The following is a 57044-nucleotide window of genomic DNA, read 5'->3' on the forward strand; positions in this document are numbered from 1 at the left end:
ACCGGCGCCGACGACGCGGGCGGCCTGCTCGCGCTGGCCGTGCTGGCGCTCGTGGCCGGCGCCGCGGCCGTCACGGGCCGCCGGGTCGCGGCACGACGCGCGCCGGTGCCCGCGCGCGTGACCCCCCGCCGGTAGGGCCCGGCCCCGTCAGCCCTCCGCGGCCAGCGGCAGCCGGCGCACGCACGCGAACCGGCGCGCCGACCCGTCCACCGGGTCGGTGAACGCCACCTCCGCCGCGAGCAGCTGGAGCGGCCGGGAGAAGTCGTCGACCGGCACGTCCAGCACCTCGGGGTACAGCGGGTCGCCGACGATCGGGATGCCGAGCCCCAGCAGGTGCACCCGGAGCTGGTGCGTCCGGCCGGTGCGCGGCGTCAGCCGGTAGACGCCCCGCCCGTCCACCTCGGACTCGAGCTCGACCAGGGTCTCGGCGTTCGGCGGCGCGCCGGGCACCACCTCCGCCTGCCACCGGCCGCGCTCCTTGCGCAGGTGGTCGCGCACCACGACGGGCAGCGCGAGGTCCGGCCGCAGCGGCGCCAGGGCGCGGTAGGTCTTGGCGACGGCGCGGTGCTCGAACAGCGTCTGGTAGGCGCCGCGCCACCGCCGCTCGGTGCTGAGCAGCAGCAGGCCGGACGTCACGCGGTCCAGCCGGTGCAGCGGCGACAGCTCCGGCAGGCCGAGCTCCTCGCGCAGCCGCACCACCACGCTCTCGCGCACGTGCCGGCCCCGGGGGATCGAGGACAGGAACGGGGGCTTGTCGACCACCACCAGGCGCTCGTCCCGGTGCACGACGTGGACGGCGCCCGGAACCGGCGGCTCGTCCCGCAGCTCCCGGTGGAACCACACGAACCGGTGCGGCGCGTACGGGTCGTCCGAGCGCACGGGCCGGCCGTCCTCGCCGACGAACGCCCCCGAGGCCAGCATCCCGGGCACGTCGACGTGCTCGGGCAGGCGGTCGCGCAGCCAGGCGCCCATCGTCGGCCACGGGTCCACCCGGTCGCGCGCGCGGTCCGGGGTGCGGACCCACGCCGCCCCCAGGCCGTGGCGCGGGGGCAGGGGCGAGCGGGGCGGCACCCGGTGATGGTACGAGGCCGCCCGCCGCGCCGGACGCTCAGAACTCCTGGAGCTCCAGCAGGTTGTCCGTCCACGCGCCGTCCGCCCACGTCCGCAGGTGCGCGGCCCCGAAGGCCGGGTGCACCGTCGTGACGCGCACCGAGGACGGGCCCTGCCCGACGTAGGCGTGGCCGCCCTCGGTGTCGATCCACTTCACCACGGCGGCGCGGGGGCTCACGCCGTGGTCGTTGTCCTCCAGGCTGGTCCACTGCACATCGGTGATGTGCTCGTGGTCCCGGACCCCGTCGGACAGGCGGATGTGGGTGATGCGGATGCTCATGGCGCGTTCTCCTCGACCACCGGCTGGGGCGCGACGCTGCGCCCTGGCCCAGCGTCCCGCCGCCCGCACGGCACCCGGAAGGGACTTCAGTCCGTGGCCGGGCGCGCGGGCGGTGCCGGCGGCAGCGGGTACCGGCGGCGCAGCACGCGGCGCTGGACGTACGTCCACGCGACCGTCACGAGCAGGTACAGGCCGGCCGCGAGCGGCACCACGCACGCGACCACGGCCGTCGTCAGCGGGAGCATCCCGAGAAGCCGCTGCGCGCCGGGTCCGGCGAGCGGTCCCGCGGGCGTGCCCGCCCCGGTCTCGGGTGCCGGCGGCGCCAGCGGCCCCCCGGGTCGCGCCGCCCGCCGGCTGAGCTCACCCACCGCCGCGACGGCCGCGACGACGGCGCCGAGGACGAGCAGGGTCGCCGCCGACGCGCCACCACCGCCCAGGACGCCCACGAGGCTCGACCCGAGCGGCACGCCGGCCAGCGTCTCGCCCAGCAGGGCGTTCGGGTGCCCGGCGAGCCGCGGGTGGACGAACACCGCGTAGATCACGCCGACCACCGGCGCCTGGAGGAGCACCGGCAGGCACCCGGCGAACGGCGTCGTGCCCTCGTCGGCGTAGAGCTGCAGCGTCGCGGCCTGGAGCTTCTCGGGCTGGTGGCGGTGCCGCCGCCGGAGCTCCGCGAGCCGGGGCGCGAGACGGGCCCGGGTCAGCTCCGCGCGCGCCTGCGAGACGCCGACGGGGACGAGCGCGGCGCGCACGAGCAGGGTCACGAGCACGACGGCGGCGGCCGCGGCACCGCTGCCGGCGAGGGGTTCGAGCAGGTGGGTCAGGCCCATGAGGGCGCGGTAGGCCGCGTCGAGCACGGCGGCGACGGGGGGCAGGGAGAGCAGGTCCATGGTGGGTCCTCGGTCGTGACGGGCGGGTACGCGTCCGCCGACCGACCCGTGCGCGCGGGCGACCGGTCACCGCGCGCTGCGCGGTGTCGGGTGGAGAGGGCCTCGGGACGGGTGGGTCAGCCGAGGAGCAGGCCGGGTGCCCGGGGACGGGGCCGCCCCGGGGCGTCGGGGTCGCTCTGCGCCGTGGAGGGCCCGGCGTCGGCCGTCGCGCGGACGTGCCCGGCGGGGACCGCGGCGACGTCGAGCACCAGGCCGCGCAGCCCGCGGGCCAGCAGCGCCGTCGCGACCGCGACCGCGAGGGTGGTGGCACCGGCGAGCACCAACGTGCTCGTCAGCGTGCCCGCCCCGAGGAGGAGCGCCAGCGACACCACGGCGTCGCGCAGCAGCTCGACGACGGGCAGGGCGTCTCCCACCGGGGTTCCTCTCGTCCGGAGGTGCTGGTGCGGCCAGGGTAGTACCGGTCGCCCGAAGCACATGCGACCTCATCGCCTACGGCGCCTACCAGCGTCACCGCTCCGCACATCCGGAGGTCTGGGGGACGAGGACCACCGTCGTGCCCGACGCCATCCGCGCCTACATGACCACACGCAGCCACTGGCTCCCCTGCACCGACGCCCACGGGGTGGTCTGGCTGGGCTGACACGCAAGAACCCCCGGCCGGGGCCGGGGGTCCGCGAGGTGCAAGACCCCGTGGGTGGCCACGAAGGTCACATAGGGCCTTGCGTCCGTCATCGTACACACGCGTGCCCGGGGTCCGTCACGGGGGACCCCGGGCACGCGCCGCGCCGCGTCCGGCGCGGGTCGGTGACCGCCGGGCCTCAGCGCGGCTCGCGCAGCGGGGCGGGCGGCAGCGGCTCGCGGGCGCCGCCCGGCGTGTCCTGGTACCAGTACGCCGTCGTGCAGACGTCGTCCGCCCGCTCGAACAGGCGTCCGCCGCGGTCGCCGATCTGCTGGAGCGTGACGCGCAGCCCGGTGGCGAACCGGATCGGGTCGGGCAGGTGCCAGCGGTACATGCCGTGGCTCGGCGGCATCGTCGTGTCGTACGGCGAGTGCGCGGTGCCGTCCTCGACGATCCGCTGGTGGTAGCCGAGGTACGCCGAGCTGAACGTCTGCGCGCGGGGCACGGGGACCGCGCCGAGGTGGTCCTGGAACGCCCACGCGCCGCCGACGTAGTCCTCGACGCCGGTGCCGCAGATGGTCGGCAGGTCGGTGTCGTCGTCGACGAAGAACTTCATCTCGCCCTCGCCCCACCAGAACCGCTCGAGGGCGGTGACGCCGATGTAGGTGCCGACGTACGCCCCGCGGCCGGTCACCCCGTCGAGCACGACGTGGTCGGTGCCGCGCGGCGCGGCGGGGTCGGAGCGCCGCCAGGCGGCGTGCAGGTAGCCGACGTCGTCGCCCAGGTCGTCGTCCAGCGAGTACGAGATCTCGTAGAACACGTACGGGATGTCCCCGGCGTGCTGGTTGACGAGCTCGATGCGCGCCCGCCGCCGGAACGGCATCGGCAGGTAGCAGTTGAACCCGCCGTTCGGTGCGACGACCACGGCCTCGGACGTCATGACGGACGCCGTGGCGAACCCGCTGCAGAAGAAGTCCCCGAACGGCACCTCGACGGCCGGCTCCTCCGCGTCGTCCCACGTCATGCGGAGCACGAGGTCCCGCAGCACGTACGGCCCCGCCTCGGTGTCGCGTGGCAGCGTGAACCACAGGTGCCGGATGACGCCGGGCCCCTCGATGTCCGCGATGGTCAGCGCCTCGCCGGCCGGCACCGGCACGCACGGCCGGCCCTTGCGACCCGGCCCGAGCGCGGAGGCGGCCGAGCCGCCGGCGCCCGGGGCACCGGTGGGGTTCTCGGCGCTCAGCGACCGGGTCCGGGTCCCGTCGAGGACGGCGTAGGCGGGCGTGGCGAGGGGCACGGCGGAGCTCCTGGGGGTCGGGGACGGGACGGGCGCGGTCACTTCACGGCCCCGGCGGTGACGCCGCGGGTGAGGGTCCGCTGGAACAGGACGAAGAAGACGAGCGTCGGCAGCAGCGACAGCAGGGACGCCGCGGCGAGCTGGGTGACGTCGAGGGTGTTCTGGCCCTTGAGGGCCGCCAGCGCGATCGGGATGGTCTGCGCCTTCGGCGTGATGAGCATGATCATCGGGATGAAGAACTCGTTCCACGTCCAGACGAAGAAGAACACCAGCAGCACCGACATGGTCGGGCGCATGATCGGCGTGACGATGCGGGTCAGCAGCACCCAGCGGTTGGCGCCGTCGACGCGGGCGGCCTCGAGCATCTCGTGCGGGAACGTCCCGAGCACCGAGCTCAGCAGGTAGGTGCCGAAGGCGGCCTGCAGCACCACGAAGATGATGACGACCGACCAGACCGAGTTCTGCAGCCCGACCGCCTGCGCGCCGGAGAAGAGCGGGTAGATCAGGGCCTCCTGCGGCAGGATCGTCGCGAGCAGCAGCACGAACACCACCCACGTGCGGCCGCGCACCCGCCCGATGCCGAGGGCGTACGCGCTGAGCATGGCGAGGACGACCCCGCCGACCGCGACGACGCCCGCGATGAGCACGGAGTTCGCGAGCAGCTGCGGGTAGTCGACGCTCGACAGGTAGCGCTCGAACGCCGACAGGGTCCACTCCTGCGGCAGCGCGAGCGGGCCGCGGCGCGAGTAGTCCGCGCCGGTCTTGAACGCGTTCGTGACCAGCAGGTAGAACGGCAGCAGCATCCCCACGCCGACGACCACGGCGAGCAGCAGCACCAGCCAGCGCTGCCCGAGCAGGGCGACGGACAGGCGGCGGTCGCGGGACCGGCGGCGGCGCCCGTCCCGGCGCCGGGCGGGGTCGGGCCGGCGCACCGGGGCGGCGGCGGTGGTCGTCGTCATCGGTCGGCCTCCACGGATCGCGCCTGCCAGAAGATGAGGCCCCCGGCGACGAGGCCGATCACCACGGCGAGCACCGTGGCGGACGCGGCGCCATAGCCGACGCGGGACAGCTCGAAGAAGTTCCGGTAGGAGAAGAACGACGGCACGTAGGTCGAGCTCTCCGGACCGCCCCTGGTGAGGATGAGCACGGGGGCGAACAGCTTCATCGCGCCGATCGTGGCGGTGAGCACCACCACGTAGATGTCGGTGCGGATGTGCGGCACGGTGATCGCGCGGAACCGGCGCCACCAGCCGGCGCCGTCGAGCTCCGCCGCCTCGTACAGCTCCGGATCGACCCGCTGGAGCGCCGACATGAGCACCACGACCGGGTAGCCGATCTGCAGCCAGACCAGCATGAGCATGATCGACCAGAGCGCGATGCCGGGGTCGCCGAGCCAGTCGGGGAGCGTCGTGACGCCGAGCGAGCGCAGCACCGAGTTGAGGGCGCCGTCGCGGGTCTCGAGGATCCAGCTCCAGAGCACGCCTGCCACGGCGATGGGCAGGATCTGCGGCAGGTAGTACGCCGCCCGCAGCACCGACGCCGCCCGGGCCCCGAAGCTGCGCCCGATGTGGTCGAACAGCAGCGCCGCGAGCACGAGGCCGATCACGGTGGGCACCACGGCGACAGCGCCGATGAGGTAGAGCGTGTTGCCGAACGAGCGCCAGAACACGTCGTCCTGCATGAGCTCGCGGTAGTTCTCGAACCCGACCCAGGTGCGCGGGGCGGCGCCGCCCTTCCAGCTGAAGAGGCTGTACCAGACGTTCACGGCGAACGGGACGAGGACGACCAGGCCGAACCCGACGCCCATCGGCAGCAGGTAGGCCCAGTAGCTGACGGGTCGCCGCGGCCGGTGGACCGGTGCGGGGCGGGGCCGCGCGCGCGGCGGGGTGGTGGCTGTCATGCGTGTCTCCCGGAGTGGGGGCCCGGGCCGGCGTCGTGCCGGCCCGGGCCGTGCGCGTGGCGCGGGCGGGTCAGGAGTCCTTGCCGGAGTCGTAGAAGTCCTGGAGCCCGGCCAGGAAGCCCGCGGCGTCCGTCGACCCGTTCGTCATGCCCTGCAGCCCGCTCATCTGGAAGTCGAGCAGGCCGGGCACCGGGTAGTCCGGGTAGAACGACAGGGCGTCGGCGGCCTTGATGGCGTCGAACTGCTCGTTCATGTCCCGCATGCGCGGGTCCTCGATCGCGGCGGTGTCACCGGCGACGGGGATGCCGCCCTGCGCGGCGATCTCGTTCTGCACCTCGGGGGACAGGGTCGTGGCGATCCAGTCGTACGCGAGGTCCTTGTGCTGGGAGCTCGCCGGGACGCCCCACAGGTGGCCGGACGCGCCGGCGTTGAGCGCCGCCCCCGGGAACGTGAACGTGCCCCACTCGAAGTCGGCCTCCTCGGCGACCCGGGAGAACGACCAGGTGCCGTTGGCCATGAAGGGGAACTCCCCGGCGATGAACGCCCGCTCCATCTCGTCGGCCTTGATCCCGGCGAGCTGCGTGCCGAGGTAGCCCTTCTCGATCCACTCCTGGAGCCGCTCGGTGCCGGACGCGAACGCCCCGGACGTCACGTCGGGCTCGCCCTGCAGGAAGATGAAGTCGTCGATCTCCTGCCGGTCGGCGTCGCCCGAGACGAGCTGCCACCAGGTCTGGAGCACGGCGTGCTCGCCGGCGTTGCTGGAGACGGGCGTGACGCCGTCCGCGAGGAACGCGTCGAACATGTCCTCGAGCTCGGCCATCGTCTGCGGCGGGGCGTCGAAGCCGTGCTCCGCCAGCAGGTCCGCGTTGTAGTAGAAGGTGAAGAACGACGCGATGTTCGGGACGCCGTACCAGTCGCCGGAGCCGGCGTGGCCGTTCTCGTCGTACTTCGCGAGCGCCGCGACCGAGCCCGTGATGGTGTCGTCCCAGCCGTTCTCCTCGACCACGTCGGTGAGCGGGTCGAGCAGGCCCTGCGCGGCGAGCTGGCCGCCGTCGGCGTTGCCGGTGTTGAACTGCATCACGTCGGGCACGTCGTCCCCGGTGAGCAGGATCTTCGCGTTGGAGCGGATGGAGTCGAAGCTCGTGGACGCGAGCTCGACGTCGACGTCGGGGTGCGCCTCCTGGAACATCTCGAGCGCGAGCTGCCACCCCTTGTACTGCGCGGTGGACGTCGTCTCGTACTGCAGGATCGTGAAGGTCGAGTCGTCGCCGCCCGATCCCCCGCCGCAGGCGGCGAGCGCGCCACCTGCCAGGACCGCCACGGCCGCGCCGGCCACCCGGAGCCTCGTTCGTGTCACAGCTTCCTCCCACGTCGTCGCTGACTGTGTGCCGTGCCACCGCCCGCCGTGACCCGGGTTGCAGCGGTGGTAACGCTACCTCGCGACCTGCGGGGCGTCTAGCAGGAACGTCGCCCGCGGCACGTTGCGGTTTGGTAACGTGACCTCCGACCAGCGAGGGAGCAGCGGTGACGACGATCAAGGACGTGGCGCGCCTGGCCGGCGTGAGCCCCATGACGGCCTCGCGCGTCGTGAACGGCACCGGCAACGTCGGCGCCGACGCCGCGGCCCGCGTCCAGCAGGCCGTCGCCGCCCTGGGCTACACCCGCAACCACGCCGCCTCCACCCTCCGGCGCCGCGGCGGCCCCACGTGGACCGTCGGGCTGGTCATCGAGAACGTCGCCAACCCGTTCCAGGCCCAGCTCCACCGCGAGATCGAGGACGCCGTGCGGGAGCGCGGGTCGCTGGTGCTCGCCGCCAGCACCGACGAGGACCCCCAGCGGATGGCGGACCTGGTGCAGGAGCTCCGGTCCCGGCAGGTCGACGGCCTGGTGGTCGCCCCGCCGCCCGGCGACCAGTCGTACCTCGCCGTCGCGCGCCGCCAGGGCATCCCCGTCGTGCTGGTCGACCGGCCCGCGGACGGCATCGCCGCGCCCGCCGTGCTGTCCGACGGCCGCGGCGGCACGCACCAGGCCGTGTCCCACCTCGTCGCCCACGGCCACCGGCGCATCGCGTACGTCACCGACCTGCGCTCCGCCACCATGCGCGAGCGGCACGCCGGGTTCCTCGACGGGCTGCGGGAGCACGGGATCCCCGCCGACCCGGCCCTCGTGCGCACCGACGTCGAGACCCCCGAGGCCGCGTCCGCCACGGTGCTGGAGCTGCTCGCCCTGCCCGACCCCCCGACCGCGGTGGTCACGGGCCGCGACGGCACCACGATCGGCGCCGTCCGCGCCCTGCACCGCGCCGGCGTCCAGCACCGCGTCGCCCTGGTCGGGTTCGACGACGTCGAGCTCGCCGACCTCGTCGAGCCGGGGCTGACCGTGGTCGCGCAGGACCCGGTGGCCGTCGGCCGCAGCGCCGCGCGGCTGCTGCTGGACCAGCTCGCCCGGCCGGACGCCGTGCTCGAGGGCGTGCGGCTGCGCACGACGCTGATCCCCCGGGGCTCCGGGGAGATCCCCGCGCCCTGACGCGCGCCGGCACGGAGGTCCTCCGCCGCGGCGCCCCCGGACGGTCCGCCGTTCACCCGCCCGCCCGGAGCCGCCACCCGGACGCGGGTGCCCGCCACCCGGGTGCAGCAGGACCGAGGTCCCGATCCGGTCGCCGACCAGGCCGAACCCGTCAGCAGGCCCCGGCGGCGGTCGATGCACCAGGCATCCCGCTCGCAGAGGAGAAGGTCATGCGCGTGTTCCGTCGTCAGGCCGCCGCCGACGGCGTCGCCCCCCTCGTCGCCCGCATCGGGGCCCAGGCGGTGCTCGACGCGCTGCCGGCCCCGCTGATCGTCGCGGACGACAGCGGCACCATCGTCCAGCGCAACCGCGCCGGCGACGTGCTCGCGCAGCGGATCGTCGCCCAGCACGGGAAGCACGTCATGGAGGCGCTGCGCGTCCGGCTCGCCGAGACCATCCGGGACTGCCGGCAGTTCCCCGTCACCACCATCACCTCGGTGCCGGTCGGGTCGGGGTCGGTGGAGCTCCGCGTCGTCCTCGACCGGCTGCCGGAGGGCTTCGTCGGCGTGTGGGACGACGTCACCGACCAGCACGTGCAGCGGCGCACCACCGTGGAGGTCGCCGACGAGCTCACCGGGTCGGCGTCGACGCTCACCGCGCTCGCCCAGCGGCTGGCCGACGACGCCGACGGGGTGTCCGGCCGTGCCGCGTCGGTGGCCGCCGCGTCCGAGCAGATGTCGGCCAGCATCCACGAGATCGCGTCGGGCTCCACGGCCGCGTCCGCCGGGACGGCCCGGGCGGTCGAGTCGGCGTCCACCGCGAGCGACCGCCTGGCGGCGCTCACCGAGGTCGTCGAGCGCATCGGCACCGTCAGCCGCCTCATCATGTCCATCGCCGAGCAGACGCACCTGCTGGCGCTCAACGCGACCATCGAGGCGGCCCGGGCCGGCGAGTCGGGCCGGGGCTTCGCGGTGGTGGCCGGCGAGGTGAAGTCGCTCGCCGACCGCACGCACGAGGCGACCGACGAGATCACGGGCATGGTCGACGCCATCACCGAGACCACCGCGCACGCCACCCAGGCCATCGGCGAGATCGTCACGCAGATCGAGGACGTCCGGGAGCGGCAGGCCGGCATCGCGGCCGCCGTGCAGGAGCAGTCGGCGGTCGCCGACGGCATGAGCCGGGACGTCGGCAGCGTCGCGGAGGCCGCCGCGGCCACGGCGCGCGCGGTCGACGGGCTGCGGTCCTCGGCGGACTTCGTCTCCGGGCGGGCGACGCGGCTCGAGGAGCTGTTCCAGGCCTGAGCGCGCGCGCCGGGCACGACCGGCGCGCCGCCTAGGCTCGCGGCAGGTGCCGGCACGCGCCCGGTGGAGGAGAGGGGGCCCGCGGTGGTGAGGATGAGCGACGTCGCGCGCCGCGCCGGGGTCTCGGTCAAGACGGTCTCGAACGTCGTCAACGACTTCCCCTACGTGCGGGAGACCACCCGGCGCCGTGTCGAGGAGGCCATCGCCGAGCTGGGCTACGAGGTGAACGAGACCGCCCGCAGCCTGCGCAAGGGGCGCACGGGGCTCATCGCGCTGGCGGTGCCGGAGCTCTCGCAGCCGTACTTCGCCCAGCTCGCGGACGACATCCTGGCGGCGGCCCGCGCGTGCGGGCTGCACGTGCTCATCGACCCGACCGGGTTCTCCCGCGAGGCCGAGCTCGCCGCGCTCGACAACCCCCGCCGGCACGTCGTCGACGGCCTGCTGTTCAGCCCCGTGGCGCTCGACCCCGCGGACACCGGGCTGGTGGAGGTCGACTACCCCCTGGTGCTGCTCGGCGAGCAGCTGTTCTCCCCCGCGGTGGACCACGTGACGATGCGCAACCGGGAGGGCGCGCGCGCCGCCACCGAGCTGCTGCTGCGCCACGGCCGCCGCCGGATCGCCGTGCTCGGCGCCCCGCACGAGGGCGCGCGCGGCACGTCGACGCTCCGGTACGAGGGGTACGTGGAGGCGTTGCGGGAGGCGGGCATCGAGGTCGACCCGCGCCTCGTGGCGTGGACGGACGACGGCTGGCACCGGCCGAACGGGGCCGTGGCGATCTCCGGGGTGCTGGGCACCGGCGTGCGGCCCGACGGCGTCGTGGCGTTCAACGACGCGCTGGCCATCGGCGCCATGCACGAGCTCCAGGTCCGCGGTCTCCGGGTCCCGGACGACGTCGCTGTCGTCGGGTTCGACGACACCGAGGACGCGGGCTACACGACGCCGTCGCTGACCTCCGTGGACGGCGGCCGGTCCGAGATCGCCCGCGTCGCCGTGACGCTGCTCGCGCAGCGGATCGCCGGGCGGGGGCCGGCGGATCCGGTGCTGCACCACGCCGACCTGCGCGTCGTGGAGCGCGACAGCACGCCGCGGGGCTGAGGAACCCGCACCCTTGACGGCGCGCCGGGGGCCGCGCCAAGATCCCGACAACGTTCTACATCGTCGTGGGACGTCGTCCGCTTCCTGCTTTACATCGGTGTAAGGCGCGTGAGGTTACATCGATGTAATCGCGGCGGACCAGGGGTGCGACCCGTTCGCGGGCCGCGCGTGGACCGAGAAGAGGAAATCAATGGTGATGACTCGACACGGACGGGCACCGGCGTCACGCTGGCTCGCCCTCGCGACCGCCGCGGCGGCCGTGGGAGCGGGGCTCGTCGCAGCACCGGCGGCCACCGCCGCGGACGCCGGACCGGCGCCCGACCCGTGGGTCTCGTTCGCCGACGGGTACTACCAGTTCACGGTGCCGCAGGCCACGGCCAAGAGCATCGCGGGCAGCACGCTCACCGGCTTGGAGCTGCAGGGCAACATCGGCCCGTCGGGGACGTGGTCGAACCTGGCCCTCGACGGCAGCGGCAGCAACTACGCCGCCCGGCTCGGGCCGCTGTCCCCCGGCCTGTACTACTACCAGTACACCGCCACGATGCCGGACCGCTCGAAGGTCTCCTTCAAGGAGCCCACCAGCCCGGTCGCCGTCACGTCGGAGCCGACGTGGAACACGCTGTTCGTGCCCGGCGACTCCGTCGCGTGGATGGCGGACGTCCAGGCCGGCGGCGGCAGCCTCGAGACGATGACGTACCCGAGCGCCGTCACCGGGCAGGACCGCTCCGCGTTGGTGTGGACGCCGCCCGGCTACGACGAGGACCGCGCGGAGCCGTACCCCGTGATGTACCTGCTGGCGGACGACGGGCAGAGCGCCGCCGAGTGGTCCGAGCTCGGTCGCGCGGGCCAGGTGCTCGACAACCTCGCCGCGGCGGGCGAGCTCGAGCCGATGGTCGTCGTCATGGGCGACGTCGACGTCGCCGACCCGCACGCCGAGCTGGTCGACAACCTCGCCGTCGCGGCCCGCGCGGACTACCACGTCGCGCAGGACGGGAGCGGGCAGGCCGTCGCCGGCATCGGCGAGGGCGCCGCGACGGCGCTCGGCACGCTCGTGTCCGACCCCGGCGCGTTCGAGGCGGTCGGGTCGTTCTCCGGCCACTTCGACGGGTCGATCAACCAGCCGACCGCGGCGGCCGTCAACGCCGGGACGGACCTGCTGCGGGTGTACGTGGGCAACGTCCTCGACCCCGCCTACAACCCGACCTACCAGCTCCTGCAGAAGCTGCGGGCCGCGGGTGTCGACCACGAGTTCGACGGCGTGAACCCCGAGTCCGGGGCCACCTGGGACTCGTGGCGCGAGGACCTGCGGGACTTCGCGTCCCGGGCGTTCCGCGGGTCGGACGGCGCCGCGACGCCGGGCCACCGCACCCTCGACGCCCCGTACACGGCGCCGGCCGCCGGGTCGATCACGACCCCGCACGTCGACGCCGACGGCATCGTCACGTTCGAGACGGGCACCCAGTGGGCGACCGCCAAGGACGTCACCGTGTGGGCCAACTGGGCGCCGAACGGCGCGTGGTTCCGGGTGCCGATGACGAAGGTCGGCGACCGGTGGCGCCTGTCGGCCGGGCCGCTCGACGGGTACTACTACTACCGCTACGTCGTCGACGGGGTCGACCAGAAGGACCCGGCCGACACCACGACGCCGCTCACCGGCGTGAGCCCGCTGTTCGTGCCGGGCGAGACGGACCAGATGCTCGCCGACGTGCCCGAGGGCGAGGGCGGCACCATCTCGACGCTCAGCTACCAGAGCTCCGTGGCGAACGAGGAGCGCAAGGCGCTCGTCTGGACGCCGCCGGGCTACGACGCCACGCGGGACGAGCCCTACCCGGTGCTCTACCTCAACCACGGCTCGGGCCAGAGCTACGGCGACTGGGTGGAGACCGGCCGCGCCAAGCAGATCCTCGACAACCACTACCGCAACGGTGACATCGTCCCGATGGTCGTGGTGATGGGGAACGGCAACGTCTCCGACTTCCAGGCGGAGCTGTTCGACAACCTCATGCCCGCCGCGCGGGACGCGTACCGGATCTCGAGCGACCCGTCGCAGCAGGCGATCGCCGGCCTGTCCATGGGCGCGATGAACACCCTGAACACCTGGCTGACCCGGCCGGGCGAGTTCGCGTACGTCGGGGCGTTCTCCGGGTTCCTGTTCAGCTACCCCACCACGGACGCCGCGGCCATCAACGCCGGGACGAAGCTGGCACGCATCTACACCGGTGACGTCAGCGACTTCACCTACAGCTTCACGATGAGCCTGGTGGACACGCTGGAGCAGCGGGGCATCGAGCACGAGTTCGCCGGCGTCACGGTCGGGCCCCACGGGTTCGACACCTGGGCGCAGAACCTCGTGGACTTCCTGCCGCGGATCTTCAAGCCGGACACGGCCCAGGGCATCCCGGTGGAGGCCACGGTGCCGCAGCCGGAGAACGGCGTGCTCGCGCTGTCGGTGGCGGACTACGGCCGGGCCGTGACGCTCTCCAAGGCCCAGAACCTCGGCGACCGGCTCCGCTCCACGGGCGCCCTGCCGCAGGTGACGGTGTCCGACTCCCGCTCCAACGCCCAGGCCGGTGCCTCCGGCTGGGCCGTCACCGGGCAGGCGTACACCTTCACGTCGGGGTCCGTCTCCGTCGGCGCCGACCACCTCGGGTGGTCGCCGCGGCTGTCGACCGCCCGGGCGGGCCTGCAGGCCGGCGCGGCGGTCGCCACGTCGATGGGCTCGGGACCGGGCCTGGACACCCCCGCGACGCTCGCCTCGGCGACGGCGCAGGGCCGGTTCGGGTCGGCCGACGTCGACGCGGGGCTCGTGCTCGAGCTCCCCGTCGACACCACCCCGGGCACGTACGCCGGGACCCTGACCCTCTCGCTGTTCCCGGTGGACTGACACCGGGGACCTGACCCGCGGGGGTGGCCGGCCGGACCCGTTGCCCGGCCGGCCACCCCCGCCGACGAGGACCCATGCGCTTCTCCCCGCTCCGCACGACCACCCGCGCGGCCCTCGTGCTGCTGCCCGCCGCCGCCGTGGCCCTGGGCGCGCCCGCGGCCGCCGCGGCACCCCGCGCCACCGACGACGACGCTCCCGCCGGGACCGTGACGTGGGCGCTGGCGCCCGCCGACGCGGACGGTGCCGACGGCCGCATCTCCCTGCGCCACGACCTCGACCCCGGCTCCGCCGCCGACGACCACGTGCTGCTCAGCAACTTCAGCGCCGAGCCCACGACGTTCGTGCTGTACGCGGGCGACGGCGTGGTGGGGGACGGCGGCGCGTTCGACATCGCCACCGGCGAGCCCGAGGACGGCGGCTCGTGGGTCGCGCTCGGCCCCGTCGGCGAGGCCCGGGCCGACCCCGACGGGCGGCTCGCCCTGGAGCTGCCGCCCGAGTCCAGCGTCGTCGTCCCGGTGCACGTCGCGGTGCCGGACGACGCCACCCCGGGCGACCACCCCGCCGGCGTGGTCGCGGAGCTCGCCCCGGACGGCGACGCGGTGGAGGTCGCCTCCCGCGTCGGCGTCCGCCTGCATCTGCGCGTCACCGGCGACGTCGCCGCCGACCTCGCCGTGCGGGACGTGCGGGCGACGTGGGTGCCGTCCTGGAACCCGCTCGCCCGCGGGCACGTCCACGTCACCTACGCGGTCGGGAACGCCGGCAACGTCCGCCTCGGCGCGACGTCGACCGCCACCGCCACCGGGCTGCTCGGGCTGGGCACCGCCTCGCGCGAGACCGCGCAGCGCGAGCTCCTGCCGGGGGACTCCGCGCGGGTCGAGGTCGACCTGCCCGCGTGGCCGACCCTGCGCACCGGCGTCGAGGTGTCCGCACTGCCGGGCGCGGTGGGCGAGGACTCGCTCGACGCGCCGCTGCGCGAGGCCGTCGCGACCGCCACCGCGTGGACGGTGCCGTGGTCGCAGCTCGCGCTCCTGCTGCTGCTCGTCGGCGTGCCGGTGGCGCTCCGTCGCGTGCGGCGCCGCTCCGCCGCGCGGGTCCAGGCGCGCATCGACGCGGCGGTCGCCCGCGCCCGGGCCGAGGCCGTGACCGAGCCCGTGACCGATCCCGCCCCCGCCCCTGTTCCCGCACCCGAGCCCGGTCCCGCCCCCGAGCCCGGTCCGAAGCCGTCGAGAGTGCAGTAGGTGCGGGGTTCGCGGCCCGGAAACCCGCACCTGCTGCACTCTCGACGGCGACCGAGCAGGATCGGGCGGGCTCGGGCGGGCGTCAGGCGCGGCGGCGCGCGACCAGGGCCCGGGCGACCTCGCGGGCGAGCGCGGTCCCGTGGCCCGGGTCCCGCAGGCGCATCGCGAGGTCGCCCGAGACGACCAGCAGCAGCTCCTCGGCGAGCGCCGCGGCGTCCGGGCCGACGACCGGCTCCGCGAGCGCGGTGAGCCGGGACCGCAGCGTCTCGGTGTCCGTGCGCACCGCGGCGGCGACCTCGGCCGACTCGTCGGCGTGCTCCGCGGCCGCCCCGAGGAACGCGCACCACCGCGCGCCGCGCGGGCCGGAGCGGAACGCGTCGAGGGCGTCGAACACCGCGAGCAGCCGGCCCTCGTCGTCGGGCTGCCGCTCGACGCACGCGTCCCACGTCGCGACCCAGTCGCGGTGCCGGCGGTCGAGCGCGGCGGCCACCAGCGCCTCCTTGGTGGGGTAGCCGCGATACAGCGTCGCGGCCGACGCCCCGGCGCGGGCGAGGACGGCGTCGACGGGCGTGGCGGCGATGCCGCGGGAGAAGAACAGCTCCTCCGCCGCGTCGAGCAGCCGGGCTTCGGTGGTGGCGCGCACCGCCCCAGCCTATGCTCAAGAAGTGAAACGTACGTTTTCGTTTCGGCCTCCGCCGCTTCCGCCCCTCGCCCGCCGGGCCGCGCTGCTCGCCGCCGGCACCGGGCTGATCGCCGCGACCTACGGCCTGACCCGGCTCGCCTACGGGCTCGTGCTGCCCGACGTCCAGGCGGAGCTGACGCTGGACGACGCCGCCGCCGGCCGGGCCGCGCTCGGTGCGTCGCTCGCGTACTGCCTCGCCGCCGTGACCGGGTTCGTGGCGGCCGGCTCCCACCGGCAGGCGCTCGTCGCGGCGGCGGCGATGACCGCCGGCGCGGGGGCCGCGGGGATGGCGCTGGCGCCCACGGCCGGGTGGTTCGCGGCGGCGGCGGTGCTCAGCTCGGCCGGCGCGGGGTTCGCCTCCCCCGCGCTGGTGCAGGTCGTGGCGGGCCACGTCCCCCCGGCCGCCGCCGACCGCGCGCAGGCCGTCGTCAACGCCGGCACCGGGCCGGGGCTGGTGGCAGCGGGCGTGCTCGCGCTGGTCGTGCTGCCGGACTGGCGGCTGGCGTGGGGCGTGGTCGCCGTCGTGACGGCCGCCGCCGGGGCGCTCGTGCTCGCGCTCGACCGCGGGGACGAGCGCTCCGACCGCGCGCCCCGGGACGGCCCCGGGCGCGCCGAGGGCGCCGAGGGCGCCGCCCGTGCGACGTCGGGCGACGAAGCGGCGAGCGCCCACGCCCGCCCGGCAGGCGGCACCGCCCCGGCGAGGCGCCTCGTCTCCGCCCTGCCGCCCGCCGCCTGGTTCGCCGCCCACCGCCGCCTGCTCGTCGCCGCCCTGCTGCTCGGGGCCGGCTCGGCCGCGGTCTGGACGTACGGCCGGTCCCTGCTGGTCGAGGCCGGCGCGGGACCCACCGCCTCGGTCGCGGCGTGGATCGCCGTCGGGGCGGGCGGCGCGGCGGTCATCGGGACCGCCCGCCCGCTCACGGCCGCCGGACCGCGCACCGCGTGGGGGGTGACGGTGCTCGCGGTCGCCGCCGCCACGGCCGCGTTCGCCCTCGTGCCGGGCGCCACCGGCCCGGCCCTCGCCGCCGCCGCGGTCTTCGGCTGGGGCTACACCGCCGCGACGGGCGCCCTCATCGCGTGGACCGTCCGGCTCGACCCCGGCCGGGCACCCTCCGGGACGTCGATGCTGTTCGTCGTGCTGGTGCTCGGCCAGGGCGCGGGCTCGGCGGCCGCCGGTGCGCTCGTCGGCGGGTGGGGCCTGCGGCCGACGTTCCTCGCGGCCGCCGTCGTCGTCGCCGGGGCCGCCCTCGTCACCCGGCGGGCGGGAGACGAGGGCGCGGCGGCGGGCCGTTCCGCGCAAGGCGTCAGGCGTCGAGCACGAGCTCCGCGAGCGGGCCGTCCGGCAGCACCAGCTCGCAGAACGTGACCCGCCCGTCGGCGGTGAACACCTCCACCACGCTGCCGTCCACCACCACGCGCAGCGCGACCGGGCCGTCGCCGGGCACCGGTGCCACCGCCGGCGCGGTGAAGTGCGGGTCGAGCTCCGCGGCTGGCGCCGGGCGCGTCAGGACGAGCCCCTCGGCGTCGAGCGCCAGCGTCAGGACCGCGGCCCCGGTCTCGTCCCGCACCGCCACGCGCCCGCCCCGCGGCAGCACCACCTCCACGACCGCCGGCCCCTCCAGCGGGACGGCGCTCGGCGCGGGACCGACGGCGTGCAGCGGTGCGTCGGCGGGCAGCACCGGCCGCTGGACCAGCACCGCCTCGCCGTCCACCCGCACCAGGGCGAGCTCCCGCGCCAGCGACATCGAGGAGCGCCACGGCGCCGTCGGCACCTCCCGGGCGTACTGCCACGACGACGCCCACCCGATCGTCAGCGCCCGGCCGTCCGGCGCGTCGCTCCACGCCACCGCGGCGTAGTAGTCGTGGCCGTGGTCGAGCCAGCGCGGCTCACCGTCCCGCAGCGGCGCCGGGGTGAACGTCGTGCCGTCGAAGTCGCCCACCAGGTACTGCATGCCGGAGCCCCCGGTGGCGCCGCCCGGGTTGAGCGACAGCAGCAGCACCCACGCCCGCTCGCTGGGGGCGCCACCCTCGACCGGGACCTGGAGCAGCGCCGGGCACTCCCAGACGCCGCCGACCGCGCCGACCGGGCCGACGTGCGAGGCGAGCGCCCAGTCGCGCAGGTCCGGCGAGGTGTAGAGCGCGACGCGCTGCCGGTCGGCCTCCACGACGGCCATGACCCAGCTGTCGCCGTACCGCAGCACGTAGGGGTCGCGGAACTCGGCCGACCCGATGTCGAGCACCGGGTTGCCCTCGAACCGGGTGAACGTCCGGCCGCCGTCCCCCGACCACGCCAGCGCCTGCGACTGGTTGCCCGGCCGGGCCGCGGTCCACACGGCGACCAGCGCGCCCGCGCCGAAGCCCGCCGTGCCCCCGTGGTCGACCACCGCGGAGCCGGAGAACACCATCTCGCCGTCCTGCGCCGGGATCGCGGTGCCGTGCTCGGTCCAGTGCACGAGGTCCGCCGACGTGGCGTGGCCCCAGGAGATGTCGCCCCAGGTCGTCCCGTGCGGGTTGGTCTGGAAGAACAGGTGGTAGACGCCGTCGGCGTGCACCAGGCCGTTCGGGTCGTTCAGCCAGCGGTCGGCGGTCGTGAAGTGCCAGGCGGGCCGCAGGTGCGGCGTCGGTGCCGGCTGCGGTTCGGCGTCCGTGACGGCCGTGTCGCCGGCGGCGGGGAGCATCGTCATGTCAGCCCTTCACCCCGGAGGACGCGATGGACCCGATGAACGCCTTCTGGAACGCCAGGAACAGCGCCAGGACGGGCAGCGTGATCATCGAGGCGTAGGCCATGATCTGCCCCCACGACACGTTGAGCTGGAAGAAGTACTGGATGCCGATCATCACGGGACGCAGCTCCTCGGACTGCACGACCATCAGGGGCCACAGGTAGGAGTTCCAGGCGGGCAGGAACGTCAGGATCGCGACGGTCGCGACCGCCGGGCCGGACAGCGGCATCACCACGCGGCGGTAGATGCGGAACCACCCGGCGCCGTCCATCCGCGCGGCCTCGTCGAGCTCCGTCGGGATGGACGTGAAGTACTGGTAGAAGAGGTAGATCGAGAACGCGTTGGCCAGGAACGGGATCACCTGCACCTGGTACGTGTCGAGCCAGCCCTGCGTCAGCTCCAGGTGGAAGCCCTCCAGGCGCAGGCTCGGGAGCTTGTTCACCCACCACACGAGCGGCAGGGCCAGCGTCTCGAACGGCACGATGAGCGTCGCGATGATCGCGGTGAGCACGAGCTGCTTGCCGCGCCACCGCAGCCGGGCGAGCCCGAAGGCCGCGAGCGAGTTGATGACGAGCCCGAGCGCCACGGTCACCGCGGAGATGCCGATGGAGTTGAGCAGCAGGCGGGCGAACGGCACCCGGTCGAACACCGCCGTGTAGTTGTCCAGCGAGATGTCCCCGACCGGCAGGAACGCCCGCCAGGACCCGAGGTCCGCGAAGATCTGCAGGTCGGGCTTCAGCGAGGACACGAACAGGAACAGCAGCGGCCCGACGAACACCAGGCCGAGCAGCACCCGCCCGGTCTGCGTGAGCCAGGCGGCGCGGCGGCGGCCCGCCCGCCGGCCGGAGCGGGCGCGCGGCTCCGGGGCGGGCTGCGCGGCGGGCGCCAGGTCCCCGGCGGCGGGGCCGGGCACCGGCGAGGCGGCGTGCGGGGGCGTGACGGTGGCCATGTCAGTCCTTGTCCCGGGTGAGGAAGCGCTGGACGCCCGACACGACGAGCACCAGCACGAAGAAGACGAGGGAGATCGCCGAGGCGTAGCCCGTGGCGAGCTGCTGGTAGCCGGTGCGCACGGCCATGTAGACGACGGTCGTCGTGGAGTCCAGCGGCCCGCCCTGCGTCATGACGTTGATCTGCGTGAACAGGCTCAGCGCGGCGATCGTGATGGTGATGAGGATGAACGTCCGGGTCGCCGCGAGGCACGGCCACGTGATGTACCGGAACCGCTTCCAGCCGGTGGCGCCGTCCAGGTCACCGGCCTCGTAGAGCTCGCCCGGGATCGTCTGCAGGCCGGACAGCCAGATGATCATGTGGAAGCCGACGGCCTGCCAGATGGACATGAGGATGATCGCCGGCAGCGCGGTGCGGGTGTCGTTGAGCCAGTCGACCGGCTGGTACGACGGGTGGACCACCGCGATCATCGCGTTGAGCAGCCCGTCCTTCTGGTAGAGGAACCGCCACAGCAGCGACACCACGACCATCGAGGTCACGACCGGCACGAAGTACAGCGTCCGGAAGATGTTCGTGCCGCGGACCTTCGCGTTGACCAGCAACGCGAGCACCAGCGCGAGGCCGGCCTGCACCGGCACCACCACGGCGGCGAACACCACGGTGTTGCGCAGCGACGCCCAGAACACCGGGTCGCCCCACAGCGTCGCGAAGTTGTGCAGCCCGACGAACGAGGCCGGCCGCGGGGAGATCAGCCGGGCGTTGGTGAACGCGAGGACGAACGCGAGCACCACGGGCACGACGAGGAACACCACCAGCAGGGTGGCGGCGGGCGCCACCATCCAGGCGGCGGTGCGTGCCTCGTGCCCGCGGCCGGTGCGCACGCCGCCGCCGCGGGTGGGTCGGCGCACGGCGGACCGCGGTCGCGGGCGCGCGGCTCCGGTGGCGAGGGCCATGGCGGGACCTTTCGGGGTGGGGGCGCGACGGCGCGGAGGCCGGGCGCGGGGGTCGGGGTGCCGTCCGCGGGGAGCGGCGGTGCGGGACGACGGGGTGCGGCCGGCGCCCGGGCGGACCGGGACGACGGGGGTGCCGGGCGCCGGACGCCGGCCGCGGGGCGTCAGAAGGCGTAGTCGCCGTTCTGCGCGATGTCGTTGTCGATGTCGGAGACGGCCTTGTCGAGGATCGTCGCCGGGTCGCCGCCGGACAGGATGTCCTGCGTCGCCTTCTGGAACACCGACGTGATGTACGGGTAGGCGGGCGTCACCGGGCGCACCACCGCGTAGTCCTGCGAGAACGTCCGGAACACCTCCTTGGCGCCGCCGGCGGCGTAGTCCGTCATCGCCGCGGCCGCCTCGTCGGTGGCGGGGATGGTGCCCGTCGCCTCCGCGAGCGCCTGCACGTACTCGGCCTGGTGGCTGAACTCGAGGTAGGCGCGCGCGCCGTCGACGTCCTCGCACTGCGCGCTCATCGCCCACTGCCAGGAGCCGCCGCCGATGGCGGGGCCCTCGCCGAGGTCGACCGGCGGGATGACCACGGCGTCGTCGCCGAACGCGTCGGTGACCGTGTCGTACGCCCACGAGCCGCTGTAGAGGATCGCGGACTTCCCGTTGACGAAGTCGGCCGTGGCGTCCTCGCCGGAGCGCGCGGCGATGTGGCCGTCCGCGACGAGGCCCTGCATCCAGCCCGCCCAGTCGAGCGCGGCGTCGCCGTTCAGCACGCCGTCGGCCGTCGTGTAGCCGTCCCGGTCGACCAGGTCGCCGCCGGCGGACTGCAGGAACGGCGAGTAGGCGTAGGTGATCCACTCGCCGGTGCCGCCGGTGCCGAGGTCCAGGGGGTAGTCGTACTGCCCCGTCGCCTGGAGGTCGTCGAGCACGGTCTCCAGCTCGTCGCGGGTCCACGGGTCGTCGGTGGTGGGCACGCGGGCGCCGACCGCCTCGAGCGCCGAGGCGCGCGTGAAGAACGCCAGCGCGACGTCGTAGTGGCCGAACGCGTACACGTCCCCGTCCACCTCGCCGATCGTGCTCGGCAGCTGGCCGTCGAACTCGTCGTCGGGCAGACCGAGCGGCTGGATGTAGCCGGCCCACGCCCAGTTCGGGACGTTGGGGGCGTCGATGTCGAGCACGCACGGCAGCTTGCGGGCGGACGCGGCGGCCACGACGGCGTCGTTGTAGGACGCCTGCGGGAACGCCTCGAGCTCCACGCGGTAGTCGGACTGGCTCGCGTTGAAGTCGTCGACGATCTGCTGGTTCGCGGCGAGCTCGGCGTCGTTGCCGCCGTTGTGGGTCCACAGGGCGATCGTGGTGGGGCCGTCGCCGCTGCTGCCGGACGACCCGGAGGAGCAGGCGGTCAGGGCGACGAGGGAGCAGGCGGCTACGCTGGCGGCTGCGAGGCGCCGGACGGTGTGACGAGACACGGAATGGTCCTCCGGATCACTGGATGGTCGTTCATCTGGTGTGCCGCGACGCGCTGCAACGCGTCGCTGGGGCGCCGCCCCGGGGTCATTCCCGGGGCGGCGTTCCGACGGAGGCCCGGTGCACGACCGGACCCCGGAGCCGGACCGTGCGCACCTCGGGCTCGTGGCCCTCGTCGCGCGCGGAGATCTGCTGGTACAGCTGCTGCGCCGCCCACGCGCCCATCTCCCGGTGCGGGAGGGCGACGGACGTCAGCGGCGGGTCGATCGCCTCGGTGAGGATCCGCATGTCGTCGAACCCGACGACCGAGACGTCCACGCCGACGCGCAGCCCGAGGGCGTGCGCCGCGAGGTAGGCGCCCATCGCCATGCGGTCGTTGAAGCAGAACAGGCCGGTGGGGCGGTCGGGTCCGGTCAGCAGGGCGGTCGCGGTGCGCCGCGCGGCGTCCGTGGTCGGCTCGCTGGGGACGACGACCACGTCCTGCGCGGGGCGCCCGGCCTCGGCGCACGCGGCGCGGAAGCCCGCGGGGCGTCCGTGCGAGGCCGGGATGTCGTCGGCGTCGTTGATCATGGCCAGCCGGCGGTGACCGGCGTCGAGCAGCACCGCGGCGGCGTCCCGGCCGCCGGCGACCTCGTCGGGCGTGACCCACGAGTGCGTGCTCCCGGCGGCCTCGGCGTTGAGCACCACGACCGGCACGTCCGCGAGGCCCTGCGGCACCTGGACCACCCGGTGGTACATCGCGGCGTACAGCACGCCGTCGACCTCCCGGTCCAGCAGCTCGCGGACCTCGCGGGCCTCCAGCTCGGCGTCGTACTCGGTGTTCGTCACGAGCAGCACGCCGTCGTGCGCGCGGATGACCTCCTGCGCCCCGGCGATGAGCTCCCCGGCGTACGGCGTGGTCGCGATCTCGTCGCCGACGAAGCCCACGGAGTCGGACCGGCGGGTGCGCAGCGTGCGCGCGACGGCGTTCGCGGAGTACCCGAGCTCCTCGGCGGCGCGGCGCACGCGCTCCTGCGTGCCGGCCGACGTGCGGGTGCCGGGGGTGCGGTTGAGCACGTGCGAGACCGTCGTCGCGGACACCCCGGCGCGGGCGGCGACGTCCCGGATGCTCACGCGTGCTGCCACGGGCCGCTCACCGCCACTTCGTCGTGTCCGTGGCTGCCAAACCGTTTTGTCAGCCGAGTGCCAAAACGATGAACCACCGGACGGGTCCGTGTCAACCCACCGCCGCGCACACGACGTGCGGCTGCGGCGGACACCGCCGGGGCGGCGCCGGGGGCGAGGTCAGCGCAGCGGGCGTCCGTACTGGTCACGACCTCCGGAGGCCAGCAGGACGATCCCGTCGACGACGGCCCACAGCCACACGGCCGGGGCGATGACGAACCCGATGAGCACCACCATGAGCAGCCCGCCGAGGAAGAAGCCCAGCAGCTGCAGCAGGCCGATCGCCGTCTGCCCCGCGTAGAGCCGCCCGACGCCGCACACGCCGACCAGCGGCAGCAGGAGCTGGAGCAGGCCCGCGGTGGAGCGGCTCTTGTCCGACCAGGGCAGCCCGGTCGCGGGGTCCACCCCGTACGGCGCGGTCGGGCTCGCGTACAGCGGCGCCACGGGCGGCGGGTACGCGGCGGCGTACGGCTGCACGGCGCCCGGGTACGGCTGCTGCGCGGCGTACGGGTCCTGCGCGGCGTATGGGTCCTGCCCCGGGTACGGGTCCTGCCCCGGGTACGGCTGCTGCGCGGCGTACGGGTCCTGCGCGGCGTACGGGTCCTGCCCCGGGTACGGGTCCTGCCCCGGGTACGGCTGCTGCGCGGCGTACGGCTCGGACCCCGGGTACGGCGGCGGGTCCTGCGGCGTCGGGTACGGGTCGCCGACGGGCTGCGCGCCCTCGGCCGGCTGCGGGGGCTGCTGCTCGTCCGTCATGCGCCGGACACTAGCGCGGCGGGCGCCGCCCGCGGACGGCATTCCCGGGCCGTCGTGGGCGCCGGCGGTCAGAACGCGTAGCGGCTCACCGCGTCCGGGTGGATCACCAGGCGGACCTGCTCCTCGGCGAGCAGCCCCTCGAGCTCCCGCGCGCGCACCGGGTCGTCCAGGTCCCAGTACCGGGCCGCGAGCCGGGCCGCCAGGTCGTGGCCACCGTCGTGCTCGACCGTCACGGGCCCCGACACCGCCACCCAGTGCTCCCGCTCACCCACCGGCGCGGCGACGACGATCGACGCCCGCGGGTCCTCGCGCAGGCGGCGGACCTTCAGCGTACCGGGGCCGGTGAACAGCTGCACCGTGCCGTCGTCCGCGAGCTCGAACCACACCGGTCGCGGCTGCGGCGGCGTGGGCCCGGCGGCGACGGTGAGGAACCCGTGCAGCGGGCGCTGCAGCAGGGCGCGGTCCTCGGCGGTGAACGCGGCGGCCATGGTCGTCCTCCCGGTGGCGTAGCGGATCCTCCTCGCGCAACCCCGGGCGGCGCGCACGGATTCCTCGCCGGCGGCTGTCGATCCGGGGCCTTCCCGTTCGACCTGGGAGGTGAGAGGGTCCGCGGGAGGCGGGCCACCGACACCGAGGGAGACGACGATGGCCAAGTACATGCTGATCATGCGGGGCACCGACGAGGGCGTCGCGGCCTTCCGGGAGCTGGACTTCCGGGAGGTCATCGCCGCGATGGGCCGGTACAACGAGTCGATGATGCAGGCCGGGGTGCTCGTCGGCGGCGAGGGGCTGAGCGACGCCACCGAGGGCGCCGTCGTGGACTTCACCGCCGAGACCCCGGTCGTCACCGACGGCCCCTACGGCGAGACGAAGGAGCTGTTCAACGGCTTCTGGATCCTCGACGTGCCCACCCTCGACGACGCCGTCGAGTGGGCCAAGCGCGCCCCGCTGCACGGCGCGGGCAACAAGATCGAGGTCCGCCGCGTCACCGGCCCCGAGGACTTCCCGCAGGACGACGAGTGGATCCAGAAGGAGGCCGTGTGGCGGGAGCAGCTCGGGACGAACTGAGCGCCGCCGACGCCGGGCGGCGCGCCGTCGAGGCGGTCTGGCGGATCGAGTCCGCGCGGATCGTCGGCGCGCTCGCCCGGTACACCGGCGACTTCCCGCTGGCCGAGGACGTGGCGTCCGAGGCGCTGGCCGAGGCCCTCGTCGCGTGGCCGCGCGACGGCGTCCCGCGCGACCCCGTCGCGTGGCTGCTGCACGTCGGCCGGCTGCGGGCGGTCGACGCGTTCCGGCGCCGGTCCGCCCGGGACACCCGGTACGCCGCCCTGGGACGCGGGCTGCCCGAGGGCGGCGCGCACGCGGGTGCCCCGCCCGCCCTCCCGGACGACCCCGACGTGCTGTGGGACCCCGACCGGATCGACGACGACCGGCTCGCGCTGCTGTTCGTGGCCTGCCACCCCGTGCTGCCGCGCGAGGCCCGGCTGGCGCTCACGCTGCGGGTGGTCGGCGGGCTCACCAGCGAGCAGGTCGCCGCGGCGCTGCTCGTCCCCGTGCCGACCGTCCAGGCCCGGATCACCCGCGCCAAGAAGTCGCTCGCCGCCGCCGGCGTGCGGTTCGAGGTCCCGCCCGCGGCCGAGCGCGCCGAGCGCCTCGGGTCGGTGCTGAACGTCGTGTACGTGCTGTTCACCGAGGGCTCGTCGGCGTCCACCGGCGACTCCTGGATCCGGCTCGACCTCGCGCACGAGGCGGTCCGGCTCGCGCGGGTGCTCGCGCGGCTGGTCCCGGACGAGCCCGAGGCCCAGGGCCTCCTCGCGCTGCTCGAGCTCACCGCCGCCCGGTTCCCCGCGCGCACCGGCCCCGACGGCGAGCCCGTGCTGCTCGCCGACCAGGACCGCCGCCGGTGGGACCGGTCCGCGATCCGCCGCGGCCGCGCCGCCCTGGCCCGCGCGCACGCCGCCGGCCGCGGGCTCGGGCCGTACGGCCTCCAGGCCGCCATCGCCGAGCAGCACGACCTCGCCCCCTCCGTGCCCGCCACCGACTGGGCGCGCGTCGTCGAGCTGTACGGGGCGCTCGCGCAGGTCGCCCCGTCCCCCGTCGTCGAGCTCAACCGCGCCGTCGCGGTCTCCCAGGCGTCCGGCCCGGCGGCCGCGCTGCCCCTGGTCGACGCCCTCGCCGACGCCGGCGCCCTGCGCGGGACGTACCTGGTGCCGAGCGTCCGCGGCGAGCTGCTCGCCCGCCTCGGCCGGACCGACGAGGCCCGGGCGGAGCTCCTGCGCGCGGCCGCGTTGTGCGGCAACGCCCGCGAGCGGTCGGTCCTGGAACGCAAGGCGGCAACCCTGTAACCGCCCCCACCCAGGTACCGCCCCCCACTCAGGCACCGCCCCCCACCCAGGTTCCCGTCGGAGGCTCCGAGGGGAATCGGTCGAGAGCACGCGGGTTCGGAGGTCTCCGGGGGCACCTCCGATCCCGCGCGGACCTCTCCGAGCACGCTGGGAGGCTCCGACGGGAGCGGGGCGGGGGCGCGGGGTGGGGGTGCCGGGCGGGTCCGGGGGTGGGGGCGCCGTGGTCAGCCTGCGAGGCCGCGCGCGACGATGCTCCGGCCCGCGGCGAGGACCGCCTCGCGCGCGGGGCGCGGGGTCACGCCGAGGACCTCGCGGGTCTTGGCGGTCGACACCCGCTTCACGTAGCCGAGGTCCGCCGCCACGGGCTTGAGCTCGTCCCGGAACAGCGCCGTCGCCCGCACGACGAGGTCCGGGACCCGCCGGGTCGGCACCCTCGACGCCCGCTCGCCGAGCTCGTTCCGGAGCAGCGCGCCGATCTCCGTCATCGCGATCGCCGGCTCGCCGGTGCCGACCAGGAACCGCTCGCCGGCGGCACCGGTCGCCGTCATCGCGGCGACGTGCGCCGCCGCCACGTCCCGCACGTCGACGACCGGGACGAACATGTTCGGGTACCCGCGCATCCGGCCGGCCAGGCTGCTCAGCACGATGTGGTTCGCCCCGGAGACCTGGTCGCCCATCACCGGGCCCATGACCGCCACCGGGAGGACGGTCGTCAGCTCCGGCGCCCCGCCGGTGGTCGCGACGAAGTCCCAGGCCGCCCTCTCCGCGAGGATCTTGCTGCGCCCGTACGCGTCGACGCCCGGCCCGTGCAGCGGCGACCAGTCCTCCTCGGTGAACACGCGGTCGACCGGCCCGTGGCCGAAGCCGACCGCGTGGAAGGCCGAGGTCAGGACCACGCGGCGGACCCCCGCGTCGCGGGCGGCGCGCAGCACCCGCAGGGCCCCGTCGCGGGCGGGCGCGATGACCTCGTCCTCGTCCGCGACCCTGCCGGTCCGTACGGGCGAGGCGAGGTGGACGACATGCTCGACGCCCGCGACCGCGGCCGCCCAGCCGGCGTCCCGCAGGAGGTCCGCCTCGACGAACGTCAGCGCGTCGTCGCGGACCGCGCCGGCGTCGCGGAGCACCGCGCGGACGGCGGCCTCCGTGCGCAGCGAGCGGAGGGTGGCGCGCACCGTGTTCCCCTGCTCCAGCAGCTGGACGATCACGTGCCCGGCGATGAACCCGGACCCGCCGGTGACGAGGACGTGTGACATGGGAACCCTCCCGATCGCGTGACGAAGCGGCCTCGACGATCGTCGGCGGCGCGCCCGCACCGCCCCAGACCCCTGGCGACACTGGTACCGGGAGGGCACACCCTGCGCCCGGCGCGCGTCGCTACCGTCGGAACGTGACCGACGAGCCGAACGCCCTGGGCGAGTACCTGCGTGCCCGGCGCGAGCTCGTCACCCCGGAGCAGGTCGGGATCCCCGTGCTCGGTGTGAGGCGGGTACCGGGGCTGCGCCGCGAGGAGGTCGCGATGCTCGCCGGGATCAGCGCGGAGTACTACCTGCGGCTCGAGCAGGGCCGCGACCGCCGTCCCTCCGCCCAGGTCCTGTCCGCGATCGCCCGCGTCCTGCAGCTCGAGGACGACACCTACCTGCTCGGCCTCGCCGCGGACCGCCCACGTCGGGAGCGCGCACGCCCCCGCCGCGAGGTCCTCCCGGCCAGCACCGCCCGCCTCGTGGCACAGCTGCCCGTCGCCGCGTTCGCGGAGGGGCGCCACCTCGACGTCCTCGCCGCCAACCCGCTCGCCGCCGCGATCTCCCCGCGGCTCGTGCCGGGCGGGAACCGGCTCCGCGACCTGTTCCTCGACCCGGCCGAGCAGGCGCTGTTCGAGGACTGGGAGCGCGCCGCCGCCGCGCTGCTGGCCGGCTTCCGCAAGACCGTCGGGCGACGCACCGACGACCCGCGCGTCGTCGAGCTCGTGGGCGAGCTGTCGCTGGCCAGCCCCGAGTTCCGGCGGCTGTGGGCGCGTCACGACATCGCCGAGCGTGCCGGCGCCGCCGTCGTGCTCCACCACCCGGTGGTCGGCGACCTCCGGCTGGATCGCGAGAAGCTCGCCGTCGCCGGGACCGACGGCATCATGCTCGTCGTCTACCACGCGGCGCCCGGCACCGAGACCGCCGAGCGCCTGGCCCTGCTGGGCTCGCTCGCGGTGCCGGCCGCGGGGGACCGGCGGGCGTCCGAGGCGGGAAGCGGGACCTGACGGGCGGAGCGGGTGCCCCGGGCGCACGAGGCGCACCGTGCGCGCCAGGGGCGGAGGTCACCCGCCGCGGCGGGGCGGCGCTCCTACAGTCCGGCGCATGACGGTGCGAGTCTCCGCGGCGACGCTCAACAGCTCCGACACCGGCCGGACGGCTGCCTTCTGGGCGGCGGTGCTCGAGGGCGAGGTGGCCGACGGCGGGAACGGCTTCGTCCACGTCCGCAGCGCGACGCTGCTCCTCATCGTCCAGCCGGCGCCCGGGCGGCCCGCGCACGTGGAGACCGACGTGCACCTGGACCTGCGCGCCGACGACCCGGCGTCGACCGTGGCGCGGGCCCTGGCGTCCGGCGGGTCGCTCGTCGCGCGACGATCGGACTCCCACGGCCGCTGGACCGTCCTGCGCGACCCGGACGGTCGCGAGTTCTGCGTCGCCTGACCAGGCGTCGGCGACACCGGACGCGCTCTGCCCGGCTCGGGCAGCCGCACGCACGCCCACAGCCCGGCGCGCGTCCTCCACGCGCACGTCCCCCGCCGCAGCCGCCCCTTCGGAGGCTCCGACGGAGCTCGGTGCAAGGCACGCGGGCTCGGAGGCCTCCACGCACACCTCCGATCACGCGCGGACACCTCCGAGCACGTTCGGAGGCTCCGACGGAGCTTGGTGGGAGGGACGCGGGCTCGGAGGTCTCCGCGGACACCTCCGATGACGCGTGGGCGCCTCCGATGACGCGCGGGCACCTCCGAGCGCCCGTGGGAGGCTCCGACGGGGGTGAGGGCGGGAAGCGCCCGGGTAGCGGCGGGGCCGGGCGGCTGACGCTCCGGGCGGCGGTGGCGGTGGCGTTTGGGCTAGGCGCCCTCGGAGCGGCCCTCGCGCCAGTAGCCCATGAACGCCACAGCCTTGCGGTCGACGCCGCAGCCGCCGACGAGGTGCCGGCGCAGCGTCTTGATCGCCCCGGCCTCGCCGGCGAGCCAGGCGTAGAGCGCGGCGGACTGCCGCAGGGGCTCGCCGGTGGTGTGGTCGACGGGGACCTCCCAGAGGATGCCGCCGTCGATGTCGACGTCTTCCAGGTCGAGGCCGTCGGGGACGGGGGCCTCGTGGGGCATGAGGCGGGTGCAGGCGGCCTGGACGGCGGGGACGAGCAGGGAGCCGTACGGGGCGCCGTCGCGCGGGAGCCAGCGGACGGTGACCCCGGCGGGGGCGTCGAGGGGCAGCTCGTCGCCGGTGACGGGGACCTCGAGCAGGGCCTCGCCGCGGGCGTCGCGGGGCAGGCGCTCGAGGATGCCGGCGATGGCGGGGACCGCGGTCTCGTCGCCGGCGATGAGCAGGCGGTCGGCGTGGGCGGGCGGGACGAAGTCGACGCCGCCGGACGGCCCGGGGTGCGCGCGGTTGGGGCCGAGCACGACGAGGGAGCTGCCGACGCCGGCGGACGCGGCCCAGCGGGAGGCGGGTCCGGCGTCGCCGTGCAGGACGACGTCGACGTCGAGCTCACGGGCGTCCTGCCGGACGGCGCGGGCGGTGTAGGTGCGGATGGGGTGGCGGAGCTCCTCGGGGAGGTCGCGCCACTGCAGGTACCAGGACTCGCCCTGCGGGACGGTGTCGTAGCCGCACGGCAGCGGGAGCAGCAGCTTGATGCGCTGGTCGTAGCCGTTGTCGGCGAACTGGTCGAGGTCGTCGCCGGTGAACGTGAAGCGGCGGAACGACGGGCTGAGGTCCACGACGCGTGCGACCCGCACGTCGAAGAACCGGAACGGCGTGGTGACGGCCGGCGCGGTGGTCGTGGTCATGGCGCCACCGTAACCCGAAGGCAAGCCTTACCTCACCCCCTGTGTGACACATCCCACTGGGTGGACCGCCGTCATGCCGCGGACGTCCCGAACGCGAGACCCAGCAGGTAGGTCGCGGCGGCGGCGCCGAAGCCGATCGCCAGCTGGCGCAGCGCGCGCTTGGTCGGCGAGGACCCGGACAGCACGCCGACCGTCGCCCCCGTGCCGAGCAGCGCCAGGCCGACCAGCCCGCTCGCGAGGGCGACCGCCGGCCAGCCCTCCATGCCGAGCAGGTACGGCACGACGGGGACCAGGGCACCGGTGGCGAAGAAGCAGAAGCTCGCCCCGGCGGCGCCGACCGCGGAGCCGACGGTCTCGTGCTCGTCGACGACCTCGGCGGGCGCGTCGGGCGCGTCGGGCGCGGCACCCGCCGTGCCCGCCGAGGTCGCGGCACCCGCGTCGGCCGCCCCCTCGCCGCCCGCACCCGCCCCGGCGTCCGCGGCCTCGTCGACCGCCCCCTCACCGGGCGTGAGCGCGGACGCGGGCGCGGCGCCCTCCAGCACGGCGAGCCCGGCCAGGACGGTGCCGGCGCGCTCCCGGGCGGCGTCGGGCGTCATCCCGCGCGCCCGGTAGACGAGCGCCAGCTCGTTGGCGTCGAGGTCCAGGTGCGGCAGCGCCTCGCGGGCCTTCCGGCTCGGCCGCGACGCCTCGAGCAGCTCGCGCTGCGAGCGCACGGAGACGTACTCCCCGGCCCCCATGGACAGCGCCCCGGCGAGCAGGCCGGCGAGGCCCGTGAGGAGCACGGTGGACGTGGCGACGCCGCTCGCGCCGATGCCGAGCACGAGCGCGAGGTTGCTCACCAGGCCGTCGTTCGCGCCGAACACCGCGGCGCGGAACGTGCCCGAGATGCGGTTGCGGCCGCGCATCGCGAGGCTGCGGACGACCTCCTCGTGGATGCGCTCGTCGGCGGCCATCGTCGGGGTCGCGTCGGCGTCGTCCGCGTACGCGGAGCGGGACTCGGCGCGCTGCGCGAGCGCGAGCACGAACACGCCCCCGAACCGCCGGGCCAGCCAGCCGAGCACGCGCGAGCGGTAGTCGCCGCGCAGCGGGCGGCCCACCTGGTCGCCGAGCAGGTCGAGCCAGTGCTGCTCGTGCCGCTTCTCGGCGTCCGCGAGCGCCAGCAGGATCGCCCGCTCCTCACCCGTGCGGCGCGACGCGAGGTCGCGGTACGCGGCGGCCTCGGCCCGCTCGTCCGCGAGGTAGCGGCGCCACCGGCGCACCTGCCGGCGGGTCGGGGTGGGCGCGGGCGCTGCGGGGTGGCCCCCGGAGGGGCTGTGGGTCGGTGGCACGGTCCACCATCGTGGGGCCTGCCGACGCCCACGTCACGCGTTCCGGGCCGATTCGGGAGGCCGAATCGACGGGTCCGCCGGCCCCCTGAGCAGGGCGCCGGACGTCCCCGACCGGCGGTCCGGCGACCCGGGGTGCCGCCCCCCCGCCCGGCGCGCGCCCGGTCAGTCCTCCCAGGGCGGCGTCTCGTCGAGCTTCCGGTAGTACTTCGCTAGGTGGCTCTTCACGCGGTCGACGTCCTTCGCCGGCAGGTCCACGCCGCCGCGCGAGCCCTGCAGGACGGCCGCGGCGGCGAACACGCCCCGCGGCACCGCCACCAGCCGGTCGTCGACGACGTCGGCGATCAGCAGCTTGTACGCCGTGACGTTCTCCTTCGCGTCGGCGTCGCACCAGACGTGCGCGTCGCGGTACCTCTCGTTCGGCCCGTCCTCGGCACCCGCCCAGGCGCGGACGCGCTTCTCGGCGGCGGCGCCGTCCCACGCGCGGTCGCGGTCGGCGAGCGGCAGGTCCTGGAACGCGGTGACAGCCATGGTGCTCCTCTCGAACCGTGGGGTTGGTCAACCGGCCGGTTGGGCACGGCCGGACGCGCTCACGACGCGGTCACGACGACGGCGCGGCCTCGCGCAGCTTCTCCAGCAGCGGCCCGGCGGCCTCGTCGAGGAACCGCTGCTGCGCGGCGTCGCCCACCTGCACGAGCGCGATGTCGGTGAACCCCGCCTCCCAGTAGGCGCTCACGCCCTCGACGATCGCGTCGAGGTCCGGGCCGCAGGGGATCGTCTCCGCGACGTCGTCCGGGCGGACGTACTGGCTGGCCGCGTCGAACGCCTCCGTGGTCGGCAGGTCGGCGTTGACGTGCCAGCCCCCGGCGAACCACCGGAACTGCTCGTGCGCGCGCCGCTTCGCGGTCTCCACGTCAGGGTCCCAGGAGATCGGGATCTGCCCGATCTTGCGGGACGGGGCGGGCGGCTCCGCGCCGACCTCGGCCGCCGCCTGCGCGCGGGCGTCGTCCCAGCCCTGCAGCAGGTCGGCCTCCGGCTCGGTGGTGATGAGGTGGTCGGCCAGCGGGGCGAACCGGGAGATCGACTGCGCGCCCGACACGGCCACGCCGATCTCGACCGGCTGGTCCGGCAGGTCCCACAGCCGGGCGGAGTCCACGCGGAAGTGCACGCCGTCGAACGTCAGCCGGTCGCCGTCCAGCAGCGCGCGGATGATCTCGACGGCCTCCTCCAGCATGTCGTGCCGCTCGCCGACCGCCGGCCAGCGCTCGCCCACGACGTGCTCGTTGAGGTTCTCCCCCGCGCCGAGCCCCAGCGTGAAGCGCCCGTCCGACAGCACGCCGACGGTCGCGGCCTTCTGCGCGACGATCGCCGGGTGGTACCGCACGGTGGGGCAGGTCACGTACGTCATCAGCCCGACCCGGGACGTGGCCTGCGCGACCGCGCCCAGCAGCGTCCAGGCGTACGGCGCGTGCCCCTGCTCGTCGAGCCACGGGAACGCGTGGTCGCTGGAGACGAGGAAGTCGAACCCGAGCCGCTCCGCGTCGACGCCGTAGCCGACGAGCTGCTTCGGGCCGGACTGCTCGGTCATGAGGGTGTACCCGAATCGCGTCATGCTCCGAGCCTCACACCGGGAGGACGACCCGGCATCCGGGGGCGGGGCGGCGGGCGGGACGGCGGGCGGCGCGACCGGCGTCCGGTCCGCGCCCGCCCGCCCGGCCCCGACAGCCCCGCCCGCTCAGCCCCGCCCGAGCACCCCGGCCGCTCAGCCCTCCGCGAGCGCCGCGCGCAGCCCGTCCACGAGCGGCGTCGTCGGCCGCCCGATGAGCCGCGACAGGTCGTCCGTGCCCCCGGCGAGCAGCCCGTCGCGGGTGTTCTCGTCCAGCGCGACCACGAACCCCGCGGTGCCCTCGTCGAGCCCGGCGGCCAGCAGGTCCGCCCGGCGCTGCTCGGACGTCACCGCGCGGAACACGACGGGGCGGCCCAGCACCTCGGACGCCGCGGCGGCGAGCTCGTCGAACGACCACGCGACGTCGCCGGCCAGCTCGTACACCGCGTCGTCGTGGCCCTCGGTCCGCAGCACGACGGCGGCCGCGGCCGCGAAGTCGTCGCGGAGGGCGCTGGCGACCCGGCCGTCGCCGACGGCGGCGACGATCTCCCCGGACTCGCGGGCCTGCTGGACGTCGCCGAGGTAGTTCTCCGTGTACCAGCCGTTGCGCAGCAGCGTGAAGGTCAGGCCGGACGCCCGGATGATCTCCTCCGTGGCCTTGTGCTCCGGCGCGAGCACGAGCGGCGTCGCGTCCGCGTGCGGGGCCGACGTGTAGACCAGCCGGCGCGCGCCCGCCGCCACCGCCGCCTCGACGACCGCGCGGTGCTGCGGGACCCGGCGGCCGACCTCGCTGCCGGACACGAGCAGCACGACGTCGGCGCCGTCCAGCGCGGCGGCCAGCGTCGTCGGGTCCTCGTAGTCCACGGCCGCCACGCGCACGCCGCGCTCGGCGAGGTCCGCCAGCCGCTCGGTGCGGCGTCCGGTGGCGACGACCTGCTCGGCGGGCACGCCGTCCGCGAGCAGGTGCTCGACGACGAGGCGGCCCAGGTGGCCGGTGGCACCGGTGACGACGATCGACATGGGGGTTTCCCTTCCGTAGCGCGCCGGGTGACGGCGCCACCGGGCCCGCGCCCGGCACCCGCCCCAACCAGCGGCGCCGCGCGAACCTTCCGGATCGCGGGTACCCACTTCTGCGTAAGGTACTGGCATGACGGTGAGCATCGAGGCCAGCCCGCTGCAGTCGTCCGCACCCGGTGCGGCACCGAGGTCGAGCGCGCTGCAGGAGCTGCTGACGGACGGCGTGCTGCCCGCGGCGTGCCCCAGCCGGATCGTCCTGGACCACGTGACGAGCAAGTGGGGCGTGCTGGTGCTGGTCGCGCTGTCGGAGGGCACCCGGCGCTGGGGCGAGCTGCGGCGGGTGGTCGAGGGCATCAGCGAGAAGATGCTCGCCTCCACGCTGCGGACCCTGGAGGCCGACGGGCTGGTGCTGCGCGAGGCCACGCCGTCGATCCCGCCGCGGGTCGACTACTCGCTGACGCCGCTCGGCCGGGAGCTCGCCACGCACCTGCTGCCCCTGGTGTCCTGGGTCGCGGCGCACGCGGAGGCCATCGTGCGCCGCGACTGACGCGCGTCGGCCGCGGCGCGGGCCGGGCGGTGGACCGCCGTCGTGCGCACCCGCCCAGGGGACGCACAGGCCCGGCGCCTACGATGACCCCTCCGCCAGACCCCGATCGAAGGACGAGCTCGTGCGCCGAACGGCCGCCTCCCTCCTCGCCGTCTCGCTGCTGCTGCTCGCCGGCTGCGGCAGCGACGGCGCGGACGACTCCGCCTCCCCCTCCACGTCCGCCTCCGCGTCGCCCGACGCCGCCGCCACGGCCAGCGCCGAGGACGTCGCCGCCCTCGAGGCCGTCACGCTGACCGGCGAGCCCGGCGAGGAGCCCACGTTCGACTTCGAGCAGCCGTTCTCGGTGTCCGCCGCCGTCGCGCGCGTCGTGACGCCCGGCACCGGCGAGACCGTCGAGGAGGGCCAGCTGATCGGCGTCAACATCGCGGCGGTCAGCGGCGAGGACGGCAGCAGCCAGGGCGGCACCTACGGCAGCACCCCGCAGTCGTACGTCGCGGACGACGCGAACCTCCCGCCCGCCCTGCTCGAGCAGGTGCTCGGCCAGAAGGTCGGCGCGCGCCTGCTGTTCGCGAACCCCAGCACCTCCGGCACGCTGCTGCTCGCGGTCGAGCTGATGAGCACGCAGTCCGTGCCGACGCGCGCCGAGGGCACCGCCGTCACGCCGCTGCCGGAGGGCCTGCCGACGGTGACGCTCGCCGACGACGGCCAGCCCTCCATCGAGCCGGTCGACGGCGACGCCCCGACCGAGCTCGTCGCGCAGCCGCTCATCGAGGGCTCCGGCCCCGCGGTCGAGGCGGGGCAGACGCTCACCGTGCAGTACAGCGGCTGGCTCTGGGACGGCACGCCGTTCGACTCCTCCTGGGAGCGCGGCGCGTCCTCCACGTTCGCCCTGACCGGCGTCATCGAGGGCTGGCAGCAGGGCCTCGCCGGTCAGCCCGTCGGCAGCCAGGTGCTGCTGGTCGTCCCGCCGGACCTCGGCTACGGCGACCAGGAGAAGGACGGCATCCCGGCCGGGTCCACGCTGGTCTTCGTCGTGGACATCCTCGCCGCCTCCTGACGGCACGCAGCGCAGCACAGGGACCTCGGTCGCACCAGCGGCCGAGGTCCCTGTCGTCGTGGCACCCGACGTGGCTACTGTGGCGTCCTGCGGCCCTGCACACCCGGGAGACCAGCGATGGAGACGGCGACGACGCCGTCGGTCCGCAACGTGGCGCTCGTCGGCCACGGCGGTTCCGGCAAGACGACACTGGCTGAGGCCCTGCTGCTGCGGTCCGGGGCTGTCCCCCGGGCCGGCAGGGTGGAGGACGGCTCGACGGTCTGCGACCACGAGCCCGAGGAGGTCGCGCGCGGCTCGTCCGTGAGCCTGGGCGTCGCCGACCTCGACTGGACGTGCAGCCAGGGCTGCCCCCACCGCATCACCCTGCTGGACACACCCGGGTCGCCGGACTTCGCCGGCGCGGTGGACGCGGCGCTGGCCGTCGCCGACCTCGCGGTGGTGGTGGTCAGCGCGGTCGACGGGGTGCAGTCCGGGACCGAGGCGGTCTGGCGGCGGTGCGACGAGGCGGGGATCCCCCGCCTCGTCGTCGTTTCGCAGGAGGACCGGGCGCGCGCGGACTTCCACCGGGTGCTCGACCAGGTGCGCGACCTCGCGGCCCGCACCGGCCGGGACCCGTCGGGCGTCGTGCCCCTGGAGCTGCCGCTCGGCGAGGAGCGGGCGCTGCACGGCGTCGCGGACGTGCTGTCCGACCGCGGGCTGGACTACGGCACCGACGGCCGCCACCACGACTGCGACCTGCCCGCCGACGTGGCGGACGAGGAGCACCGGCTGCACGGCGAGGTCACCGAGGAGATCGTCGCCCACGACGACGAGCAGCTCGAGCGCTACCTGTCCGGGGAGGAGCCCGGCGCCGCGGACCTCGAGCGCACGCTGGCGCGCGAGGTCGTGACGGGCGGGGCCGTGCCCGTGCTCGTCGCCTCCGCCGCCACCGGGGTGGGGATCGACCGGCTCGCGGACCTCGTGTGCGAGATCGGGCCGTCGCCCGCGGACAGGCCCGCGCGGCTCGTGGTCGGGAGCGGCTCGGAGGGCGGGGGCGGTGCCGTCACGGAGCTCCCCGCCGACCCGGACGGCGAGACCGTGCTGCACGTCTTCCGGACGGTCGCCGACCCGTTCGTCGGGCAGGTGTCCGTGTTCAAGGTGCTGTCCGGCACCGTCCGCTCCGGGGACCGGCTGGTCGCCGCGGGCACGGGCGCGGAGGAGCGGCTGCACGGGCTGTTCCGGCTGCGCGGCCGCGACCACCTCCCCGTCGACGCGCTGCCCGCCGGGTCCGTCGGCGCGGTCGCCAAGCTCGCCGGCGCGCCGGCCGGCACGCTGCTCGCGTCGCGGGCCCAGCCCGTGCGGCCGGTCACGCTGCCGCCGCGGGAGCCCGTGCTAGCCGTCGCGCTCGCACCGGTCAGCCAGGCCGACGACGACAAGCTGTCGGCCGCGCTGACACGCCTCGCGGCGGAGGACCCCACGCTGCGGGTCGACCGCACCCCCCACCAGACGGTGCTCCGGGGGCTCGGGGACGCGCACCTCGCGGTCGCCGTCGACCGGCTCGCCCGGGTGTTCGGCGTCCACGTCACCACCGAGCCCGTGCGCATCGCGTACCGGGAGACGCTCGCCGGCCCGGCCGAGGCCGAGGGGCGGCTGAAGAAGCAGTCCGGCGGCCACGGGCAGTTCGCCGTGGTGCAGCTGCGGCTCACCCCGCGGGCACCCGGCACCGGGTTCGCGTTCGTCGACTCCGTGGTGGGTGGCGCGGTGCCCCGGGCGTACCTGCCGGCCGTCGAGCGCGGGGCCGCGGAGGCGCTCGCCGCGGGCGGGCCGCTGGGCCACCCCGTCGTCGACGTGCAGGTGGAGGTCCACGACGGCAAGGCGCACGCCGTCGACTCCTCCGACATGGCGTTCCGCACGGCCGCCGCCGCGGGGGTGCGCGCCGCCCTCGCGTCCGCCGGCACCGTCCTGCTGGAACCGACCCTGCACGTCACCGTCGTCGTCCCGTCCGCCGCGCAGGGGGACGTGCTCGGCGACCTGTCGGGCCGCCGCGGGCGCATCACCGCCACCGGCACCACCGACGACGGGCGCGTGCGGATCGAGGCCGTCGTCCCCGAGGCCGAGGTCGTCCGCTACGCGCTCGACCTGCGGTCGCTCACCGGCGGGCACGGGGAGCTGGTGCTCGCGCCCGGGGAGTACGAGGTCAGGCCGGGGCACCTCGCGCCGGCCTGACGACGGCGGGGGCCGGCCGACGCGGTCTGCACCGGCGGGTGGCTAGCGCCCGGCGGCCAGCGCCTCGGGCGCGGCCTCCGGGACCGGCGTGCCCGTGCCGAGCCGCGCCTCGTACATCCCGATCTTCATCTCGATGATCGCCAGGTGCTCGGCGGCCGCGGCGAGCTCCGCCCGCACGGCGTCCCGGTGCGCGACCAGCAGCGCCAGCCGCTCCGGCTCCGTGCCGTCCCCGCGGCGGACCAGCGCCACGTACTCGCGGAGCTCCCGGATCGGCATGCCGGTCGCCCGCAGCCGCGTCAGCAGGTGCAGCCAGCCGAGGTCGCGCTCGGTGTAGCGCCGGTGACCCGAGGCGTCGCGCTCCACGGCGTCCAGCAGCAGGCCGTCACGCTCGTAGTAGCGCAGCGTGTGGGCGGACAGGCCGGTCGCCGCGGACGCCTCGGCGATGGTGAACGTGCGGGTCTCGTCGGTCACGCACACCAGCATGCGCCGGTGGTCAAGCGGCGGCCCGGGGTCGGCGGCCGGCACGCCTAGGCTCGGGGGCGTCCACCCGCCCGCCCGAAGGAGCACCGTGCGTCGACCCACCCGCTGGGAGCAGATCGGCCAGCAGAACCCCGACCGGTCCGCCTGGTACGTCGAGCGGTTCCGCCGCATGGCCGCCGACGGCGCCGACCTGGCGGGCGAGGCGCGGACGGTCGACGCGATGGTGCCCCGCGGCGCCCGCGTGCTCGACGCGGGCTGCGGCCCCGGCCGCGTGGGCGGCGAGCTCGTGCGGCGGGGGCACACCGTCGTCGGCGTCGACGTCGACCCGGTGCTCGTCGAGGCCGCCCGCGCCGACCACCCCGGCGGCACCTGGCTGGTCGGCGACCTCGCGGAGCTCGACCTGCCCGCCGCCGGCATCGACGAGCCGTTCGACGTGGCCGTGATGGCGGGCAACGTGCTGACCTTCGTCGCCGAGGGCACGGAGGCCGAGGTGCTGCGCCGCATCCGCGCGCACCTCGCACCCGGTGGCCGGCTCGTCGTCGGGTTCGGCGCCGGGCGGGGCTACCCGTTCGAGGCGCTCGACGCCGACGCCGCCGCCGCGGGCCTGCGCGTCGACCACCGGTTCGCGACGTGGGACCTGCGGCCGTTCACCCCGGAGTCCGACTTCCTGGTCGCCGTCCTCACCTGACCACCCTCGCTCCCTCCCGTCCCCACCCCACCTCCCGTCCCCTCCTCACCACACGACCGTTCGGATCCGAACGAACGGACACGCCGGGCGTGCCGGTGCGATCGGATCCGTCCTGCCCCCTGAAGGGGCGTGCGTGGACGCGTAGGCGGCGGGCGCGGGTGGTCCGGGGGCGGCGGGCGCGGGTGGTCCGGGGGCGGGTGGCGTGCCAGGCTCGACGTCATGGCCCGGTACTTCGACGTCCACCCGCACGACCCGCAGGCCCGCTCGATCGGCCAGCTCGTCGCCCTGCTCCGCGACGACGCGCTCATCGCCTACCCGACGGACTCCGGCTACGCGCTCGGCTGCCGCATGGAGAGCCACACGGGTGCCGACCGCATCCGCGCGATCCGGCACCTCGACGACCGGCACCACTTCACGCTCATGTGCCTGGACTTCGCGCAGCTCGGGCAGCTCGTCCGCCTGGACAACGCGCCGTTCCGCGCGATCAAGGCCGCCACGCCCGGGCCGTACACGTTCATCCTCCCGGCCACGAAGGAGGTGCCGCGCCGGCTCGCCCACCCGAAGAAGCGGACCGTCGGCGTGCGCATCCCCGACAGCCGCGTGGTGCAGGCGCTGCTGCGCGAGCTCGGTGAGCCGCTGCTGTCCTCGACGCTGATCCTGCCCGGGGACACCGAGCCGCAGACCGACGGGTGGACCGTCAAGGAGGAGCTCGACCACGTCGTCGACGCCGTCGTGGACGCCGGCGAGTGCGGCACCGAGCCGACCACCGTCGTCGACTGGTCCGAGGGCTACCCGGAGGTCGTCCGCGCCGGCGCCGGCGACCCCACCCGCTTCGCCTGACCCCCGCCGCACCGCCCCCCGGCCCCCCACCTTCCCGCGAGTTCGGCACTCCGAGGCGAGTTCGGCAGCTCCAGGTGCCGAACTCGCACGCGAACTGCCGACCTCGGCCGAGGGGTCGGCGGGCGGAGGGGTGGGCGGCAGGCGGGCCGCGGTGGGGCGGAGGATGGGGGCGTGGAGATCGACGACCGGACCCCGGACGACCCCGGCTACCCGGCCGCCGCCGCGTCGGCCGCACTCGACCTCGCCGGGCTGGACGGCGCCGTCGTCGAGTGCCGCGCGTGCCCGCGGCTCGTGGCGTGGCGGGAGCACGTCGCGGACGTGAAGCGGGCGGCGTTCCGCGACCAGGAGTACTGGGCCCGCCCGGCCCCGGGGTTCGGGGACCCGGACGCGCAGGTGCTGGTCGTCGGCCTGGCGCCCGCCGCGCACGGCGCGAACCGCACCGGCCGGATGTTCACCGGCGACCGGTCGGGCGACTTCCTGTTCGCCGCGATGCACCGCGTCGGCATGGCCTCGCAGCCCACGTCGGTGCACCGCGGGAACGGGCTCACGCTGACCGGCGTGCGGATCACCGCGCCGGTGCACTGCGCGCCGCCGGACAACAAGCCGCTGCCCGAGGAGCGCCACCGCTGCGGACCGTGGCTGGCCCGGGAGCTCGAGCTCGTCCGCCCGCGGGTCGCGGTGGTGCTCGGGGGGTTCGGCTGGGACGCCCTGCTGCGCACCCTCGACGAGCAGGGCTGGGCCGTCCCGCGCCCGCGGCCCCGGTTCGCCCACGGCGCCGAGCACGTCGTCGAGCACCCGCGCGGCGACAGCCTGACCCTGCTGGGCTGCTTCCACGTCAGCCAGCAGAACACCTTCACGGGCCGCCTGACGCCGGACATGCTCGACGCCGTCCTCCGCCGCGCCCGCGCCCTGACACCCCCCTGACGCCCCACCCGCCGAGTTCGGCACGTCCGTGGCGAGGTCGGCAGCTCGGACTGCCGACCTCACCTGGGACTGCCGAGCTCGCGGCGGAGGGTGGGTGCGCGGTCAGCTCAGGGGGCGGCCGCCCGTGACGCCGATGCGGTCGCCCGTGATGTAGCTGGACTCCTGGCTCGCGAAGAACACGTACGCCGGGGCGAGCTCCGCGGGCTGCCCGGCGCGGCCGAGCGGGGTGTCGCCGCCGAACTGCTCGACCTTCTCGGCGGGCATCGTCGCGGGGATCAGCGGCGTCCAGATCGGCCCGGGCGCGACGGCGTTGACCCGGATGCCCTGCTCGGCGACCTGCTGGGCGAGGGCCTTGGTGAAGTTGAGGATCGCGGCCTTCGTCGCGGCGTAGTCGATCAGCTCGGGGCTCGGCTGGAACGCCTGGACCGACGTCGTGTTGATGATGCTGGCGCCCTCGCCCAGGTGGGCCAGCGCGGCCTTCGTGATCCAGAACATCGCGTAGAGGTTCGTCGTGAACGTCCTGTCGAGCTGCTCGGTCGTCAGGTCCAGCAGGCCGCCGCCCTGGGCCATCTGGTACGCCGCGTTGTTGACGAGCACGTCGAGCCCGCCGAGCTCCTGCACCGCCCGCTCCACGAGCGCGCCGCAGAACGCCTCGTCGCGGATGTCGCCCGGGCACGTCACGGCCCGCCGACCCGCGGCCTCGACCAGGCGGACGGTCTCCTGGGCGTCGTCCTCCTCCTCCGGCAGGTACGAGATCGCCACGTCGGCGCCCTCGCGCGCGAACGCGAGCGCGACCGCCCGGCCGATGCCGGAGTCGCCGCCGGTGATGAGCGCGCGCCTGCCCTCGAGGCGTCCGGAGCCGACGTAGGTGTCCTCGCCGTGGTCGGGCTGCTGCCGCATGTCGTCCGTCAGGCCGGGGTGCGCGATCTGCTGCGCGGGCTGCTCCGGCGCGGGGTGCTGGGTGCTCGGGTCCTGGGGTGTCGTCTGGTCGCTCATGCTCATCCATCGTCCGGGTCCTGGCGGGAAGCGCCACCCGGGCACGGACCCCGCGGGCGCCCGAGTTGCCGCCCCGGTCCGGGTCACCCCACAGTGGCCCCCGGCCGGCACGCGCGCCACCAGCACGTCCACCCCGCGCGCACACCGGCCGCACGGGGTCCGCCCACGCAGGATCTAGGGTGGCGGACCGTGGCCGACAGGAGGAACGTGACCGACGACGAGCAGTACGTCGAGATCTGGGGCGACCGCGTGTCGCTGCGGGACCTGGTCGTGGCGCTCGCGGTGTGCGCCGCGGCGACCGTCCTGGCCGTCGTCGCCGGGCGGGCGCTCGGGTCCTCGGAGTTCTTCTGGGGCCTGGGCGGGGCCGTCGTCGGGTTCGGCGTCGCCGTGCTGCTGGTGCGGCCGAAGCGCGACGTGCAGATCGTCGCCGACGACGCGGACGCGCACCGCGCGGCCCCCGCCGCGCCCGGCGCCCCCGCCGGCCCGGCCGCCTGAGCCGCCGACCGTGGACCTCGCCCTCCTGCTGCCGATGGCCGGCGCCGCGCTGGCCGCCGTGCTGCTGTACACGCTGATCGGCTTCATCCCCGGGACCGACGAGACGTCGGTGCTGCTGCCCGTGACGCTCGCGCTGGTGCTGGCCGGCACCGACCCGCAGGTCGTGCTCGCGTTCTTCATCGCGGCGGTCGTGACGCTGAACCTCACCAACTCGATCCCGACGGCGCTGGTCGGGCTGCCCGGCGGGGTGCTGTCCGCGCCGATGATCGACCACGCCCTGACGCTGAAGCGGGAGGGCCGGGCCGCGGAGACGATCCGCAAGATGGCGGCCGGCTCCGTGGTCGGGACGCTCGTCGCGGTGCCGCTCGCGCTGCTGATCGCCGGTGCCATCACCCCGTGGGCCGAGCAGCTGCGCGAGTACGGCTCCCTGCTGTTCGTCGGCGGTGCGGTCGTGCTGGCCCTGCTCGGCCGCAACCGGGTGCTGTCGCTGCTCGCGATCATCCCGCTGGGCCTGCTGTTCCAGGGGGTGCAGGCGCTGTACCGGCAGACCGGCGTCCTGCCCGAGGACGGCACGATCACGGTCTCGTTCTTCCTGTCGATCACCGCCGGACCGCTGCTGCTGAGCCTGGCCACGCTGCTCAACCCGACGCTGCGGGAGGCGCTGCCCCGCGGCCCGCGCACGCCGGTGCGGATCACCCGGGGCGAGCTCCGGGGCGCACCGCTCAGCCCCCGGCGCCTGCTGACCCGCGCCGAGCTCGGCGCGAGCGCGACGGTGTCCGCCGCGTCGACGCCGCTGTTCTTCCTCAGCCCCGTCGCGCTGACCCTGCTCATGGGCGAGGCCGCGGGCGCCCGCGCGAAGGAGGCGCGCGACCGCGCGTCCCGCGCCGTGACGTCGATGGCGGCGCTCGCGCACTCCACGTACCTCGCGGGCGTCATCATCCCGCTGGTCGCCGTCGGGCTGCCGCTGTCCCCGGTCGCCGTCGGGCCGGCCAACGCGCTGTTCAACGCCCCGCCGGTGCTCACGCTCGACCGCAACGTGCACCACCTGCTGTCCACGCCGCAGCTCGTCGCGGCGGTCGTGGTGGGCACCGTCGTGGCGCTGGTGCTGTCGTACGTGCTGGCGGTGCGGTACTCGTTCCGGCTGACCGCGCTCGTCACCCGGTACGTCCCGCACGAGGCGGTGCTCGCGCTGTTCGTCGTGTTCGTGCTGCTGCTCGCGTACCTGGACGCGGGCCTGATCAACGTCTTCGCCGTGCTGCTCGTCGGGCTGACCTGCGGCACGCTGAACCGGCTGGGCGTCAACTTCGGGGTGCAGTTCATGTCGCTGTACGCGGCCCCGTGGTTCGTCGCGCACCTGATGTGAAGGAGCCGACCATCCGCACCGACCGCAGCACCGGCGCCGGGCACACGCGCGCCAAGGCGATCCTCGTGGGCGAGCACGCCGTCGTGTACGGCGAGCCGGCCATCGCCCTGCCGCTGGCCAGCCTGCCGATGCGCGCGACCGCCCGCCGCGAGGACGGCCCCCTGACGCTGGAGTCGGTGCTGTACTCCGGCCCGCTGGCGGAGGCCCCGGAGCAGCTCGCCGCCCCGCGCGCCGCCGTCGAGGCGACCCTCGACCACCTGGGCCTGCCGCACCGCGGGATCGTCCTGGCGACGGAGTCGACGATCCCGGCGGCCCGCGGGCTGGGGTCGAGCGCCGCGACGGCCGGCGCGCTGGCGCTGGCGCTCGCGGACCTGGCCGGGCGCACGCTCACCCCGCAGGAGCACTTCGACCTGGTGCAGGTCGGCGAGCGGGTCGCCCACGGCAACCCCAGCGGGCTCGACGCCCGCACGACCGCCTCGACCGAGCCGATCTGGTTCCAGGCGGGCGAGATCCGCCCGCTCGACCTGCGGCTGCGCGCGCACCTGGTGGTCGCCGACACCGGCGTGCACGGCCGCACCCGGGTGGCCGTCGCGGACGTGCGGTCGTTCCGCGAGCGCCACCCCGCCCGCGGGGACGAGCTGGTCGCCGAGCTCGGGCAGATCACCCGCGACGTCGTGCTGGACCTGGCCCGCGACCGGCCCCGCGAGCTGGGTGCCCGGATGACCCGCGCGCACGGCGTGCTGGCGGAGCTCGGCGTGTCCTCCCCGGAGCTCGACCGGCTGGTCGGGGCGGCGCTCGCGGCGGGTGCCCTCGGCGCGAAGCTCACCGGCGGTGGCCAGGGCGGATGCCTCCTGGCGCTCGCGGCCGACGCGACCTCCGCTGGTACGATCGCCGCTGCCCTGCGCCGCGCGGGCGCGGCGCGCACCTGGCTGCACCGGACCGACGCGCGGCGACCCGCCGCTCCCTCCGCCCAGGTGTCCCTCGGATGACGAACTCCGCGACCGCCGTCGCGCACGCCAACATCGCCCTCGCCAAGTACTGGGGCAAGCGCGACGAGGCCCTGGCGCTGCCCGCGACGTCCAGCCTGTCGCTCACCCTCGACGCGTTCCACGCGACCACGACGGTGACGCTCGACCCGGACGCCGACGCGGACACCGCCTCCCTCGACGGCCGGCCGATGTCCGACGGCGAGCTGGCGCGGGTCTCCCGGTTCCTCGACCTGGTCCGGTCCCTCGCGGGGTCGTCCGCGCACGCCGTGGTCGACTCGGTCTCCACGGTCCCGACGGGCGCCGGGCTGGCGTCGTCGGCGAGCGGGTTCGCGGCGCTCGCCGGGGCGGCCGCGGCGGTCTACGGCCTGGACCTCGACGCGCGCGGGCTGTCGCGGCTGGCCCGGCGCGGCTCGGGCTCGGCGTCCCGCTCCGTGTTCGGCGGGCTCGTCGTGTGGCACGCCGGCACGGACGACGCGTCGTCCTACGCCGAGCCCGTCCCCGGCGGCGAGCCGGGCGGCGCGCTCGACCCGGCGATGGCCGTCGTCGTGCTGGACGCGGGCCGCAAGGCGGTCTCCAGCCGCGAGGCCATGCGCCGCACCGTCGAGACGTCGCCGTTCTTCCCCGCCTGGACCGACGCGACGGAGCGCGACGTCGCGTTCATGCTCGACGCCGTGCGGGCGGGCGACCTGGCGGCGCTCGGGGAGCTCGCCGAGTCCAACGCGCTGCGGATGCACGCCACGATGCTCGGCGCCCGCCCGCCGGTGCGGTACTGGACCGCCCACACCGTCGCCGTCCTCGACCAGGTGCAGGCGCTGCGGGCCGACGGGCTGCCGTGCTGGGCCACCATCGACGCCGGCCCGAACGTCAAGGTGCTGTGCGCCGCGCCCGACCTGCCCGCGCTCGCCGGCGCGCTGTCCGAGGGCGGCACGCGCCGGGTCGTCACGGCCCGTCCGGGGCCGGGGCTGCGCGTCGACGCGGGGGGCGCGGCGTGAGCGGCGGGACGACCGGCGGGGTCCCCGGCGGCGCGATCGAGGTCTGCGCACCGGGCAAGCTCTTCGTCGCCGGGGAGTACGCGGTCGTCGAGGCCGGCTACCCGGCGGTGCTCGTCGCCGTGGACCGGCACGTCACGGTGCGGCTCGCCCCGGCCGAGGGTGCGGGATCCATCGCCTCCGACCAGTACGGCCGGCTGCCCGTCGTCTGGCGCCGTCGCGGCGACCGGGTGGTGCTGGACCACGACAGCCGCCCGTTCGACTACGTGCTCGCCGCGATCGACGTCGTCGAGCGGTTCGCGGCCGAGCAGGGCCGCACGCTCGGGTTCTACGACATCACGATCACCTCGGAGCTCGACGACCGGTCGGGCCGCAAGTTCGGCCTCGGGTCGTCGGCGGCGGTCACCGCGGCGACGGTGCGGGCGCTCGACCGGTTCTACGACCTCGGGCTGCCGACCGACCGGCTGCTGCGCCTCGCGCTGCTGGCGACCGTCGCCGTCAACCCGATGGGGTCCGGCGGCGACGTCGCGGCGAGCCTCTACGGCGGCTGGATCCGGTACGCGGCGCTGGACCGCGAGTGGCTGCGCGCGTCGCTGGCCGCCGGCGAGGAGTCGGGGGCCGAGCGCCCGCTGACGGCCCTCCTCGACGCCGACTGGCCCGGCCTGTCCGTGCGGCGGCTGCCGACGCCGCGGACCATGCGCCTCGTCGTCGGGTGGACCGGCGTGCCGGCCTCCACGACCCGCCTGGTCGAGGCGATGCAGTCCCGCAAGGAGGTGGCCGAGAGCCACTACCCCGACTTCCTCGCGGCGTCCCGCGCCTGCGTGGACGCCCTCGCGGACGCCATCGAGCGGGACGACGCCCCGGCCGCGAAGGCGCAGATCCACCGCGCCCGCGGGCTGCTCACGTCGCTGGCACGCGCCGCCGGCGTCGACATCGAGACCCCCGCGCTGCGGACGCTGTGCGAGACGGCGGAGAGCGTCGGCGCGGCGGCCAAGTCCTCCGGCGCGGGCGGCGGGGACTGCGGCATCGTGCTGGTGGACGCCGGCACCGACCTCGAGCCGATGCTCCGCGACTGGGAGCTGTCGGACGTGCGGCACCTGTCGCTGCGGGTGCAGCCGCCCCGGGAGGAGCACGCCGATGACCGCTGAGGACCCGGACGGCCCCGCCACCGCACCGCTCGGCGCCCAGGACGAGCCCGGTGCCGCGGCCCAGGACGCCCGCCGCAAGGACGACCACGTCCGCCTCGCGTCCGCCCAGCACGCCGAGCCACGGGCCCACGACTTCGACCACGTGCGGCCGCTGAACCACCCGCTCGCCGCCGGGAACCGGAGCGAGGTCTCCCTGCGCGCCACCGGCCGGGTGCTGGACTGGCCGGTGCCGCTCTTCATCAACGGCATGACCGGCGGCACCGCCCACACCGCGACGATCAACCGCGCGCTCGCCCTGGCGGCCCGCGAGACCGGCGTGCCGATCGCCTCCGGCTCGACGGGGATCCTGCACCGCGAGCCCGCCGCGATCCCGTCGTTCCGGGTGCTGCGCGACCTGAACCCCGACGGGTTCGTCATGGCGAACGTCAACCCGAACCTCACGCCCGCGCAGGCCCGCCGGTCCGTGGAGATCCTCGAGGCCGACGCGCTCCAGGTCCACGTGAACCCGGCCCAGGAGATCGTCATGCCGGAGGGCGACCGGGACTTCACGCGGTGGACGGACACCATCGCCGCGATCGTCGCGGAGGTCGGCGTGCCGGTCGTCGTCAAGGAGGTCGGCGCCGGGATGAGCCGCGGCACCGTCGCCCGGCTGCGGGACCTCGGGGTCGCGGCCGTCGACGTGTCCGGCCGCGGCGGCACCGACTTCACGGCCATCGAGTCCGCGCGCCGCACCGACGGCGGCATGGACTACCTGGCCGGGTGGGGGCAGTCGGCCGTCGAGGGGCTGCTGGACGCCTCCTCGGTGGACGGGGTGGACCTGCTGGCCTCCGGCGGGGTGCGGCACCCGCTCGACGTCGTGCGCGCGCTCGCCCTCGGGGCGACCGCCGTGGGCGTGGCCGGGGGGTTCCTCCGGGTGCTGCTCACCGAGGGCGAGGCGGCCCTCGTCGCGCGCATCCAGGCGTGGCTCGAGCAGGTCGGCGACATCATGACGCTGCTCGGGGCGCGCACCGTGGCCGACCTGCGCCGGGTGGACCTGCTGATCACCGGGCCGGTGCGGGAGTTCTGCGAGCTCCGCGGCGTCGACGCGGCGGCGTACGCGCGGCGCAGCGGCCTCTGACCCGCGCCGGCACCGGGCACGCCGGGGTCACCGCGCGCCGGGTGACCGCTCAGGTCCGGGGTGGTGGCGGCCGATAGGTCCCTACGGGGTGAGGCGGATGGTCCACGGGTACGAGCCCGGCCGGCCGGCGGCGCGACGAGCGCGGCGGCTGGTCCGGAGACGCGTCGCCGACCCCGCCCGCACGACCGCGGACGGCGCCGGGCGCCCCGGTCCCGGTGACGCGGCCCCGACCCGCACCTGGTTCGACGACTGGCTGACGGGCGACGAGGACGCCGTGGTGCTCGACCCGCCCGACGGCTGGACGACCCTGCACGACCTCCGACGCCCGGGCAGCGCCTCCCGCACGCTCGACTGCCTCGCGATCGGCCCGGGTGGCGTCGTCGTCATCCAGTCGCTGCACTGGGACGGCTCCGCGACGATCGTCGACGGCACCCTGCGGCTCCACGGCTACGGCCGGACCCCGGACGTGGCGGCCGCCGCCGACGCCGCCGGGGCGGTGACGTCGCTGCTCGCACCCACGCACCGCCGCACCGTCCGTGCCGTGGTCAGCCTCGCCGGCCAGGACCTCCCGCCCGCGACCGTCCGCGGCGGCGCCGTCGCGGTGGGCGAGCACCGGCTCGCCGGGTGGCTGGCCGCGCTGCCGCCGGTGCTGGCGCCCGCCGACGCCCGCCTGGTCCGCGACTACCTGGCCGCGGAGCTCACCGGACCGGCGAGCCCGGAGCTGCTCACCGTCGACGACGTGTTCCGGCCGCGGGAGGTCTGGGCGGCGCCGGACGTCCCCGCGCAGCGTCCCGGGCAGCCCGACGCGGGCGACGGGCCCGTCGGAGGCTCCGACGGCGAGATCGGCCGGGCCCCGGAGTCCGTCGGAGGCTCCGACGGCGAGGTCGGCGCGCTCGGCGAGCCCCGCGATGCCGGGGATCTCAGCGACCTCGGCGACGAGGCGTGGCCCGTCGGAGGCTCCGACCCGACGCCCGGCAGCTCCTCGGGCCCCGTCGGAGGCTCCGACGGGGACATCGGCAACCGGATCGACGGCGGGTGGCCGGACCACGGGCGCGGGGACACCCTCCGTCCCGCACCGGCCCGCGGCGCGATCGGGGACGGCGCCCTCCGCGTCGGGATGCTGGTCCTGGGGCTGCTGACCGCCGGCAACATCCTGCTCGCCTGGCTGGACGCGGCAGGGTGACCCCTGCGCCCTCCCTGTGAGCCGCACCACTGCGCCGGCACGGAATGCCCGGCGTGCCGAGAAGGGTTCCCACTGCACGTGAGCCTCCTGATGTCGCCCCTGACCCTGCGCGGGACCACGTTCCGCAACCGCGTCTGGCTGGCGCCCATGTGCCAGTACTCCGCCGGACCGGACGGCCTGCCCACCGACTGGCACCTCGCCCACCTGGGCGCCCGCGCCGTCGGCGGCTTCGGGCTCGTCATGACCGAGGCGACGGCCGTCGTCCCCGAGGGGCGCATCTCGCCGCAGGACGTCGGCATCTGGGGCGACGAGCACGTGGTGGCCTGGCGTCGCGTCACCGACTTCGTCCGCAGCCGCGGTGCCGTCGCGGGCGTGCAGCTCGCGCACGCGGGTCGCAAGGCGTCGACCTACCGCGGGTTCGGGGACGGCTCCGGTTCCGTGCCCGAGGCGTCGGGCGGCTGGTCCACGGTCGCGCCCTCGGACCTCGCGTTCGAGGGGCTCGCCGCCCCGCGCGAGCTCACCGCCGACGAGGTCGCCGCGGTACCCGGCCAGTTCGCCGCAGCCACCCGCCGGTCCCTCGCCGCCGGGTTCGACGTGGTCGAGGTGCACGCCGCGCACGGCTACCTGCTCCACCAGTTCCTCTCGCCGCTGTCCAACCGGCGCACCGACATGTGGGGCGGCGACCTCGCGGGGCGCGCCCGGCTGCTGCTCGCCACGGTCGACGCCGTCCGGGCGGAGCTGCCCGACGACAGCCCGCTGCTGGTGCGCGTCTCCGCCACCGACTGGGCCGAGGGCGGCCTCACGGTCGAGGACACGGCCCAGGTGGCGGTGTGGCTGCGTGAGCACGGCGTCGACCTGGTGGACGTCTCCACCGGCGGCAACGTCCTGGCCCGCATCCCCGTCGGCCCGGCGTACCAGGTGCCCGCCGCGCGGCAGATCCGCGAGACGGCGGGGATCGCCACGTCGGCCGTGGGCCTGCTCACGACCCCCGAGATCGCGGAGCAGGTGCTCGCGGACGGGTCCGCGGACGCCGTGATGCTGGGGCGCCCGGCCCTGTTCGACCCGCACTGGCCGCTGCGCGCGGCGCAGGCCCTCGACGGCGACCGGCCGGTGCTGGAGCACGCGGGCGACCCGGCGGCGACGGTCGTGCCCGCGGGTGCCACGGGGTGGCCGGTCCAGTACGCGCGCGGGTCGTGGGGCTGAGGGGCTCACCACTGCGGACATCCGTGACGGAAAGCACATCAGGGACAAATTCGTGCCGCTTCCGCGCGATTTGTCGAGAATGCTCCTCCTGGTTTTCCACAGACGCGTGAGGTCATTCCCGGCCATGCGTTCCTGACGGCTACGGTCATGCCACTTCCACGGCAGGGGAGATGGCATGACCGCCCAGATCGAGATGTCCACCGCCGACGTCGAGGCCGCCGCCTCGGCCGTCGGCACCGTCGCCGAGGCCGTCCTCGCGAGCCACCACGCCGAGCACGTCGGCGCCCTCGCACCGGCGCTGCCCGGTTCGCAGAGCGCCGAGGCGGCCCTCCGGCTACGAGGCGTGTGGGCGGCCCAGGCCCGCCGCTGGTCGTCCGACGCCGCCGCGCAGCGCGACCGCGTGCTCGCCTCCGTCCGAGCGGCCGTCCGCACCGACGAGGCGGTCGCCGAGTCGTTCGCCCGGATCACCGGCCACCTCGGGGCGGTGCACCCGTGACCGCCCTGGACACCGTGCTCGCCTGGCGCCCGGACGCCGTCGCCGGCCTCGCCGACCACCTCGCCGGGTGCCGCCGCCTCCTGGTCGCGCTCGACGACGACCTCGACGCAGCCGCACCGCCGGGGACCTGGGTCGGTCCCTCCCGCGACGCCGCCCTCCGGGCCCACGACGCCCTCCGCCGGCGTCTCGCGACGACGGTCGCCGAGATCGCCCTCGTGGCCGTCTCGGCCGACGACGCCGCCGCGTCGCTGACCACCGCCCGCGCGGAGCTCGACGCCACCCTCGCCTGGGCCCGCACCCACGGCTACCACGTCGACCACGGCACCGGCCGTGCCACCGACGCCCGGTGCGTCGCCGACGACGACGAGGCCCGGGACCGGGCCCTCGTCGCGCGCGAGCTCACCGACCGGGTCCAGCAAGCCCTCCGCGCCGCCCAGCACGCCGACACGCTCCTCGCCGACGCCCTGCACCGTGCCGCCGACACCGACGACCCGCTCCCCGCCGCGGGCCTCGCCGCGGCCGGCCACGCCGGTGCGACCCGGGGCCGCCACCGCCTCCTGCGTCCACCGGGCGGGACCCCCGCCGACGCCGCCGCGTGGTGGCGGTCCCTCACACCCGAGCACCAGGCCCGCGTCCTCGCCCGGCACCCCGAGTGGGTCGGGAACCTCGACGGCATCCCGTTCGCGGTCCGGGACCAGGCCAACCGCGTCCTGCTCGACCGGTACCGCGAGGAGCTGACCGCCCAGCGCGAGGCGCTGCTCGCGGATGCGGACTCCTGGGACGCGGACACCGCTGGGGTCCTCATCCGACTCGACGAGAAGCTCGCCGGACTCGACGCCGTCGAGCGTGCGCTTGCGGCACATCCCGGCCGGAAGCTGCTGCTGCTCGACATCGCGGGCGACCACCAGCTGAAGGCCGCGGTCGCCGTGGGAGACGTCGACGCCGCTGCACACGTCGGCGTCTTCGTACCGGGGTTCACCACGACGGTGGCTGGAAGTCTCGAGGACCACGTGGCGAGCATCGAAGACCTCACGTCGCGTGCACGAGCGGAGTCGCGTGCGCACGGCGACCAGGGTGATGTGGCGGTAGTGGCTTGGCTCGGTTACGAAGCCCCGCAGTGGTCGGACCTTCCTGACCTGGCCGGTCGCTTCGTCACCAGCGACGACGTGGCCCGTGACGGCGGGCGCGATCTCGCCGGCTTTCTGCGAGGCGTCGACGCGGCACGTGATCTCCAGCATCCGAGGCTCACCGCACTCGGTCACTCGTACGGCTCGACGACAACAGGTTTCGCGATGCGGGAACAGACCGGACTGGACGCAGCCGTCGTGTTCGGCTCACCGGGACTCGGGACCGACGCCATCGAGAACCTGGACGTACCGGCGAGGTCGCTGTACCGAGTAGAGGCCACGCTCGACCCGATCGCCGACGCCGGTCATTTCGGCATCGACCCCACCCACATGCGCGGTGTCGCCGGGCTCTCGGCCCAGGCGGGAGAAGTCGGAGGCGTTCCGTACGAGGCGTCTTCCGGGCACTCGGAGTACCTGCGGGACCACACCATGAGCCAGCACAACATCGCGTCCGTCATCGCGGGGACCACCGACCGCCTGGTCCCCCACTCCGGCGCCGGCGCCGGCGACTTCGTCAGCTATCTCAGGGCGCTGACGTCATGACGCGCGACGGCCGATCCCGAGCAGCGTCCCGGCGCCTGTTCTGGGGACTCGGCGCGTCGGCCGTCGGCGCAGTCGTGGCGTCGTGCGGGCCGTCTTCCACCGACGAGGAGTTGAACGCGCAGATGGCTGATCGTCCGACCATGGAGCAGATGCTCGACCACTACGAGCCCATGCTGCGCGAGATGGTCGCCGCGCTCGACCGCGAGATCGGTGGCCTGGACTGGTACGCCGCTCCCGACGCCCTGCCCATGGGCTGGGCCAACTGCAGCACCGAGGGCGCGATCACTGAAGCGCAGGAGTTCCACCCCGTGGGGCTCACGGCTGACGGCACCTACGACCGTTCCGACTGGGACGCCGTGGTGGGCATCATCCGAGATATCGGCGACCGGTACGGGTTCGAGGCGCAGGGGCACCTCATCGACCGCCCCACCAACATGACGTTCATCGGCAAGGACCGGTACGGGGCGAGCTACTCGCTCGACATGGGGCGCAACTCCGTCCTGGCCCTGCGCACCGGCTGCCACCTGTGGGAGCACGAGCCCGGACTCGACTACACCCGCCGATCCCCCCTCGACCGACCGCCGCCCGTGCGTCCTACCGAATCGCCCACGCCACGGGCCGACCCCCTCTCGCTCCCCGGGCTACGCCAGCAGTAGCCCCTCGGAAGCCGCCCGCCCGCCGTAACCCGCCGGACACCTCCGCCGCGTACGGTCCGTCCACCGGCCGCACCGCGGCGCGCCGGCTGGACCATCGCGACCGTCGGGGGAGGGAGCCGCGTGTTCGAGCACGTCGACCCGTTCATCGGCACGGAGGCCACGGCGCTGCCGCCGCAGACCGGCCTGGCGGCGACCTGGTGGTGGCCGAAGCCGCAGGTCGGGAACACGCACCCGGGGGCGACGTACCCGCTGGGGATGGTGAGCGCGTGCGCGTACTCCGGCGCGTACCCGACGGGGTACGGGCGGTACGACCTGTCGACGGAGGGGCTGCCGCCGGAGCTGCACGCGGGGACGCGGGCGTCGGGGTTCACGCACTTCCAGCAGTCCGGCACGGGGGCGATCCGCAAGTACTACAACTACGTGCGGGTCACGCCGATGCTGCAGCCGCTGGACGACCTGGGCCTGCTGTACGACGTGGTCGAGGAGGAGGCGGAGCCCGGCTGGTACGCCGCGACCCTGGACTCGGGCATCCGGTGCGAGGTGACCGTGGGCCCGAAGTCCGCGGTGCACCGGTACACGTTCCCCGCGCACCGGGACGCGCGGCTGGTCATCGACCTGAGCCTCGGCGGGCTGGACATCCCGTACGGCCGGACCGTGCCGCTGCGCGCGCACCTGCAGGCCCTCGCCCCGGGTGTGGCGCAGGGTGAGATCACCGTCGAGGGCGCGCCGCTGGCCGTGCACGTGGAGTGCGACGCTCCGGCGTCCGCGCAGTGGCGGCAGCTGCTCTGGTACGACCGGCGCCTCATGCCGGGCGGCACACGGCTGGACTTCGACCGCATCCGCCCGACGACGCTGCGCCCGTTCGGGTTGATGTGGGCGGGCCGCGCCGAGCCGGGGCAGGTGGTGGAGCTGCGGTTCGGGTTCTCGCTGCGGGGCGTGGAGCAGGCGCGGGAGAACCTCGAGCGGGAGTGCGGCCCGGGGCCGGCGTCGTTCGCCACGCGGCGCGCCCGGACGGCCCAGGCGTGGCGGGAGCACCTCGGCAGGGTGCAGGTCGACACGCCGGACCCGGGCAAGCACACGGTGATGGCCACGGCGCTGTACCACTCGATCGTGAAGCCGTGCCTGGCCCCGGACGAGAGCCCGTTCTGGCCGACGGACACGCCGTTCGCGTTCGACATCGCGACGATGTGGGACATCTACCGCACGCAGCTCCCGCTGCTCACGGCCCTCGTGCCGGAGCGGGCCGTCGAGCTGGCGACCGCGATCCTCCACATCGCCGAGGAGGAGGGGAACTTCCCGATCGGCTACCGCATGGCGCGCGGCGCGGACCGGTTCTCCCGGCAGGGCAGCGCGCTCGCGCACACGTTCTTCGCCGACCTGTGCGCCCTCGGCATGCCGCTGGACTGGGACTGGGCCCTGGTGCACCTGCACAACGACCTGCGGCGCACGTACGGCGAGGAGTTCCTGCTGCACGGCCGCGCGCACCCCATCAGCCACACCCTCGACCTGGCGTTCGGGTACTTCTGCACGGCGGTGATCGCGCAGCAGGTCGGCGACCGGACGCTCGTGGCGCAGTTCGCCCCGCTGGCGGACCGCTGGCGCAACGCCTTCGACCCGGGGACGGGTCTGCTGCGGGACTCGACGTTCTACGAGGGCGGCCGGTGGAACTACTCGTTCCGGCTGCTGCACGACATGGCGTCGCGCATCGAGCTGGCGGGCGGCGACGCGGCGTTCGTGGCGCTGCTGGACCGGTTCTTCGGCTACGGCGCGGCGCCCGTGACGCAGCCCGGCCTCGCGCCGGACGCGGACGAGATGCTCGCCGGGTACGCGCTGCACCGGTTCGAGGGCCTGAACAACGAGCCGGACATGGAGGCGCCCTGGGCGTACCAGTACGCCGGCCGCCCGGACCGGACCGCCGAGGTGGTGCACGCCGTGACGCAGCAGCAGTTCGGCACGGGGCGCGGCGGGCTGCCGGGCAACGACGACTCCGGCGGGCTGTCGTCCTGGTACGTGTGGGCGAGCCTCGGCCTGTTCCCGGTCGCCGGGCAGAACCTGTTCCTCGTCAACGCCCCCGCCTGGCGGGAGGCCCGGGTCGACGTCGGCGGGCGGCCGTTCACGATCGACACCCGCGCGTTCGTCGAGCCGGAGCCCGGCGGCCCCGCGCAGTACGTGCAGCGCGTGCTGCTGGACGGCGCGGAGCTGGACCGCACGTGGCTGACCGGCAGCGAGCTGCACGCCGGCGGCCACCTGCGGGTCGACCTCGGGCCGGAACCCGGGCCCTGGACCGGCGCCGCCCGGCCGCCGTCGCACCCGGGCAGACCCGCCGGCTCCCCCGCCTGAGCGCGACCGGGCGCCGACCCGGCACCCACCCGGCGCCCAACCGGCGCCGACCCGGCGCCCACCCGCACGGACCCTGACCGGGACGCACCCGCCCCGGCCCCCGGTCCCGCCACCCCCGCAGCACCCCGACCGTCACCCCCGCACCAGCCGCGCCCCACCCCGGAGGTTCCCGTGACCGACACCGTCCTGACCCCCGCGTCCGACACCCCGCCGCGCCGCGTGGACCGCCGCCTGGTGATCGTCGTGCGCGCCGACCCGGTGATCTGCGGGCACTCCGGCGAGGCCCGCAACCTCGCGGAGGCCGCGCTCGACCGCGGGTTCGACGAGGTCCGCATCGTCACGTGGCCGATCGACCGGCTGCAGGCCGCCGGGCTGCCGCTCAAGCCGCTGGACCGGGTGCTGCCGTACCGGGAGGGCGTGGTCGTCGAGCGGCCCGACCCCGTCGGCGACTACAAGGTGCCGGACGGCCGCTGGGTCGCGGGCCTGATCGGCCGGCTGGTCGAGCTGTTCACCGACGGGGTGCCGACCGTCGCGCTCTCCCTGTACCTGAGCCCGCACGCGACGGCCGTCGCGGACGCGGTGCACGTCGCCCGCCGCACCGGGCTGCCCGTGCGGGTGACGACGGTCGCCGAGGCGGTCGGGTCCGACGTGACGAACGTGGTCCGCGCGTGCGTCGAGGCCGACCGGTTCGGCGCGGCGGCGCACGTCCTGTCGTCCTACCTGGAGCACGACGTCTGCCTGGCCGTGTCGGAGTACACCCGGGAGCTCATCGTCGCGGAGGCGCAGGCGGTGGACGCGAAGCACGGCACCACGTTCGCGCAGCAGTGCCGCGAGCGCGTGCGCATCTCCTACCCGGCGGTGGACGTCGCGCGGTACCTCGCCCGGGACGACGCCGAGACGGACGCCGTGCTCGCCGCCCGGGGCCTCGACCGCGACGGCTACGTGCTGTACCTGTCCCGGCTGGCGGCGGCGAAGGGCGTCGACGACCTCATCGACGGCTACGCGGCGAGCAGCGCGCCCGGCACGCACCGCCTGGTGGTCGCCGGCAACGGCCCCGACGCGGCACGGCTGCGCGCGCACGCGGCGGCGTCGCCCGTCGCGGACCGCGTCCTGTTCCTCGACGACGTGTCGGACGACGAGAAGCCGCACCTCATGGCCGGGTCCGCCGCCTACGTGCTGCCGAGCAAGCCGCGGCCCGAGTTCGTCGAGACGTTCGGCATCGCCCTGGTCGAGAAGATGCTGTCCGGCGGCGGCCCCGTCATCACCACGGAGACCGGCGGCATCCCCGAGGCGGTCGGCGACACGGCGACGATCGTGCCCGTCGAGGACCCGGCCGCGATCGCGGCGGCGCTGGACGAGGCGCTCGCCCTCGGCGCCGCGGAGCGGGAGCAGCGCGCCGACGCGGCGCGGGAGTTCGCCCTGCGGTTCGACCGGGCCGTGGTGCTGGACGCGATCCTCGAGGCGGTCGAGCAGGTCGGCGGGGTGCCGGCGCGGGCGTGAGCCGGAGCGCGCCGACGCCCGCACCGCCCCGGGATCCGGGT

General features: G+C 75.6%; 53 protein-coding genes. 29 read left to right on the forward strand and 24 right to left on the reverse strand.

Annotated features, from left to right (window positions below; translation table 11 throughout):
- Positions 1–147 precede the first annotated feature (147 nt).
- The 8 genes from AAHH18_RS06290 to AAHH18_RS06325 all read right to left on the reverse strand — a co-directional run bounded on the left by AAHH18_RS06290 (position 148) and on the right by AAHH18_RS06325 (position 7453).
- Positions 148–1071 (reverse strand): pseudouridine synthase, encoded by a 924-nt coding sequence (locus tag AAHH18_RS06290; protein ID WP_343300987.1) that lies wholly within the window; start codon positions 1069–1071, stop codon positions 148–150.
- A 37-nt stretch (positions 1072–1108) separates the two neighbouring features.
- Positions 1109–1390 (reverse strand): DUF3892 domain-containing protein, encoded by a 282-nt coding sequence (locus tag AAHH18_RS06295; RefSeq protein ID WP_222171018.1) that lies wholly within the window; start codon positions 1388–1390, stop codon positions 1109–1111.
- A gap of 86 nt (positions 1391–1476) precedes the next feature.
- On the reverse strand, positions 1477–2280 hold the full coding sequence (yidC, locus tag AAHH18_RS06300; RefSeq protein ID WP_343300988.1) for a membrane protein insertase YidC: 804 nt from the start codon (positions 2278–2280) through the stop codon (positions 1477–1479).
- 116 nt (positions 2281–2396) lie between these two features.
- Complete coding sequence (locus AAHH18_RS06305; protein WP_283318564.1) at positions 2397–2693, reverse strand: DUF6412 domain-containing protein; 297 nt, start codon at positions 2691–2693, stop codon at positions 2397–2399.
- Between the two features lie 405 nt (positions 2694–3098).
- Positions 3099–4196, reverse strand: coding sequence for a glycoside hydrolase family 172 protein (locus AAHH18_RS06310; RefSeq protein ID WP_343300989.1), 1098 nt, complete (start codon positions 4194–4196; stop codon positions 3099–3101).
- 38 nt (positions 4197–4234) lie between these two features.
- Positions 4235–5155, reverse strand: coding sequence for a carbohydrate ABC transporter permease (locus AAHH18_RS06315; protein WP_283318568.1), 921 nt, complete (start codon positions 5153–5155; stop codon positions 4235–4237).
- Complete coding sequence (locus tag AAHH18_RS06320; protein ID WP_343300990.1) at positions 5152–6096, reverse strand: carbohydrate ABC transporter permease; 945 nt, start codon at positions 6094–6096, stop codon at positions 5152–5154. The genes AAHH18_RS06315 and AAHH18_RS06320 overlap by 4 nt, the downstream gene beginning before the upstream one ends.
- A 70-nt stretch (positions 6097–6166) precedes the next feature.
- The gene (locus AAHH18_RS06325; RefSeq protein ID WP_343300991.1) at positions 6167–7453 is read right to left on the reverse strand and encodes an ABC transporter substrate-binding protein; all 1287 of its coding nucleotides are present in this window, start codon (positions 7451–7453) and stop codon (positions 6167–6169) included.
- A gap of 167 nt (positions 7454–7620) precedes the next feature.
- Here AAHH18_RS06325 and AAHH18_RS06330 point away from each other — a divergent pair, with 167 nt between their 5' ends.
- The 5 genes from AAHH18_RS06330 (at position 7621) to AAHH18_RS06350 (ending at position 15122) form a co-directional block, all read left to right on the forward strand.
- A complete protein-coding gene (locus AAHH18_RS06330) occupies positions 7621–8622 on the forward strand; it encodes a LacI family DNA-binding transcriptional regulator (protein ID WP_283318571.1) in 1002 nt (333 codons plus the stop codon).
- A gap of 215 nt (positions 8623–8837) precedes the next feature.
- Entirely contained in the window at positions 8838–9905 is a 1068-nt protein-coding gene (locus AAHH18_RS06335; RefSeq protein ID WP_343300992.1) for a methyl-accepting chemotaxis protein, read from the forward strand.
- Positions 9906–9998: 93 nt separating this feature from the next.
- Positions 9999–11000, forward strand: a complete 1002-nt coding sequence (locus AAHH18_RS06340; RefSeq protein WP_343300993.1) for a LacI family DNA-binding transcriptional regulator — start codon at positions 9999–10001, stop codon at positions 10998–11000.
- A 196-nt stretch (positions 11001–11196) separates the two neighbouring features.
- Positions 11197–13884, forward strand: coding sequence for an alpha/beta hydrolase (locus tag AAHH18_RS06345; RefSeq protein ID WP_343300994.1), 2688 nt, complete (start codon positions 11197–11199; stop codon positions 13882–13884).
- A 74-nt stretch (positions 13885–13958) separates the two neighbouring features.
- The gene (locus AAHH18_RS06350) at positions 13959–15122 is read left to right on the forward strand and encodes a hypothetical protein (protein WP_343300995.1); all 1164 of its coding nucleotides are present in this window, start codon (positions 13959–13961) and stop codon (positions 15120–15122) included.
- Positions 15123–15204: 82 nt separating this feature from the next.
- On the opposite strand, the gene AAHH18_RS06355 is transcribed toward AAHH18_RS06350, so the two are convergent.
- Complete coding sequence (locus AAHH18_RS06355) at positions 15205–15765, reverse strand: TetR/AcrR family transcriptional regulator (RefSeq protein WP_343300996.1); 561 nt, start codon at positions 15763–15765, stop codon at positions 15205–15207.
- A 22-nt stretch (positions 15766–15787) separates the two neighbouring features.
- Between AAHH18_RS06355 and AAHH18_RS06360 the strand changes: the two genes are divergently transcribed.
- Complete coding sequence (locus AAHH18_RS06360) at positions 15788–17167, forward strand: MFS transporter (RefSeq protein ID WP_343300997.1); 1380 nt, start codon at positions 15788–15790, stop codon at positions 17165–17167.
- On the opposite strand, the gene AAHH18_RS06365 is transcribed toward AAHH18_RS06360, so the two are convergent.
- The 7 genes from AAHH18_RS06365 to AAHH18_RS06395 form a co-directional block, all read right to left on the reverse strand.
- Positions 17106–18485, reverse strand: a complete 1380-nt coding sequence (locus AAHH18_RS06365) for a glycoside hydrolase family 32 protein (protein WP_343300998.1) — start codon at positions 18483–18485, stop codon at positions 17106–17108. The two genes, AAHH18_RS06360 and AAHH18_RS06365, sit on opposite strands and share 62 nt — an antisense overlap.
- Position 18486: 1 nt before the next feature.
- Positions 18487–19473 (reverse strand): carbohydrate ABC transporter permease, encoded by a 987-nt coding sequence (locus AAHH18_RS06370; protein ID WP_343300999.1) that lies wholly within the window; start codon positions 19471–19473, stop codon positions 18487–18489.
- Between the two features lies 1 nt (position 19474).
- Positions 19475–20425: a carbohydrate ABC transporter permease gene (locus AAHH18_RS06375; RefSeq protein ID WP_343301000.1), complete on the reverse strand. Its 951-nt coding sequence runs from the start codon at positions 20423–20425 to the stop codon at positions 19475–19477.
- 161 nt (positions 20426–20586) lie between these two features.
- Positions 20587–21882 (reverse strand): ABC transporter substrate-binding protein, encoded by a 1296-nt coding sequence (locus AAHH18_RS06380; RefSeq protein WP_343301001.1) that lies wholly within the window; start codon positions 21880–21882, stop codon positions 20587–20589.
- 85 nt (positions 21883–21967) lie between these two features.
- Positions 21968–23005 (reverse strand): LacI family DNA-binding transcriptional regulator, encoded by a 1038-nt coding sequence (locus AAHH18_RS06385; protein ID WP_283318579.1) that lies wholly within the window; start codon positions 23003–23005, stop codon positions 21968–21970.
- Positions 23006–23164: 159 nt separating this feature from the next.
- Entirely contained in the window at positions 23165–23800 is a 636-nt protein-coding gene (locus AAHH18_RS06390) for an NINE protein (protein WP_343301002.1), read from the reverse strand.
- A 68-nt stretch (positions 23801–23868) separates the two neighbouring features.
- Positions 23869–24288 (reverse strand): pyridoxamine 5'-phosphate oxidase family protein, encoded by a 420-nt coding sequence (locus AAHH18_RS06395; protein WP_283318581.1) that lies wholly within the window; start codon positions 24286–24288, stop codon positions 23869–23871.
- 157 nt (positions 24289–24445) lie between these two features.
- On the opposite strand from AAHH18_RS06395, the gene AAHH18_RS06400 reads away from it, so the two are divergent.
- Together AAHH18_RS06400 and AAHH18_RS06405 are read left to right on the forward strand one after the other, a co-directional pair.
- Positions 24446–24868 (forward strand): YciI family protein, encoded by a 423-nt coding sequence (locus AAHH18_RS06400; RefSeq protein WP_343301003.1) that lies wholly within the window; start codon positions 24446–24448, stop codon positions 24866–24868.
- A complete protein-coding gene (locus AAHH18_RS06405) occupies positions 24841–26145 on the forward strand; it encodes an RNA polymerase sigma factor (RefSeq protein WP_343301004.1) in 1305 nt (434 codons plus the stop codon). Before AAHH18_RS06400 ends, AAHH18_RS06405 begins: the two co-directional genes overlap by 28 nt.
- Before the next feature lie 224 nt (positions 26146–26369).
- On the opposite strand, the gene AAHH18_RS06410 is transcribed toward AAHH18_RS06405, so the two are convergent.
- On the reverse strand, positions 26370–27398 hold the full coding sequence (locus tag AAHH18_RS06410) for an NAD-dependent epimerase/dehydratase family protein (RefSeq protein WP_343301005.1): 1029 nt from the start codon (positions 27396–27398) through the stop codon (positions 26370–26372).
- 134 nt (positions 27399–27532) lie between these two features.
- On the opposite strand from AAHH18_RS06410, the gene AAHH18_RS06415 reads away from it, so the two are divergent.
- Both AAHH18_RS06415 and AAHH18_RS06420 read left to right on the forward strand, forming a co-directional pair.
- Positions 27533–28390: a helix-turn-helix domain-containing protein gene (locus AAHH18_RS06415; RefSeq protein WP_343301006.1), complete on the forward strand. Its 858-nt coding sequence runs from the start codon at positions 27533–27535 to the stop codon at positions 28388–28390.
- A gap of 97 nt (positions 28391–28487) precedes the next feature.
- Positions 28488–28823 (forward strand): VOC family protein, encoded by a 336-nt coding sequence (locus AAHH18_RS06420; RefSeq protein ID WP_343301007.1) that lies wholly within the window; start codon positions 28488–28490, stop codon positions 28821–28823.
- 407 nt (positions 28824–29230) lie between these two features.
- Here the strand turns inward: AAHH18_RS06420 and AAHH18_RS06425 are convergent, their stop codons facing one another.
- The 5 genes from AAHH18_RS06425 to AAHH18_RS06445 form a co-directional block, all read right to left on the reverse strand.
- Complete coding sequence (locus AAHH18_RS06425) at positions 29231–30169, reverse strand: siderophore-interacting protein (protein WP_343301008.1); 939 nt, start codon at positions 30167–30169, stop codon at positions 29231–29233.
- A gap of 71 nt (positions 30170–30240) precedes the next feature.
- Positions 30241–31497, reverse strand: coding sequence for a VIT1/CCC1 transporter family protein (locus tag AAHH18_RS06430; protein WP_459349091.1), 1257 nt, complete (start codon positions 31495–31497; stop codon positions 30241–30243).
- Between the two features lie 162 nt (positions 31498–31659).
- Positions 31660–32025 (reverse strand): hypothetical protein, encoded by a 366-nt coding sequence (locus tag AAHH18_RS06435; RefSeq protein WP_343301009.1) that lies wholly within the window; start codon positions 32023–32025, stop codon positions 31660–31662.
- 70 nt (positions 32026–32095) lie between these two features.
- Entirely contained in the window at positions 32096–33106 is a 1011-nt protein-coding gene (locus tag AAHH18_RS06440) for a TIGR03557 family F420-dependent LLM class oxidoreductase (RefSeq protein ID WP_343301010.1), read from the reverse strand.
- A gap of 150 nt (positions 33107–33256) precedes the next feature.
- Positions 33257–34120 (reverse strand): SDR family oxidoreductase, encoded by an 864-nt coding sequence (locus tag AAHH18_RS06445; protein WP_343301011.1) that lies wholly within the window; start codon positions 34118–34120, stop codon positions 33257–33259.
- Positions 34121–34247: 127 nt separating this feature from the next.
- On the opposite strand from AAHH18_RS06445, the gene AAHH18_RS06450 reads away from it, so the two are divergent.
- The 3 genes from AAHH18_RS06450 (at position 34248) to AAHH18_RS06460 (ending at position 37926) form a co-directional block, all read left to right on the forward strand.
- Entirely contained in the window at positions 34248–34664 is a 417-nt protein-coding gene (locus AAHH18_RS06450) for a winged helix-turn-helix transcriptional regulator (protein ID WP_343301012.1), read from the forward strand.
- 121 nt (positions 34665–34785) lie between these two features.
- Positions 34786–35721 (forward strand): FKBP-type peptidyl-prolyl cis-trans isomerase, encoded by a 936-nt coding sequence (locus AAHH18_RS06455; RefSeq protein ID WP_343301013.1) that lies wholly within the window; start codon positions 34786–34788, stop codon positions 35719–35721.
- 117 nt (positions 35722–35838) lie between these two features.
- Positions 35839–37926 (forward strand): elongation factor G, encoded by a 2088-nt coding sequence (locus AAHH18_RS06460; RefSeq protein ID WP_343301014.1) that lies wholly within the window; start codon positions 35839–35841, stop codon positions 37924–37926.
- A 42-nt stretch (positions 37927–37968) separates the two neighbouring features.
- Here the strand turns inward: AAHH18_RS06460 and AAHH18_RS06465 are convergent, their stop codons facing one another.
- The gene (locus AAHH18_RS06465; protein WP_283318592.1) at positions 37969–38397 is read right to left on the reverse strand and encodes a MerR family transcriptional regulator; all 429 of its coding nucleotides are present in this window, start codon (positions 38395–38397) and stop codon (positions 37969–37971) included.
- A gap of 97 nt (positions 38398–38494) precedes the next feature.
- On the opposite strand from AAHH18_RS06465, the gene AAHH18_RS06470 reads away from it, so the two are divergent.
- From AAHH18_RS06470 to AAHH18_RS06480, 3 genes are all read left to right on the forward strand, one after another.
- A complete protein-coding gene (locus AAHH18_RS06470; RefSeq protein ID WP_343301015.1) occupies positions 38495–39094 on the forward strand; it encodes a class I SAM-dependent methyltransferase in 600 nt (199 codons plus the stop codon).
- Between the two features lie 219 nt (positions 39095–39313).
- The gene (locus AAHH18_RS06475) at positions 39314–39934 is read left to right on the forward strand and encodes an L-threonylcarbamoyladenylate synthase (RefSeq protein WP_343301016.1); all 621 of its coding nucleotides are present in this window, start codon (positions 39314–39316) and stop codon (positions 39932–39934) included.
- Positions 39935–40105: 171 nt separating this feature from the next.
- Positions 40106–40858: a uracil-DNA glycosylase gene (locus AAHH18_RS06480; RefSeq protein WP_459349092.1), complete on the forward strand. Its 753-nt coding sequence runs from the start codon at positions 40106–40108 to the stop codon at positions 40856–40858.
- Positions 40859–40960: 102 nt separating this feature from the next.
- Here the strand turns inward: AAHH18_RS06480 and AAHH18_RS06485 are convergent, their stop codons facing one another.
- On the reverse strand, positions 40961–41854 hold the full coding sequence (locus AAHH18_RS06485; protein WP_343301017.1) for an SDR family oxidoreductase: 894 nt from the start codon (positions 41852–41854) through the stop codon (positions 40961–40963).
- Between the two features lie 189 nt (positions 41855–42043).
- Between AAHH18_RS06485 and AAHH18_RS06490 the strand changes: the two genes are divergently transcribed.
- The 13 genes from AAHH18_RS06490 to AAHH18_RS06550 all read left to right on the forward strand — a co-directional run bounded on the left by AAHH18_RS06490 (position 42044) and on the right by AAHH18_RS06550 (position 57003).
- Complete coding sequence (locus AAHH18_RS06490) at positions 42044–42349, forward strand: hypothetical protein (protein ID WP_343301018.1); 306 nt, start codon at positions 42044–42046, stop codon at positions 42347–42349.
- Between the two features lie 10 nt (positions 42350–42359).
- A complete protein-coding gene (locus AAHH18_RS06495) occupies positions 42360–43712 on the forward strand; it encodes a tripartite tricarboxylate transporter permease (RefSeq protein ID WP_343301019.1) in 1353 nt (450 codons plus the stop codon).
- Complete coding sequence (gene mvk / locus AAHH18_RS06500; protein ID WP_343301020.1) at positions 43709–44701, forward strand: mevalonate kinase; 993 nt, start codon at positions 43709–43711, stop codon at positions 44699–44701. The genes AAHH18_RS06495 and mvk overlap by 4 nt, the downstream gene beginning before the upstream one ends.
- On the forward strand, positions 44698–45693 hold the full coding sequence (mvaD, locus tag AAHH18_RS06505; RefSeq protein WP_343301021.1) for a diphosphomevalonate decarboxylase: 996 nt from the start codon (positions 44698–44700) through the stop codon (positions 45691–45693). The genes mvk and mvaD overlap by 4 nt, the downstream gene beginning before the upstream one ends.
- Positions 45690–46838, forward strand: coding sequence for a phosphomevalonate kinase (locus AAHH18_RS06510; protein WP_283318601.1), 1149 nt, complete (start codon positions 45690–45692; stop codon positions 46836–46838). Before mvaD ends, AAHH18_RS06510 begins: the two co-directional genes overlap by 4 nt.
- Positions 46828–47955 (forward strand): type 2 isopentenyl-diphosphate Delta-isomerase, encoded by a 1128-nt coding sequence (gene fni / locus AAHH18_RS06515; RefSeq protein ID WP_343301022.1) that lies wholly within the window; start codon positions 46828–46830, stop codon positions 47953–47955. Before AAHH18_RS06510 ends, fni begins: the two co-directional genes overlap by 11 nt.
- A 97-nt stretch (positions 47956–48052) precedes the next feature.
- Positions 48053–49138, forward strand: coding sequence for a nuclease-related domain-containing protein (locus AAHH18_RS06520; protein ID WP_343301023.1), 1086 nt, complete (start codon positions 48053–48055; stop codon positions 49136–49138).
- A 78-nt stretch (positions 49139–49216) separates the two neighbouring features.
- Positions 49217–50341 (forward strand): NADH:flavin oxidoreductase/NADH oxidase, encoded by a 1125-nt coding sequence (locus AAHH18_RS06525; RefSeq protein WP_343301024.1) that lies wholly within the window; start codon positions 49217–49219, stop codon positions 50339–50341.
- A 175-nt stretch (positions 50342–50516) separates the two neighbouring features.
- Positions 50517–50837 (forward strand): hypothetical protein, encoded by a 321-nt coding sequence (locus tag AAHH18_RS06530; RefSeq protein ID WP_343301025.1) that lies wholly within the window; start codon positions 50517–50519, stop codon positions 50835–50837.
- Between the two features lie 215 nt (positions 50838–51052).
- Positions 51053–52507, forward strand: coding sequence for an alpha/beta hydrolase (locus AAHH18_RS06535; protein WP_343301026.1), 1455 nt, complete (start codon positions 51053–51055; stop codon positions 52505–52507).
- On the forward strand, positions 52504–53163 hold the full coding sequence (locus tag AAHH18_RS06540) for an LppA family lipoprotein (RefSeq protein ID WP_343301027.1): 660 nt from the start codon (positions 52504–52506) through the stop codon (positions 53161–53163). Before AAHH18_RS06535 ends, AAHH18_RS06540 begins: the two co-directional genes overlap by 4 nt.
- Before the next feature lie 120 nt (positions 53164–53283).
- The gene (locus AAHH18_RS06545) at positions 53284–55503 is read left to right on the forward strand and encodes a glycoside hydrolase domain-containing protein (protein WP_343301028.1); all 2220 of its coding nucleotides are present in this window, start codon (positions 53284–53286) and stop codon (positions 55501–55503) included.
- A gap of 171 nt (positions 55504–55674) precedes the next feature.
- A complete protein-coding gene (locus tag AAHH18_RS06550; RefSeq protein WP_283318609.1) occupies positions 55675–57003 on the forward strand; it encodes a glycosyltransferase in 1329 nt (442 codons plus the stop codon).
- The last annotated feature ends 41 nt before the right edge of the window (positions 57004–57044 follow it).

The sequence above is a fragment of the Cellulomonas olei genome, assembly GCF_039548315.1.
In the GTDB taxonomy this organism is placed as follows: domain Bacteria; phylum Actinomycetota; class Actinomycetes; order Actinomycetales; family Cellulomonadaceae; genus Cellulomonas.

Excerpts from the sequence above, each read along its gene's own strand:
- AAHH18_RS06530 (WP_343301025.1), top strand. The coding sequence starts at position 50,517 with ATGACCGCCCAGATCGAGATGTCCACCGCCGACGTCGAGGCCGCCGCC.
- mvaD (WP_343301021.1), top strand. The coding sequence starts at position 44,698 with ATGACGAACTCCGCGACCGCCGTCGCGCACGCCAACATCGCCCTCGCC.
- AAHH18_RS06410 (WP_343301005.1), bottom strand. The coding sequence starts at position 27,398 with ATGTCACACGTCCTCGTCACCGGCGGGTCCGGGTTCATCGCCGGGCAC.
- AAHH18_RS06315 (WP_283318568.1), bottom strand. The coding sequence starts at position 5,155 with ATGACGACGACCACCGCCGCCGCCCCGGTGCGCCGGCCCGACCCCGCC.
- AAHH18_RS06435 (WP_343301009.1), bottom strand. The coding sequence starts at position 32,025 with ATGGCTGTCACCGCGTTCCAGGACCTGCCGCTCGCCGACCGCGACCGC.
- AAHH18_RS06475 (WP_343301016.1), top strand. The coding sequence starts at position 39,314 with ATGGCCCGGTACTTCGACGTCCACCCGCACGACCCGCAGGCCCGCTCG.
- AAHH18_RS06320 (WP_343300990.1), bottom strand. The coding sequence starts at position 6,096 with ATGACAGCCACCACCCCGCCGCGCGCGCGGCCCCGCCCCGCACCGGTC.
- AAHH18_RS06440 (WP_343301010.1), bottom strand. The coding sequence starts at position 33,106 with ATGACGCGATTCGGGTACACCCTCATGACCGAGCAGTCCGGCCCGAAG.
- yidC (WP_343300988.1), bottom strand. The coding sequence starts at position 2,280 with ATGGACCTGCTCTCCCTGCCCCCCGTCGCCGCCGTGCTCGACGCGGCC.
- AAHH18_RS06365 (WP_343300998.1), bottom strand. The coding sequence starts at position 18,485 with ATGACGATGCTCCCCGCCGCCGGCGACACGGCCGTCACGGACGCCGAA.
- AAHH18_RS06485 (WP_343301017.1), bottom strand. The coding sequence starts at position 41,854 with ATGAGCGACCAGACGACACCCCAGGACCCGAGCACCCAGCACCCCGCG.
- AAHH18_RS06370 (WP_343300999.1), bottom strand. The coding sequence starts at position 19,473 with ATGGCCACCGTCACGCCCCCGCACGCCGCCTCGCCGGTGCCCGGCCCC.
- AAHH18_RS06295 (WP_222171018.1), bottom strand. The coding sequence starts at position 1,390 with ATGAGCATCCGCATCACCCACATCCGCCTGTCCGACGGGGTCCGGGAC.
- AAHH18_RS06340 (WP_343300993.1), top strand. The coding sequence starts at position 9,999 with ATGAGCGACGTCGCGCGCCGCGCCGGGGTCTCGGTCAAGACGGTCTCG.
- AAHH18_RS06400 (WP_343301003.1), top strand. The coding sequence starts at position 24,446 with ATGGCCAAGTACATGCTGATCATGCGGGGCACCGACGAGGGCGTCGCG.
- AAHH18_RS06395 (WP_283318581.1), bottom strand. The coding sequence starts at position 24,288 with ATGGCCGCCGCGTTCACCGCCGAGGACCGCGCCCTGCTGCAGCGCCCG.
- fni (WP_343301022.1), top strand. The coding sequence starts at position 46,828 with ATGACCGCTGAGGACCCGGACGGCCCCGCCACCGCACCGCTCGGCGCC.
- AAHH18_RS06540 (WP_343301027.1), top strand. The coding sequence starts at position 52,504 with ATGACGCGCGACGGCCGATCCCGAGCAGCGTCCCGGCGCCTGTTCTGG.
- AAHH18_RS06445 (WP_343301011.1), bottom strand. The coding sequence starts at position 34,120 with ATGTCGATCGTCGTCACCGGTGCCACCGGCCACCTGGGCCGCCTCGTC.
- AAHH18_RS06345 (WP_343300994.1), top strand. The coding sequence starts at position 11,197 with ATGACTCGACACGGACGGGCACCGGCGTCACGCTGGCTCGCCCTCGCG.
- AAHH18_RS06460 (WP_343301014.1), top strand. The coding sequence starts at position 35,839 with ATGGAGACGGCGACGACGCCGTCGGTCCGCAACGTGGCGCTCGTCGGC.
- AAHH18_RS06390 (WP_343301002.1), bottom strand. The coding sequence starts at position 23,800 with ATGACGGACGAGCAGCAGCCCCCGCAGCCGGCCGAGGGCGCGCAGCCC.
- AAHH18_RS06520 (WP_343301023.1), top strand. The coding sequence starts at position 48,053 with ATGGTCCACGGGTACGAGCCCGGCCGGCCGGCGGCGCGACGAGCGCGG.
- AAHH18_RS06450 (WP_343301012.1), top strand. The coding sequence starts at position 34,248 with ATGACGGTGAGCATCGAGGCCAGCCCGCTGCAGTCGTCCGCACCCGGT.
- AAHH18_RS06375 (WP_343301000.1), bottom strand. The coding sequence starts at position 20,425 with ATGGCCCTCGCCACCGGAGCCGCGCGCCCGCGACCGCGGTCCGCCGTG.
- AAHH18_RS06420 (WP_343301007.1), top strand. The coding sequence starts at position 28,488 with ATGACGGTGCGAGTCTCCGCGGCGACGCTCAACAGCTCCGACACCGGC.
- AAHH18_RS06350 (WP_343300995.1), top strand. The coding sequence starts at position 13,959 with ATGCGCTTCTCCCCGCTCCGCACGACCACCCGCGCGGCCCTCGTGCTG.
- AAHH18_RS06425 (WP_343301008.1), bottom strand. The coding sequence starts at position 30,169 with ATGACCACGACCACCGCGCCGGCCGTCACCACGCCGTTCCGGTTCTTC.